At 45.2% G+C, this 57,671-nt stretch carries 51 protein-coding genes and 1 pseudogene (1 of these 52 running past the window's edge); 14 read left to right on the forward strand and 38 right to left on the reverse strand.

The window, feature by feature from the left end; all coding sequences use genetic code 11:
• Positions 1 to 28 precede the first annotated feature (28 nt).
• Positions 29 to 208 (forward strand): annotated as a pseudogene (locus ACTD55_RS10145) (TIGR02450 family Trp-rich protein); the annotation flags it as partial.
• A 43-nt stretch (positions 209 to 251) separates the two neighbouring features.
• Complete coding sequence (locus ACTD55_RS10150; protein WP_438864219.1) at positions 252 to 740, forward strand: TspO/MBR family protein; 489 nt, start codon at positions 252 to 254, stop codon at positions 738 to 740.
• 45 nt (positions 741 to 785) lie between these two features.
• Here ACTD55_RS10150 and serB read toward each other — a convergent pair whose 3' ends face one another.
• Complete coding sequence (gene serB, locus ACTD55_RS10155) at positions 786 to 1,796, reverse strand: phosphoserine phosphatase SerB (protein WP_438864220.1); 1,011 nt, start codon at positions 1,794 to 1,796, stop codon at positions 786 to 788.
• 142 nt (positions 1,797 to 1,938) lie between these two features.
• On the opposite strand from serB, the gene ACTD55_RS10160 reads away from it, so the two are divergent.
• Positions 1,939 to 2,571, forward strand: coding sequence for an AhpA/YtjB family protein (locus tag ACTD55_RS10160; protein ID WP_438864221.1), 633 nt, complete (start codon positions 1,939 to 1,941; stop codon positions 2,569 to 2,571).
• Between the two features lie 5 nt (positions 2,572 to 2,576).
• Here the strand turns inward: ACTD55_RS10160 and ACTD55_RS10165 are convergent, their stop codons facing one another.
• From ACTD55_RS10165 to rpoE, 10 genes are all read right to left on the reverse strand, one after another.
• Entirely contained in the window at positions 2,577 to 3,350 is a 774-nt protein-coding gene (locus tag ACTD55_RS10165; protein WP_438864222.1) for a TatD family hydrolase, read from the reverse strand.
• A 153-nt stretch (positions 3,351 to 3,503) separates the two neighbouring features.
• On the reverse strand, positions 3,504 to 4,151 hold the full coding sequence (pdxH, locus tag ACTD55_RS10170; protein WP_438864223.1) for a pyridoxamine 5'-phosphate oxidase: 648 nt from the start codon (positions 4,149 to 4,151) through the stop codon (positions 3,504 to 3,506).
• Between the two features lie 4 nt (positions 4,152 to 4,155).
• Positions 4,156 to 5,052 carry a GTPase Era gene (gene era, locus ACTD55_RS10175; RefSeq protein ID WP_438864224.1) on the reverse strand — a complete coding sequence of 299 codons (897 nt, stop codon included), beginning with the start codon at positions 5,050 to 5,052 and terminating at the stop codon, positions 4,156 to 4,158.
• Positions 5,045 to 5,728, reverse strand: coding sequence for a ribonuclease III (gene rnc, locus ACTD55_RS10180; protein ID WP_438864225.1), 684 nt, complete (start codon positions 5,726 to 5,728; stop codon positions 5,045 to 5,047). The genes era and rnc overlap by 8 nt, the downstream gene beginning before the upstream one ends.
• Entirely contained in the window at positions 5,728 to 6,651 is a 924-nt protein-coding gene (gene lepB, locus ACTD55_RS10185) for a signal peptidase I (protein ID WP_438864226.1), read from the reverse strand. Before lepB ends, rnc begins: the two co-directional genes overlap by 1 nt.
• Entirely contained in the window at positions 6,652 to 8,448 is a 1,797-nt protein-coding gene (gene lepA / locus ACTD55_RS10190) for a translation elongation factor 4 (protein ID WP_438864347.1), read from the reverse strand.
• Between the two features lie 213 nt (positions 8,449 to 8,661).
• Positions 8,662 to 9,114, reverse strand: a complete 453-nt coding sequence (locus ACTD55_RS10195; protein WP_438864227.1) for a SoxR reducing system RseC family protein — start codon at positions 9,112 to 9,114, stop codon at positions 8,662 to 8,664.
• Complete coding sequence (locus tag ACTD55_RS10200; RefSeq protein WP_438864228.1) at positions 9,111 to 10,073, reverse strand: MucB/RseB C-terminal domain-containing protein; 963 nt, start codon at positions 10,071 to 10,073, stop codon at positions 9,111 to 9,113. Before ACTD55_RS10200 ends, ACTD55_RS10195 begins: the two co-directional genes overlap by 4 nt.
• Complete coding sequence (locus ACTD55_RS10205) at positions 10,073 to 10,696, reverse strand: sigma-E factor negative regulatory protein (RefSeq protein ID WP_438864229.1); 624 nt, start codon at positions 10,694 to 10,696, stop codon at positions 10,073 to 10,075. Before ACTD55_RS10205 ends, ACTD55_RS10200 begins: the two co-directional genes overlap by 1 nt.
• Positions 10,697 to 10,715: 19 nt before the next feature.
• A complete protein-coding gene (gene rpoE, locus ACTD55_RS10210; protein ID WP_438864230.1) occupies positions 10,716 to 11,294 on the reverse strand; it encodes an RNA polymerase sigma factor RpoE in 579 nt (192 codons plus the stop codon).
• 230 nt (positions 11,295 to 11,524) lie between these two features.
• Here rpoE and nadB point away from each other — a divergent pair, with 230 nt between their 5' ends.
• On the forward strand, positions 11,525 to 13,114 hold the full coding sequence (gene nadB / locus ACTD55_RS10215; protein ID WP_438864231.1) for an L-aspartate oxidase: 1,590 nt from the start codon (positions 11,525 to 11,527) through the stop codon (positions 13,112 to 13,114).
• Between the two features lie 54 nt (positions 13,115 to 13,168).
• Here the strand turns inward: nadB and ACTD55_RS10220 are convergent, their stop codons facing one another.
• Genes ACTD55_RS10220 through ACTD55_RS10230 form a run of 3 tightly spaced genes read right to left on the reverse strand, consistent with a single transcriptional unit; the run spans position 13,169 to position 14,683 of the window.
• Entirely contained in the window at positions 13,169 to 14,023 is an 855-nt protein-coding gene (locus ACTD55_RS10220) for a MaoC family dehydratase (RefSeq protein ID WP_438864232.1), read from the reverse strand.
• Positions 14,020 to 14,445 carry a protein YgfX gene (locus tag ACTD55_RS10225; RefSeq protein ID WP_438864233.1) on the reverse strand — a complete coding sequence of 142 codons (426 nt, stop codon included), beginning with the start codon at positions 14,443 to 14,445 and terminating at the stop codon, positions 14,020 to 14,022. Before ACTD55_RS10225 ends, ACTD55_RS10220 begins: the two co-directional genes overlap by 4 nt.
• Positions 14,432 to 14,683: a succinate dehydrogenase assembly factor 2 gene (locus ACTD55_RS10230; protein WP_438864234.1), complete on the reverse strand. Its 252-nt coding sequence runs from the start codon at positions 14,681 to 14,683 to the stop codon at positions 14,432 to 14,434. The genes ACTD55_RS10225 and ACTD55_RS10230 overlap by 14 nt, the downstream gene beginning before the upstream one ends.
• 178 nt (positions 14,684 to 14,861) lie before the next feature.
• Here ACTD55_RS10230 and ygfZ point away from each other — a divergent pair, with 178 nt between their 5' ends.
• Together ygfZ and ACTD55_RS10240 are read left to right on the forward strand one after the other, a co-directional pair.
• Positions 14,862 to 15,788, forward strand: coding sequence for a tRNA-modifying protein YgfZ (ygfZ, locus tag ACTD55_RS10235; RefSeq protein WP_438864235.1), 927 nt, complete (start codon positions 14,862 to 14,864; stop codon positions 15,786 to 15,788).
• Between the two features lie 9 nt (positions 15,789 to 15,797).
• The gene (locus ACTD55_RS10240; RefSeq protein ID WP_438864236.1) at positions 15,798 to 16,283 is read left to right on the forward strand and encodes an FKBP-type peptidyl-prolyl cis-trans isomerase; all 486 of its coding nucleotides are present in this window, start codon (positions 15,798 to 15,800) and stop codon (positions 16,281 to 16,283) included.
• A 73-nt stretch (positions 16,284 to 16,356) separates the two neighbouring features.
• Here the strand turns inward: ACTD55_RS10240 and ACTD55_RS10245 are convergent, their stop codons facing one another.
• Positions 16,357 to 16,869: a DUF1993 domain-containing protein gene (locus ACTD55_RS10245; protein ID WP_438864237.1), complete on the reverse strand. Its 513-nt coding sequence runs from the start codon at positions 16,867 to 16,869 to the stop codon at positions 16,357 to 16,359.
• A gap of 205 nt (positions 16,870 to 17,074) precedes the next feature.
• Between ACTD55_RS10245 and ACTD55_RS10250 the strand changes: the two genes are divergently transcribed.
• On the forward strand, positions 17,075 to 18,190 hold the full coding sequence (locus ACTD55_RS10250; RefSeq protein ID WP_438864238.1) for a transporter substrate-binding domain-containing protein: 1,116 nt from the start codon (positions 17,075 to 17,077) through the stop codon (positions 18,188 to 18,190).
• A gap of 74 nt (positions 18,191 to 18,264) precedes the next feature.
• Here the strand turns inward: ACTD55_RS10250 and ACTD55_RS10255 are convergent, their stop codons facing one another.
• The 9 genes from ACTD55_RS10255 to prfB all read right to left on the reverse strand — a co-directional run bounded on the left by ACTD55_RS10255 (position 18,265) and on the right by prfB (position 30,207).
• Positions 18,265 to 18,819 carry a YgjV family protein gene (locus tag ACTD55_RS10255; protein ID WP_438864239.1) on the reverse strand — a complete coding sequence of 185 codons (555 nt, stop codon included), beginning with the start codon at positions 18,817 to 18,819 and terminating at the stop codon, positions 18,265 to 18,267.
• Positions 18,820 to 19,228: 409 nt separating this feature from the next.
• Positions 19,229 to 20,461: a sensor histidine kinase gene (locus ACTD55_RS10260; protein WP_438864240.1), complete on the reverse strand. Its 1,233-nt coding sequence runs from the start codon at positions 20,459 to 20,461 to the stop codon at positions 19,229 to 19,231.
• The gene (locus tag ACTD55_RS10265; RefSeq protein WP_438864241.1) at positions 20,461 to 21,165 is read right to left on the reverse strand and encodes a response regulator transcription factor; all 705 of its coding nucleotides are present in this window, start codon (positions 21,163 to 21,165) and stop codon (positions 20,461 to 20,463) included. Before ACTD55_RS10265 ends, ACTD55_RS10260 begins: the two co-directional genes overlap by 1 nt.
• Positions 21,166 to 21,192: 27 nt before the next feature.
• The gene (locus ACTD55_RS10270; protein WP_438864242.1) at positions 21,193 to 23,577 is read right to left on the reverse strand and encodes a TonB-dependent receptor; all 2,385 of its coding nucleotides are present in this window, start codon (positions 23,575 to 23,577) and stop codon (positions 21,193 to 21,195) included.
• A gap of 306 nt (positions 23,578 to 23,883) precedes the next feature.
• Positions 23,884 to 24,483, reverse strand: coding sequence for a gluconate 2-dehydrogenase subunit 3 family protein (locus ACTD55_RS10275; RefSeq protein ID WP_438864243.1), 600 nt, complete (start codon positions 24,481 to 24,483; stop codon positions 23,884 to 23,886).
• Positions 24,480 to 26,165, reverse strand: a complete 1,686-nt coding sequence (locus ACTD55_RS10280) for a GMC oxidoreductase (RefSeq protein WP_438864244.1) — start codon at positions 26,163 to 26,165, stop codon at positions 24,480 to 24,482. Before ACTD55_RS10280 ends, ACTD55_RS10275 begins: the two co-directional genes overlap by 4 nt.
• A 39-nt stretch (positions 26,166 to 26,204) precedes the next feature.
• Complete coding sequence (locus ACTD55_RS10285) at positions 26,205 to 27,143, reverse strand: hydroxypyruvate isomerase family protein (RefSeq protein ID WP_438864245.1); 939 nt, start codon at positions 27,141 to 27,143, stop codon at positions 26,205 to 26,207.
• Positions 27,144 to 27,542: 399 nt separating this feature from the next.
• A complete protein-coding gene (lysS, locus tag ACTD55_RS10290) occupies positions 27,543 to 29,087 on the reverse strand; it encodes a lysine--tRNA ligase (protein ID WP_438864246.1) in 1,545 nt (514 codons plus the stop codon).
• Between the two features lie 21 nt (positions 29,088 to 29,108).
• A protein-coding gene (gene prfB / locus ACTD55_RS10295) for a peptide chain release factor 2 (protein ID WP_438864247.1) occupies positions 29,109 to 30,207 on the reverse strand; the annotation gives its coding sequence in 2 pieces (ribosomal slippage) (positions 29,109 to 30,131 and positions 30,133 to 30,207; 1,098 coding nt in all).
• Positions 30,208 to 30,717: 510 nt separating this feature from the next.
• On the opposite strand from prfB, the gene ACTD55_RS10300 reads away from it, so the two are divergent.
• Positions 30,718 to 31,989 carry an EAL and HDOD domain-containing protein gene (locus tag ACTD55_RS10300; RefSeq protein WP_438864248.1) on the forward strand — a complete coding sequence of 424 codons (1,272 nt, stop codon included), beginning with the start codon at positions 30,718 to 30,720 and terminating at the stop codon, positions 31,987 to 31,989.
• On the opposite strand, the gene ACTD55_RS10305 is transcribed toward ACTD55_RS10300, so the two are convergent.
• Positions 31,975 to 32,739, reverse strand: a complete 765-nt coding sequence (locus ACTD55_RS10305; RefSeq protein WP_438864249.1) for a 3-keto-disaccharide hydrolase — start codon at positions 32,737 to 32,739, stop codon at positions 31,975 to 31,977. The genes ACTD55_RS10300 and ACTD55_RS10305 overlap by 15 nt on opposite strands.
• 447 nt (positions 32,740 to 33,186) lie before the next feature.
• Between ACTD55_RS10305 and ACTD55_RS10310 the strand changes: the two genes are divergently transcribed.
• Positions 33,187 to 33,924: a helix-turn-helix domain-containing protein gene (locus ACTD55_RS10310; protein ID WP_438864250.1), complete on the forward strand. Its 738-nt coding sequence runs from the start codon at positions 33,187 to 33,189 to the stop codon at positions 33,922 to 33,924.
• 43 nt (positions 33,925 to 33,967) lie between these two features.
• On the opposite strand, the gene ACTD55_RS10315 is transcribed toward ACTD55_RS10310, so the two are convergent.
• The 3 genes from ACTD55_RS10315 to prfC form a co-directional block, all read right to left on the reverse strand.
• On the reverse strand, positions 33,968 to 34,726 hold the full coding sequence (locus tag ACTD55_RS10315; RefSeq protein WP_438864251.1) for a substrate-binding periplasmic protein: 759 nt from the start codon (positions 34,724 to 34,726) through the stop codon (positions 33,968 to 33,970).
• A 42-nt stretch (positions 34,727 to 34,768) separates the two neighbouring features.
• A complete protein-coding gene (gene argS, locus ACTD55_RS10320) occupies positions 34,769 to 36,505 on the reverse strand; it encodes an arginine--tRNA ligase (RefSeq protein ID WP_438864252.1) in 1,737 nt (578 codons plus the stop codon).
• A 72-nt stretch (positions 36,506 to 36,577) separates the two neighbouring features.
• Positions 36,578 to 38,155 (reverse strand): peptide chain release factor 3, encoded by a 1,578-nt coding sequence (gene prfC / locus ACTD55_RS10325; RefSeq protein ID WP_438864253.1) that lies wholly within the window; start codon positions 38,153 to 38,155, stop codon positions 36,578 to 36,580.
• 234 nt (positions 38,156 to 38,389) lie between these two features.
• Here prfC and ACTD55_RS10330 point away from each other — a divergent pair, with 234 nt between their 5' ends.
• Genes ACTD55_RS10330 through ACTD55_RS10340 form a run of 3 tightly spaced genes read left to right on the forward strand, consistent with a single transcriptional unit; the run spans position 38,390 to position 44,862 of the window.
• Positions 38,390 to 42,931: a PAS domain S-box protein gene (locus ACTD55_RS10330; RefSeq protein WP_438864254.1), complete on the forward strand. Its 4,542-nt coding sequence runs from the start codon at positions 38,390 to 38,392 to the stop codon at positions 42,929 to 42,931.
• Complete coding sequence (locus tag ACTD55_RS10335; protein WP_438864255.1) at positions 42,928 to 43,869, forward strand: diguanylate cyclase; 942 nt, start codon at positions 42,928 to 42,930, stop codon at positions 43,867 to 43,869. The genes ACTD55_RS10330 and ACTD55_RS10335 overlap by 4 nt, the downstream gene beginning before the upstream one ends.
• Positions 43,870 to 43,929: 60 nt before the next feature.
• Positions 43,930 to 44,862: a hypothetical protein gene (locus ACTD55_RS10340; protein WP_438864256.1), complete on the forward strand. Its 933-nt coding sequence runs from the start codon at positions 43,930 to 43,932 to the stop codon at positions 44,860 to 44,862.
• A gap of 106 nt (positions 44,863 to 44,968) precedes the next feature.
• On the opposite strand, the gene mazG is transcribed toward ACTD55_RS10340, so the two are convergent.
• From mazG to recO, 6 genes are read right to left on the reverse strand one after another with little or no spacing between them, the layout of a single operon-like run.
• Positions 44,969 to 45,808, reverse strand: coding sequence for a nucleoside triphosphate pyrophosphohydrolase (gene mazG, locus ACTD55_RS10345; protein ID WP_438864257.1), 840 nt, complete (start codon positions 45,806 to 45,808; stop codon positions 44,969 to 44,971).
• A complete protein-coding gene (gene relA / locus ACTD55_RS10350; RefSeq protein ID WP_438864258.1) occupies positions 45,774 to 47,924 on the reverse strand; it encodes a GTP diphosphokinase in 2,151 nt (716 codons plus the stop codon). The genes mazG and relA overlap by 35 nt, the downstream gene beginning before the upstream one ends.
• Before the next feature lie 54 nt (positions 47,925 to 47,978).
• The gene (gene rlmD / locus ACTD55_RS10355; protein WP_438864259.1) at positions 47,979 to 49,349 is read right to left on the reverse strand and encodes a 23S rRNA (uracil(1939)-C(5))-methyltransferase RlmD; all 1,371 of its coding nucleotides are present in this window, start codon (positions 49,347 to 49,349) and stop codon (positions 47,979 to 47,981) included.
• Complete coding sequence (gene acpS, locus ACTD55_RS10360; protein WP_438864260.1) at positions 49,349 to 49,726, reverse strand: holo-ACP synthase; 378 nt, start codon at positions 49,724 to 49,726, stop codon at positions 49,349 to 49,351. The genes rlmD and acpS overlap by 1 nt, the downstream gene beginning before the upstream one ends.
• A gap of 3 nt (positions 49,727 to 49,729) precedes the next feature.
• Positions 49,730 to 50,464, reverse strand: a complete 735-nt coding sequence (gene pdxJ, locus ACTD55_RS10365) for a pyridoxine 5'-phosphate synthase (protein WP_438864261.1) — start codon at positions 50,462 to 50,464, stop codon at positions 49,730 to 49,732.
• Positions 50,461 to 51,162, reverse strand: a complete 702-nt coding sequence (recO, locus tag ACTD55_RS10370) for a DNA repair protein RecO (RefSeq protein ID WP_438864262.1) — start codon at positions 51,160 to 51,162, stop codon at positions 50,461 to 50,463. The genes pdxJ and recO overlap by 4 nt, the downstream gene beginning before the upstream one ends.
• Positions 51,163 to 51,513: 351 nt before the next feature.
• Between recO and ACTD55_RS10375 the strand changes: the two genes are divergently transcribed.
• Positions 51,514 to 52,116, forward strand: coding sequence for an XTP/dITP diphosphatase (locus ACTD55_RS10375; RefSeq protein WP_438864263.1), 603 nt, complete (start codon positions 51,514 to 51,516; stop codon positions 52,114 to 52,116).
• A gap of 1 nt (position 52,117) precedes the next feature.
• Positions 52,118 to 53,260, forward strand: a complete 1,143-nt coding sequence (hemW, locus tag ACTD55_RS10380; RefSeq protein WP_438864264.1) for a radical SAM family heme chaperone HemW — start codon at positions 52,118 to 52,120, stop codon at positions 53,258 to 53,260.
• A 439-nt stretch (positions 53,261 to 53,699) separates the two neighbouring features.
• Here hemW and ACTD55_RS10385 read toward each other — a convergent pair whose 3' ends face one another.
• The 4 genes in view from ACTD55_RS10385 to ACTD55_RS10400 are tightly spaced (at most 9 nt apart) and all read right to left on the reverse strand, a layout consistent with a single transcriptional unit that may run on beyond the window.
• Positions 53,700 to 54,944: an FAD-dependent monooxygenase gene (locus tag ACTD55_RS10385; protein ID WP_438864265.1), complete on the reverse strand. Its 1,245-nt coding sequence runs from the start codon at positions 54,942 to 54,944 to the stop codon at positions 53,700 to 53,702.
• Entirely contained in the window at positions 54,944 to 56,161 is a 1,218-nt protein-coding gene (ubiH, locus tag ACTD55_RS10390; RefSeq protein ID WP_438864266.1) for a 2-octaprenyl-6-methoxyphenyl hydroxylase, read from the reverse strand. The genes ACTD55_RS10385 and ubiH overlap by 1 nt, the downstream gene beginning before the upstream one ends.
• Positions 56,158 to 57,480, reverse strand: coding sequence for a Xaa-Pro aminopeptidase (pepP, locus tag ACTD55_RS10395; protein ID WP_438864267.1), 1,323 nt, complete (start codon positions 57,478 to 57,480; stop codon positions 56,158 to 56,160). Before pepP ends, ubiH begins: the two co-directional genes overlap by 4 nt.
• A 9-nt stretch (positions 57,481 to 57,489) precedes the next feature.
• Positions 57,490 to 57,671, reverse strand: partial view of a UPF0149 family protein gene (locus tag ACTD55_RS10400; protein ID WP_438864268.1) — the final stretch only. Its footprint extends 388 nt past the window's final position; 182 of the gene's 570 nt are visible here — the last part of the coding sequence; its start codon lies off the right edge, out of view; it ends in the stop codon at positions 57,490 to 57,492.

Raw genomic sequence — 57,671 nt, forward strand, 5'->3', positions numbered from 1 at the left:
TGATAAGGAAGTGTTTCTCTTTGTTTAATGGACGGCGGTAACGCCATTAAACAAAGAGAAACACTTCCTTATCACTGAAGTTGAATATGATGATAATGATGGAACCATCATCAATTGTGTCATTGAAGCCATTATTTCCAAGCGTTCTACCCCTATCGACTGGCAAGAACTGAAGGATCCCCGTCGATGGCGACAAGGCTGGCAGTGAAGCGTTTATTTCCGACAACAATAATCAATGGTTAATGATATTTATGCACAAAAAACAACAGATTTTGGGGTTAATCGGCTGGTTGGTCATTTGCTTCAGCGCTTCAGCTATCGGTGCGATTGCCTCAGTAAATGCTAGAGAATTTTATGTTCAGTTAGTCCAGCCTGACTGGGCGCCTCCGGGATGGCTATTTGGCCCAGTCTGGACCCTATTATATTGCTTGATGGCAGTATCCGCGTGGCTGGTCTGGCGCAGTGAATACAACCAAGCGAAACGCCCTGCATTAGCCTTGTTTTTAATTCAGTTAGGATTGAATAGTGTGTGGAGCTGGTTGTTTTTTGCCTGGCATAAAGGCGCGTGGGCATTTATCGACATTATATTGCTGTGGTGTTGTATCGTATTCACCCTCTTCCGCTTTGGTCGAATACAAAAAGCCTCTGCCCTGTTATTAATCCCTTATATACTCTGGGTTAGCTTCGCTGCAGTACTAAATTATACCGTGTGGCAACTCAACCCGCAGATATTGGGCTGAGTATGCCAGGTGAAACAACTAAACTCCTCGAAAGCAGCTTAAATTTTAATTGGCAAAAATATGCAACAAGGTATCCAATCCGGAATGGCGAATCGCTAATTTAGCCTGCTGACGTACTACGGGTTTAGCATGATAAGCCACACCAAAGGCTGCTTCTTTCATCATTAATAAATCGTTAGCCCCATCGCCCATGGCAATAGTTTGTCCAGCTTCGATATTCCACTTGTCAGACAACTCTTTAATCGTTTGTGCCTTAACCGCAGCATCGACAACCTGCCCCACCACTTTACCGGTTAGCTTGTCATTTTCTGCTTCCAACACATTTGATACAGCGGCATCCAATTCAAAACGATCACGCAAATGATTGGCAAAATAAGTAAAACCACCAGAGGCAACGGCAATTTTCCAACCGGCTTTTTTCAATTCAGCCACCAGTATCGTCAAGCCGCCCATAATCGGTAATTTATCCAACAATCCCTGTAATAAAGGCAAAGGCACACCTTCAAGGCAAGCCACGCGCTGATGCAAGCTCTGGGCGAAATCAAGCTTGCCTTGCATTGCCTGCTCCGTGACTTCGGCAACCTGCTCGCCCACCCCGGCTAAATAGGCAATTTCATCGATACATTCACACCCGATCATGGTGCTATCCATATCCATCACCAATAACCCGGGCTGGGACAAGCGGGGACGTTCTGTTAACAAAAATAATTCTGTTCTCGTCTGGTTTGCAACGGATTCCAATACCTCACCGGCTTGTTCTGAATGTACTGCCACATTCGCGATTACCGCCTGAGTTTGACACGTGGATGAGCGTGCCGAATAACGAAAACACAGGACAGATAACACCGATTGAAGCGCTTGCTGCACCTGATAGATCTTCGCCAGACTTAAGCCATCTGCAGCAATAACAAGTTGATGACTATATTCTTGCTCACTGTTTTGACATTGAACCTGAGATTCAGTTAAGCCACTTAGCGAGGTAGAGGATTCTGAACATAATTGCTGCAGAAAAAAATGACTCTGAAATTGTGAACTGGAAAAAGCAACAGACGACACCGGACGCTCCAATAAAAAAATGAGGCCGAATTCTAACCAATAGCGGTATGCCAATCCACCTTAATAATCGCAATGATAGTTAACAGTGGAATAACGCGGTGAGTTTTTGTATTGTGTATTTTCCTATTTATTAAAGACTGTTATGCCAATTAAAACAGATATATCTGCTCCACATACGGTAACGACTAAACCGGATATTCCTCTCGGACAAAGCAATGAGCTACCTAGTGGACTATCCATTTTTAAGCGTTTAGCGAATTTTGCGATTGCGGTAGCAGTCGCATTTATCATTATCTATTTGTGGCTGAATAATGTGATTCAGGATCAACACCAGTTACAACAGCAAGCCAGTCAACTTGGCCGAACAATTAGCCAACAAAATGCCAAAATATTAACCGACAAACTTATCGCCAACGATTGGGATGCTATCCAGCAACAGATACAGTATTTGCAAACCGATCCGCATATCTATTCAGTCTCGTTATTTGACGATAAAGGTATCAAACTGGTGGGTACTGAAAATGATGATGATATTGTCAGCTTGTTCGATGCGAAGCAGGACACTGGACTGCTGGTATTTGTGCAAGAAATCTATCAGCAACAAAAAGTTATTGGCTATTTACGAGTATTGTTATGGCGTGATCAGGTGTTACAATTTTTCCGTATTTATCAACAAGAAATTCTCTATCAGGCCATGCTGTTAGTGATTTTAGCGTTTCTGGTTGGCGTATTGCTTACCCGTGGTTTTTATAAACTGAAATACAAACTGCGTTAAGATTTTTACAGGTTGAATAACTGTTGGCAGTTTTGATCTGTCACCCGAATAATCTCTGCCGTCGATTCAGCTCTTAACTCTCCTAATACAGCGACAATATTGGCGATTTGCTGTGGATTATTGCGCTGTCCCTGACGACCATAAAGCGGCATATCCGGCGCATCCGTTTCTAATACTATTTGACTCAATGGAATTGCCGACACGGTCTGTCTTGTTTTAGTCGCGCGAGGATAACTAATCACGCCCCCAACCCCCAATTTGAACCCTGCATTAAAATAAGCGTCAGCTTGTTGCTGACTGCCGGAAAACGCATGGATCACCCCACCGTATTCAAATTGACAACGTTTTATGGATTGCAAAATAAGATGATGACTGCGGCGATGATGAATGATCACTGGTAACGCTAATTCTTGGGCAATATTAAGTTGTTGTTCAAACACCTCAATTTGCTGTTCGAGGGGAATATCAATGGCTTGATCGATACCAATTTCACCGACCGCCACCACCTGCGACCGATGTTGACGGAGTAATTTTTTAAGCTGATCAAGATGCCCTGACTGAAATGAGTTAAGAAAATAAGGATGACAACCCAGGGCAAATCTAAGACTTGGCAGCTTCCCCTGTTGTTGCTGGCACAATGCAATTTGTTGTGGCCAAGCAGATTGCTGCGTACCGGGGCTAACAATAACGTTAATACCTAATTGCTCACAGTGCTGCAATACGGCATCACGATCAGAATCAAAAGCAGCAAAATCAAGATGACAATGACTATCGATCACATGCGTTCTCCGAGCAACCATTATGAACAAGATTGTTCATTGGTGAAAAGACAGGATTAGGGTTGATAGTTAGTAGCCAATGTCGATAACAGGAACGTCATTGTCAAGCCAGAGAACTTGTTGCGTTTAATTAAACACGCCATCGAACCCTTTCTACGGCATCAACCGTTCGATGGACCAGCTGTTATCGGTCTGCCGAGTGTAAACAAAACGGTCATGTAAACGGTGTTCTCCACCTTGCCAAAACTCAATTTCATGAGGTTCCACTTGATAACCTCCCCAAAAGTCTGGCAACGGAATTTGACCATCAGCAAATTTTTGCTTCATTTTATCAAATTGTGCCAGCAACAATTGCCGAGTGGAAATCGGTTTACTCTGTTGTGATGCCCATGCGGCCAACTGACTTTCCTTGGGACGACTTAAAAAGTATTGAGTAACCCTCGCCACCGGCAACGGCTTAGCGACACCACAGACTTTGACCTGACGCTCTAAATGATGCCAGGGAAAATGCAGTGAAATTTTACTATTGGCTTTAAGTTCTTGTGCCTTGCGGCTGCCCAAATTGGTATAAAACACAAAGCCATCGGGACTGGTGTCTTTTAACAAAACGATCCGTTGTGAAGGTTGTCCATCAGGAGCCACTGTGGCAATTGTCATCGCGGTAGGATCAGGTAGACCGGCGTCAATACTTTGCTGCAACCAGTGTTCAAATTGCACCATGGGATCTGCATCAAGCATATCCATATCCAAATGTTCGCGAGTATATTCCCGTCGAATATCAGATAAATGCTCAATGCTCATAACGTTATTCCCCGTAGCCTAAACTGCGTAATGCTCTTTCATCATCGGCCCAGCCACTTTTGACCTTAACCCATAATTCCAGAAAAACCTTGTTATCAAATAAGCGTTCCATATCCATACGCGCCTCTGCGCCAATGGTTTTTAATCGGCTGCCACCTTTACCAATTACCATGGATTTCTGACTGGCACGTTCAATCAAAATCAAACCGTTAATTTGATACACACCATTGTCGGACAGTTTAAACTGTTCAATTTCAACCGTGACAGAATAAGGCAATTCATCACCGGTAAAGCGCATTAATTTCTCACGAATAATTTCTGATGCCATAAAACGTTGAGACCGATCCGTGACATATTCTTCCGGATAAAAATGTTCACTTTCTGGTAAATGCTGGTGTACCAATTCGCGCAGTTGTTTAACGTTTTTGCCCAATTTTGCAGACATTGGCATTATATGATTAAAATCATGCTGTTCACTCAACCACTGTAAATGCGGCATCATGGCTGATTTATCTTTTACATTGTCAGATTTATTAACCAACAACCAGGTTTCAACACCCGACTGTTTAATTTTGTTCAACACCATCTGATCATCATCGGTCCACCGGGTACCTTCAACCAAAAACAGTACCAGACCAACATCATCCAGCGAACTGGATGCCGCACGGTTCATATAACGATTGATCGCCCGTTTCTCTTCGATGTGTAATCCCGGCGTGTCCACAAAAATCGCCTGATAAGCGCCTTCAGTGTCAATCCCCATAATACGATGGCGGGTAGTTTGTGGTTTTCTGGAGGTAATACTGACCTTTTGCCCGAGTAATTTGTTCAACAGCGTTGATTTACCCACATTGGGCCGGCCTACAATGGCGACCAGCCCACAATAGCTTTTTTCAGTCATGATTTAGTTCTCTCAAGGCCATTTCAGCGGCCTGCTGTTCAGCTTTACGGCGGCTTGAACCTATAGATTTAATCGGTTTCGACAAGCCTGTCACCCGACACTCGACGGCAAATGTCTGATCATGTGACTGACCACGAATATCCACTACTTCATACTCGGGCAAGGGTAGTTTTCGCCCTTGCAGATATTCCTGTAAGCGGGTTTTATGATCTTTGGGATGCTCATCCGGATCAAGACGTTCAATCCGTGATTTAAGCCACGTCAATATACGTTCCTGACATACATTAAGTCCGGATTCCAAATAAATAGCGCCAATAATGGCTTCAACCGCGTCAGCCAAAATAGAACTGCGACGAAAGCCACCGCTTTTTAATTCACCAGGGCCAAGTAATAAAAACGCCCCCAAACCAAATTCATTGCCAAGTTCAGCCAAGGTGACTCCTTTGACCAAACTGGAGCGCATACGGGTTAATTTCCCCTCTGGCTGATCTGGAAAGCGTCGAAATAATGCGTCGGCAACCACCATTCCCAACACCGCATCGCCCAAATACTCCAAACGCTCATTGTGCTGACCTTTGGCACTGCGATGGGTCAACGCTAAACGTAGATTATTCACATCCTTGAACTGATAGCCCAATACGTTGAACAAGGCATTCAGATCTGTGCGTTGCACCACTATTTAATGCCGCCCACACGTGAAAATCTCACACCGGTAGGGATCCAGCCCGGCACAGCGCTGCTTGGGGGACGATCAAATTCAAAACTGATCCAGATTGCCACCGCTTTACCAACTAAATTGTCATCCGGTACGAAGCCCCAAAAGCGGCTGTCGCGACTGTTATCACGATTGTCACCCATCACAAAATACTGGCCTTCAGGCACCAACCATTCATCGGCTTGGGTACCGGGTTGCTGATAATAGGGTTCCACTAGACGCTGAGCTGCCGGGTTTTTCAGAATATCGTGTTGCACATCACCAAGCTGCTCGCTGTAACGTTCCAGTGGTACCATGCCATGATAAAATTCACCACGGGCTTCAAAATTCAATTCAACAGGCTCTAACGCCGGGCATTGGCTCATATCAGGCAAATCACAGGCTGGTTTAACAAACACCTGTTTATTGCGATAAATAATTTTATCCCCGGGCAAACCCACGACTCGTTTAATATAATCGATATTCGGATCTTCGGGATATTTAAACACCACTACATCACCGCGTTCAGGGCTTCCCACATCCCAAAACTTGTGTCGAACCACCGGATCTTTAAGACCATAACTAAACTTTTCAACCAGAATAAAATCGCCCACTAGCAGTGTGGGCATCATCGAACCTGAAGGGATCTGAAAAGGTTCATACAGAAATGAACGCAAGATCAACACCACCGCGATGACGGGAAAAATCTGTTGAGCGGTATCCACAATCCCCGGCAACGGTGCCACCGCAGCCAAGGTTTCGTCATCAACATCACCTTGAGTGTTAGCTTTAGCTAATGCAATACGCTCTTTGCGTTTAGGTGCCCACAAAATAGAATCCGCTAACCAGATTAAGCCGGATGCGACGGTTAAGATCACCAAGAATATCGAGAAATAATTAGCCATTTACTTTCCTGTTTTAAGTACCGCTAAAAAAGCATCCTGCGGTAACTCAACATTACCCACTTGCTTCATGCGTTTTTTGCCTTCTTTCTGCTTTTGTAACAATTTTTTCTTACGACTTACGTCACCACCATAACATTTAGCGATTACGTTCTTACGTAACTGCTTAACCGTGCTACGAGAAATAATTTGATTCCCGATAGCCGCTTGTATGGCAATGTCGAACATTTGTCTGGGGATAAGTTCTTTTAACTTTTCTACCAGATCACGGCCGCGACGGATCGAATTATCTCTGTGAGTAATCACCGCCAGTGCGTCAACACGCTCACCGTTAATTAGAATATCCAGTCTGACCATATCGGCAACCTGAAAATGCTTAAAATTGTAATCAAGTGATGCAAAACCACGACTGGTTGATTTAAGGCGATCAAAGAAGTCCATTACCACTTCTGCCATCGGCAGTTCATAGGTCAGTGCCACCTGTTTACCGTGATAGGTCATGCTGACCTGTACACCACGTTTTTCAACACACAACGTAATAACGTTACCCAGAAACTCCTGTGGTACCAAAATATTGGCTTCCACAATCGGTTCATATATGTCTTCAATATCATTAACCGCAGGCAACTTGGATGGATTATCCACCATCACTTCTTCACCCTTGGTCGTTATGACTTTATAAATTACCGTAGGGGCGGTGGTGATCAAATCCAGATCATATTCACGCTCTAGACGTTCCTGAATAATTTCCATGTGCAACATGCCCAGGAATCCAATGCGGAAACCAAACCCTAATGCCGCAGAGCTTTCTGGCTCAAAAAATAACGAAGCGTCATTCAGACTGAGTTTGGATAGTGCATCACGAAAATCTTCATACTCATCACTGCTGACCGGGAACATACCGGCATAAACCTGAGGTTTGACCTTTTTAAAGCCGGGTAACATTTTATCTGCAGGTGCCTTCGCTAACGTCAGGGTATCCCCCACAGGGGCACCATGAATCTCTTTAATACCCGCGATAACAAATCCCACTTCACCGGTTTTTAAAATACCGGTTTCGGTCATTTTTGGGGTGAAAATTCCGACCTTGTCAACTTGATGAATTTGACCATTAGACATAATTTTAATTTTGTCATTAGCTCGTAACTCACCTTGCATAACCCGCACTAGTGATACAACGCCCTGATAATTATCAAACCACGAATCAACAATCAGCGCTTTTAAGGTGCCATTATTGTCTCCTACCGGTGGTGGGATACGTTTAACGATAACTTCTAATACGTCTTCAATACCAATACCGGTTTTCGCACTGCAGCGCACCGCGTCTAACGCATCAATACCGACTATATCTTCAATTTCTTCGGCGACTCGATCCGGTTCGGCTTGAGGTAAATCAATTTTATTCAGTACTGGTACCACTTCCATATCCATTTCGATAGCGGTATAGCAATTTGCCAGAGTCTGCGCTTCAACCCCCTGTCCGGCATCAACCACTAACAAGGCACCTTCACAAGCCGCTAGTGACCGTGAAACTTCATAGGTAAAATCCACGTGTCCGGGGGTATCAATAAAGTTTAATTGATAGGTCTCGCCATCTTTGGCAGTGTAATTTAACGTCACACTTTGCGCTTTGATAGTGATCCCACGTTCCCGTTCAATATCCATGGAGTCCAACACCTGCGCGGCCATTTCCCGTTCAGTCAGACCACCACAGTGCTGGATCAAACGATCAGACAAGGTAGATTTACCGTGATCAATGTGGGCGATTATAGAAAAGTTACGTATGTGCTTGTGTTGCATGGAGTTATCTGACATTTACCTACTACTTAATGACGCCGTAACGGCTGCTGATAAAGCTAACCGTCATCCGGAAGTTATACACAAATAAAAATTGGCGCTGATTTTACCGTTTTATGCGCGCATTTGCGATCTATCTTGCACATTAAACCAATCCTAATCACTAAGTGATCAGTTGTGGGGATTTAAGCACGATGACTTTTCCCTGCAATCGTATCAGGAAATAACTTGCTTAACAGATATAGGCTGGGGAATAACCGCAATAAGTTGCGGCTGATACTGCTCCGGTTGACGTTGTAAAAACAAACGCACTGCCATAAAGCTTAGGCTTGACGCCATCAAGGCACTCAGGATAACCCATCCTTCACTGAACCAAAGCTGGGTCACCATTACCGTGATCAATAGTGCTAACACTGGCATCAAATACACTAGTGCGGATGCTCCCAACAATGTCTGCTCGGGAATTCCCAATTTAACCTGCTGGCCTACTTGTACTTGTTGTTGGCAATCAAGTATCAACTGTTGCGTTTTTGGGGATAAAGCCCTGGCCACCACACCCGTTCCGCAATGGCTATTAACCTGACAACCACTGCAGGTCGATTTTATCTGGGTTTCGACTTGAATTTGACCGTTGTTGATAGCAGTAATCACGCCCATTTCTTCGATCACTGCACGCTACTCCGTATTGATAATGATTGTGCAATACGATCAGCAGTTTGGACTGGCAGTTTACCCACAATAGTGATTTCCAATGGGCCCTGATGATAGGAATAATAAGTCTCTGCACCATGTCGATACAGGTTTTTTCCGGTTTCAGCCATATCGCCTTGTTGCAAATAAACCGATACATCCACCAGACCGTCACTCAATAAAATATAATCAACAATCTGTCCTGTTACTGACAGGCGATGGGTATCGCGTTTCACTTCAACCATCCCCTCAGGCAACCAATCCAAATGCCATTGGTGAGACTCAAGGTTATGCGAGTTGGTTTGAACCACCTCTGGCAATTTAGCCTCTTCGATACGTAAAAAGATTTCAGCGGGTTGTTCTGTGACATTTAACGAAGTGGTTTGAATTTGTTCAATAATCTTGCCCTGCGGATCGACCATATCCATTTTCAGCAATAGACCCGTTTCCTGATCTAACCACAGATTAAAGCCGTACCGACTTTTATCTTTGCACACAATGCGAACTTGTTGGGTTGAACGGCCGGAAATACGACTACGTCCTACCAACACAAAATTGTAAGCATCTTCCAACTCCAGTGGCTGGTGAAATAAAATCGCCGGTATCGGACCATTAATAATATCTGATTCCAATGAATACGCTGGCACATTAGGTTCAAAAAAGCTCACTTTGTTACCCACCCGAACAATTTCTCGGCCAGGGCCATTGAGCAAACTTAAGTGTTCCATCTCTTTACCATCGACAATAGCATGACGCCAACGGTAAGGCTCCACCGCAGAAGAAGGTTGCAAGACAACAAATGACATATCGTAATTCATACTGCGTAACGAATTGGCCATTTTAACTAACCAAGACTCAGCACTATCGCCAGAAGGCAATTCGGCAGCCGAAGCTGCCGAACCAATACAAATAAAAATGATACTCAAATATCGAATCATTATTTAACTTCAGGCTCCTCAGAGGCTGTTTTGGGTTGCACGGTAGTTTCATCTACCGGTGCTAAAGGGGTATTTTCAAGCGTACTGGTTTTACGACGCATTTGTTGCTGATGGTCGGTTAGAAACGCGATAACCTGCCGACGTTGTTCTTGTATGTCCTGACGGGGAACCGCCCGTGATTGTTCAAGACTCACTGGTGATAAGCCGCCCTGCACACCTAAACCCAAATAATCCGATGGCGCACTAAATGACTGCTCGACTTCAACAGGTTTATTATAAGATTGAACTCCAAAAATCACTGCGGCAGCAACCGAAGCGGCAATCGCAAATTGTCCTGCATTACGCACCAGAGGAACCACGTTACCGATAACCGGCCAATCACGCCATGCTGATTTCTTCGGAGCAAGTAAGGTGGGTTCATCTGCCAATGCTTGTGCAACATTCGCAGCAATATCAAAATCCAGTTGTGCTGGCAGCTCTTTACGCAATGTATCGCGTACAAGATGATAACCCTGCCATTTCTGCATTAATTCAGGATATTGTGACAGTTCGTCCAAAATAGATTCATTCTGGAGCTCTCCATCCACTAATGCTGAAAGGCTTTCAATTTTCTGCTGCGTCATAAAAAATCCTGAGTTTTGGTTAACGCTCTAATAAAGGCTGAACCACTTTATCAATTGCTTCACGTGCCCGGAATATTCTCGATCGAACCGTCCCCACAGGGCAATCCATCACGTTTGCAATATCCTCGTAGCTCAAACCTTCCAATTCACGCAGGGTGATTGCCATACGTAAATCTTCCGGTAACTTGTCCAAAGTGTCAAATACCATTGTTTCCATTTGGTCTGACATCAATTTTCGTTCTGGCGATGCATGCTCTTTTAGTGCATCACTGCCATCATAATAATCTGCTTCATCCGCATCCACGTCGCTTGATGGTGGCTTACGGCCTTGTGCGACTAAATAATTTTTAGCAGTATTGACTGCGATACGGTACAACCATGTATAAAACGCACTTTCTCCACGAAAGTTTGCTAATGCCCGATAAGCCTTAATAAAAGACTCTTGGGCCACGTCGGCCACATCACCTGAATTTCGTACATAACGTGACACCAAATGGGTCACCTTATGCTGATATTTTATTACCAGTAAATTAAAAGCGTTTTTATCGCCTCGCTGAACTCGTTCAACAATTTGCTGGTCTGTTAACTGCTCGCTCATGTGAGCCAATACTCCCTACGAACTCCAACCTAAACTGCATTTGGCCCATGCAAGCTCAATGAATAGACTCTGTGTTATGTAATAAGTTCGATTTATTTTGATGATTTTGTATTTTTTCTTAAAAAAGCATCATATATACGATTATTTCAATTGTAATTTGTTTATCCATGATTACCATGACAAACATCGACGCAATCCCTACCTGGCATATTGCCCCCTAAGTTTACATTATGAATCAAGCTGTTGAACATCGTTGTGACGTTTTAATTATTGGCAGCGGTGCTGCTGGACTATCGATGGCATTAAAACTGGCCGATCACTGCAATGTGATCGTGCTCAGCAAAGGCATCATTTCAGAAAGCTCTACCTATTACGCGCAAGGTGGAATTGCGGCAGTATTTGATCAGCAAGATTCGGTGGAATATCACATTCAAGATACCATGGAATCCGGTGCTGGATTATGTAACCTTGATGTAGTGAGGTTTACGACCTCCCGTGCCAAGCATTGTCTGGAATGGTTAATTGGCTACGGCGTGCCCTTTGATCAGGAACAAAACGAAAACGGCGACCAACGCTATCACTTAACTCGGGAAGGCGGTCATAGCCATCGACGTATCTTGCATGCTGCCGATGCCACCGGCAAAGCGGTAGAGTTAACCCTAGTGGATGCCGTATCGGAACATCCCAATATTCATATTTTTGAGCGCTATAACGCGATTGATTTAATTAACGATCCCAAGGATAAAAAACGTGTCCTCGGCGCCTATGTCTGGAACCGTAAACAGGAACACGTGGAAGTGATCCGCTGTCGCTTTGCCGCATTAGCTACAGGTGGCGCCAGCAAAGTCTATCAGTATACTTCCAATCCCGACGTTTCAAGTGGTGACGGCGTCGCCATGGCATGGCGCGCAGGTTGCAGAGTCGCCAACATGGAATTTAATCAATTCCATCCCACTTGTTTATATCATCCTGAAGCACGAAATTTTCTGGTTACCGAAGCACTGCGTGGTGAAGGAGCGTATTTGTGCCATGCTGACGGTACGCGTTTTATGCATAAATTTGATGAACGACTGGAGCTGGCACCACGTGACATCGTGGCCCGCGCCATCGATTTTGAAATGAAACGCCTCGGTGCCGATTGCATGTATCTGGATATTAGCCATAAACCGGCTGATTTTATCGTTAAACATTTTCCGACGATTTATCGCAAGTGCCGTTCACTCGGTATTGATATAACCCGCCAGCCTATTCCTGTTGTTCCAGCGGCACACTATAGCTGTGGGGGGGTCATGACCGACACCGATGCTCGCACCGATCTGGACAACCTGTATGCCGCCGGCGAAGTCGCTTATACCGGACTGCATGGCGCTAACCGCATGGCGAGTAATTCACTGCTGGAATGTATTGTTTTTGCCCATTCTGCAGCGGAACATATTATTAGTCGTTTAAGCGAATCAAGCGTGGAAATAGCGATTTCGCCCTGGGATGAAAGTAAAGTAACCAACTCCGACGAAGAAGTGATTATTCAACACAACTGGCACGAGCTACGCCTGTTTATGTGGGATTACGTGGGAATAGTGCGCACCGATAAGCGATTGGAACGCGCTCAGCGAAGAATAGAGTTATTACAACATGAAATTCACGATTACTACGCCAATTTCAGGGTCAGTAATAATCTACTCGAATTGCGTAACCTGGTCACGGTGGCTGAGTTAATCGTCAAATGTGCGATGCAGCGCAAAGAAAGTCGCGGATTGCATTACAATTTGGATTATCCCAATCCGCTAGAAAACAGTGGACCATCCATATTGCAACCTTAACCTCAATAACAAGCCAATGGTTAAATTCTGCCTGGGTTTAATCCGGGACCAGCACTAATCTATTGAGCTTATCGTCCCTTGTAAATGCACAGTCTTGCGGCCAATTTGCGTCAATTCAAAATGCTGATTGAGATTATCATGGCAGTGATATAGCTCCACTTGAGTCGGTAAAAATACTGGCCGCATAAACTGCACTTGTACCTTAAACGCGTCCGGCAATTGATCTGACAATGCCGCCAAACAGCGTGCTTTACTCCACATGCCATGGGCAATTTGCTGCTTAAACCCAAACAACCTGGCACTTAATGCGAACAAATGAATCGGATTATAATCGCCTGAATATTTGGCGTATTGTCTGCCCAGTGAGGCCGGCAGCGTAAATTGATTCAGCACATTCATAGATCGATGTATTTTGGCTTGGCTGGCCTTACGCAAGCTGCTTTTAGCACGGCTTAAATTGGTACTTACTCCTCGCCATACCAGTTGATTATCAATCAAGACCTGGGTAACGACATCAAACTGCCATCCACGTGGATGAGGCTGTAAGTTATCTAATGAACAAACAATATCGAAGTGTTCATCAATGCTGATCGGACGATATTGTTCAATCTGGTTTTCAATATGTACCAATCCCACTACTGCAAAAGGGTTATCAGCTTGTACCATCAATTCTAATTGCATCTGAAACGCAAGCACATGCAAATAGGTTGGTGGTAGTTGTTGTGGTGATGTCCAGCCAATACAGTCACAATAACCATTGAAATGATGGGGGGTAATTTGCATATTTTGTCGGTGAATACGCGACAAAGGTAAACTCATTGTTGCCGAATGTTGGCCTTTTTTAATCGCGGCCTTAAAAAACAATCCCGCGATATGCGCCGGTTTATCTTGCCTCTGCTGAATACTCACCAATCATCCTTTTGTTGCATACGCATAATTATTCTGGCTAATCGTCGATAGTCCTGATCACTGACCGCATCTTTGAATATCCACAGCCATTGTACTTTTTTATCGGTAGGTGAACTAAGACATATCCACAATAACCAAGATGAAACACGGGAGGCAGAAGTAACAGTACACATAGTCTGTTGTTCAAGCCAAATCCACTCACCTTTTTCATCCACCGAAACGGTGGCCTTGAGTCCGGGGCTGCGCAAGTACCCGACAATAAAAATGATCACCAATAAACTCAGTGATGACTGTAATATCCATTGGGCGGCAAACAAATCTGCTTTCCAGCACCAGATAGAGGCCAACAACACACTGCCTGACAATAATTGAAATAGCCGGCAATGCAGTGAAGGAGAAATGACAATTCTATACTTTGACACGATCTAAAATATGTTTAACCATGGCCGCCAATTCAGGATCATCACAGCTTTGATGCCCCATAAACCAAGCATAAAGATCTGGATCATCACAGGTTAACAAGCGTTCAAAAACTTCCTGCTGCTGCTCTGACAGCTTTCTAAAGGGCTCTTCCACAAATGGCATAAACAGCACATCCAACTCTAACATTCCGCGACGACATGCCCATTTCAATCTGTTGTATCGTAAAGTGGAAAACATCTTTGAACCTCTATTAAAAAATCGATTCATACTAACAAAATATATGGCAATTGGTTATCTTTCATCGTCGATTCAATTGATGTTTTAAGAATTATCCTGATCCAGCGAAAACTTCACTTGCCTCTGCGTAATTTGCCCCAATATTGTTTTTATTGTTAATCCAAATATCATTGGTTTTATGTCTGAATTTATCCAACAACTTAATCATCTTGGCGTCATCAATCTAACTGGTGAAGAACATATTAGTTATCTGCAAGGCCAAGTCACCGCTGACATCACACAATTAACCGAACAGCAAGCCAGTATCGGTTGCCATTGTGACTTTAAAGGTAAAACCTGGAATATTTTTTATGCCATTAAATGGCAACAACAGCTATTTTTAATCAGCGATAAAGGCGGTATTGCTGGCTCACTGCCTGAGCTGAAGAAATACGCGGTATTTTCCAAGACAGACATCGAAGATCAATCTAGCCAATATCAGTTATTTGGTGGAAGCGGCGAAGCCATTCAAGCCTTAATTAACGCTACTTTTGCTGAATTACCGACCCAACATTTAGCAACCGTCGCTAATCAGCACGGTGTCGCGCTCTGTTTAACCACTCCCGAGCCACGTTGGTTAGTCATGCTCAACAATCAACATGCAGATGATTTCAGCAATGCCGTTAGCAGCACAACTGATGCTCAAACTTGGCAATGGCAGGACATTCAGGCCGGGTTAGCGCATATCGCTCCACAAACCAGTAACCAATTTGTGCCACAGATGCTCAATATGCAGGCCCTCAATGCTATCAGTTTTAGTAAAGGCTGTTATATGGGGCAAGAAGTGGTGGCCCGGACTAAATATTTAGGCAAAAACAAACGAGCGACTTTTATTCTCAAGTCAGAACAAGCACACTCTCTAACCGCAGGTGATATATTAGAGCTACAAATTGAACAAAATTGGCGAAGAGGCGGTACCGTCATCAGTTGTGCTACAGTAAACAATCAAACTTGGTTACTCGCCGTATTAGCCAATGATACGCAAGTAGGGGCAGTGTTACGCAGTAAAGAGCAAGAAGAGGCACTCTTCACCGTACAACCCCTACCCTATTCCATCGAAAACTAAAGGAACATAATGAAAATATCTCAAAACAGTGTAGTTACCATGCATTTTACCGTCAGTTCTGAAGACGGAGTACAAATCGATTCATCGCGCAAAGGCGAGCCAATGATGTACATTCAAGGCACGCGTTATATGATTCAAGGGTTGGAAGAAGCGGTTGAAGGCAAGCAAGCAGGTGACAGTTTTGCATTAAGTGTTGAGCCTGAAAAAGCCTATGGTCAACGTCATGATCAACTAGTACAAGTTGTCCCTAAAAGCATGTTTGAAGGAATGGATGTCGAAGTCGGCATGCAATTTCGCGCAGGCACGGATGATGGCGAACAGTCAGTATCAGTGATTGACGTCACAGAAGACGAAGTGGTCGTTGATGGTAATCACCCACTTTCCGGATTAACCCTTAATTTTGAAATTGAAATTTTGGATGTGCGTGAAGCCACCGCAGAAGAATTATCCCACGGGCATGTCCATTCTGCTGGCGGGTGTGGTCATCAGCATTAAAAGCTAGTGACAGCGTTTTGCTCTTGTTCGCGCCACTCTCATGTGGCGCGATTTATTTGAGTGATTAACTTTTTCAGCCCCCCACTCGACCTAAGTAATCGCCTTTGCCTAATTCCACACCAAGATGACGCAAAATGGCATAGGCTGTGGTGAGATGGAAATAAAAATTCGGCAGAACAAATTGGGTCACATAATCCTGACCAGAAAAGTTTAAAGTCACACTGGGGAATGCCAGTACAATGGCTTTATCTTCACTACCTTCAAACCCTTCCGGGTTAAGTGTATCAAGAAACGCTAACGTACGGTCAATCCGCAACTGAAGCTCATCCAAGGTTGTTTCATTATCTTCGAACTTTGGCATATCGGTATCCGAAAGACGCGCGCCACAGCCTTTAGCGGTATCACAGGCGATTTGCACCTGTTTACTCAATGGCAACATATCCACGGCTAAACGACTGGCCACAATGGTTTGTGGATTAACTTTTTTGGCATCAGCAAACTGCTGTGCTTTTGCAAGTATCCCTTTGAGGTTCTTCAACCCGCTGATCAATAAAGGAATAGTTGCTGAATACTGTGAAAATGACATAAAAAACTCCGTATTAGGTGACAAAAGCAAATGTGAAGAGCAAAGTTCCTGCTAGCTTGACTAAGGCACTGGCCAGCCCAACTAGTTCCAGCATTTAACCAGAATAAGCTAAATTGTGGAATGAATAAGAGATAAAGTCCAAACCGTGCAGCACTAAAGGGATTACGTTAACATGGATATAAATACGCCATTGACAGGATCTCCTATGACGATAAAAACATTGCTGACTCACTGGTTATTAACCCTGACTCTGCTTGGTGCATCAGGTCTGATACATGCTCAATCTGTTGCGACTGATGCAACCACCAACACGTCACCTCAAGCAACAACACTCGTTATTGGTGTTAAGGCAGCCCCACCCTTTGCCAAGATTGATGGTAACAACTATAGCGGTTTGGCCATTGATTTGTGGAAAGAGATTGCCGCAGAACAAGGCTGGGATTATCGTTTTCAACAATATGATCTCGAAGGGTTACTCGATGCCACCAGCAATGGTCAGATTGATGCAGGCTTAGGTGCCATCACCGCCACGGCAGATAGAGCACAGCGCATGGATTTTACCCATACTATTACCAGTTCCGGCTTGTCCGTTGCGGTACGCAGCGAATGGTCCTCAGGGTGGTTAGCGGTTTTATCCGCCTTGGCCTCTCCGGCCTTTTTAAAAGTCATTAGTCTGCTGGTGATTGTGCTACTGGGAGTGGGTTTTATCGCCTGGTTTTTCGAACACAAGCACAATCCGGAGCAATTTGGCGGTAGCCGTGCCAACGGATTATTTTCCGGGTTTTGGTGGGCTATGGTCACCATGACCACCGTCGGTTATGGAGATGTAGCCCCTCGCACTATCGCGGGTCGAGTGTTGGGCATGATATGGATGCTGACAGCGTTAATTATTGTGTCATTCTTTACCGCATCCATCACCAGCGCGTTAACGGTTGGTCAACTCAATAGTCAACTGAGCAACACCGAAGATTTAGTAGGAATGCATATTGCCAGCGTCACCGGCAGCACCAGCGCCAGTTGGTTAAAGAACCGTAAAATCAAATTCGATGACGCGGCTAATTTGGATGAGTCACTACAACAATTAGCCGATGGTAAAATTGATGCGGTGGTTTACGATGCACCACTACTGCGCTGGACCATTAATCAACACTATGCGGGAAAACTGCAAGTCCTGCCTATCACACTGGCACGTCAGGATTATGTTTTTGCCCTCCCCAATGGCAGTCCTATTCGTGAATCGATAAACACATCACTGCTAAAACGGATTAACGCTCCCGAATGGCCTGAACGGGTGGCCAATTATTTTGATGGCAGCAACTAAATAAGTAGCTACCAGTAACAAGCGTCGAGTCGCACGCTAAAAGCGGCTCATATATCCCACAACGGGGTATTTTGTTATTGACTGTTTTGAGCTGCTTGCTGCAAACGGAATAGTTTCAGCATGGTGCGACTGTTAATAATCACAAATGCCCCTTCAATGATGGCGCCACCAATCGAGCCCACAATAAAATTATGGCTAAACCAGCAAACGCTACCAATCAGCATTAACATACGCATACGTAATCCCTGCTCTCGAAACATCGCCCATGTACCTAATGTCGTACCGATAATAGGTAAAACATGCACCACCTCGGTTACATTAGGAATGGTAACCGCCCACACAAGCATCAAAAAACCACTCATCACATATAAATTACGCGTACGGGTCGAAATATAAGTGCGCAGACTACTTAACCAAGCGGTAAAGGCGGCTGACCACAGATCCAGCATGACAAATTGAATCCCCATTAACACTGTATACAGGGTCAAGTTTCGACGTAATTTGTGGTCGTCATGCTGTAAAAAGGCACTCGCACCAATCAGTAAAGCAACAATCCCTATTAGCTGAGCCCAAGGATGTTGCCAAAATAATTGATTAACCGATTCAAAGGTGGCACTAAGTACATTCAACGAGATAAAACTCCATAAACACAGGCTTGATGGGGAATAAACAGAACAATAATTGGTGGTTCGATTTTTTAACTCATCCGGAACAAAAATAATCACGAAATATTGAAAGGTATGCTGACTACCGTGATCTATCCAGACATCAATATACGCTATTTTAAAGTGTCACCAATATAATAGCGAAATCAAATCGTTATAGCTTATAGAACATTATCACTTAACCTGACATCGTTGAACAACAGTGTATAACAGCTCTCACCTGATGCTTTGAGCCAATAGCAGCCGCGTGATTAACTGATTGTTAAGATGATGCAAATTCTCACATATTTTGCGAATTGAAGTGGAATAGTTCGTTTTCCTCCGCACATCCACCTCATTGATTTGTATTAAATAGTGACGTGGTCTGCCGACGTCACCACGAAAGACGGGTGGCGACACAGGCCTCATCAGCGTGCAGCAAAAACGACCAACCATTGCGCTCACACAACCGTTGAACTATCCCAAGCCCCAGACCATAGCCGTGAGACGACGATACCTCGGTTGGCATGTGCCGCTCATCAGGGTCACTGCTGACCTGATTGGTGACGAATAGCTCGCGCTCTTTGATGATAATCGTAATCGGTCCCTGTCCGTTAAGCGTGTGCTCGAATGCATTTCGCACCAGGTTGTTGACCACGATCGAAAAAGCCTGTGGATGTCCGCAGACTTTGGGGTTAGCGAGTTGCTCGATATCAACATCGACCATCTTGCCTTTCAGCAGGTAGTGTTGCTGATCGATCGCGTTGCTCACCAACGGCATCACTAAAAACTGCTCGTCATACAAGCCGTCATCGGTTTCACGAGCGAGGCACAAGAACATTTCAATCGTGGTTTTCATGTCGAGGGTTGCACGCCTCACTCGATCCAGCGCCTTCACATCGGTTACTGACAGTTCACTGTGCTCCAGCAACTCAAGCGCACCTATGATCACTGTGATCGGTGTGCGTAACTCATGGCTGGCTGAATCGGTAAAATATCGCTCTCTAGCAACAAATGCGCTGATTCGCTCAAGTGTCTTTTCAATAGTTTCAGCGAGCAAGCCAACCTCATCATCGCCGAAGCGGTTGGATCCTACGCGTTTATAATCTTCTTCCGATAACTGTTCCAGGTCGATATCCTCGACTGTCTTAGCGAGCTGAGCCACAGGGGCAATAGCTCTGCGCATCACAACAATTCCGAGCCCGAAACCCAGCGAACCCAGCGTCCCCACAGCAACGACGATAACCAGCAACCACCACCAATCCTCTGACGATGCAGCCTCAATCCCGGCAACGTCGAACACCACAAAGGCGTGTTGCTGCTCATTACCGCCGGGTATTACCGCCACATGCAACTCTTCGGAACTGAATTCGTATAGTCCCAGTTCTGGGTTAGTCTGCGCCCATTCCCTCAGTGATTCCGGCAAGCTGGCAACCTCATCGTATTCACGAATACTCATCGGCATAGAGGGATAACTTTTGGCGGCATGCTCTAGCTGACGCTGTAGCACGTGGTCTTCGGTCAACCTGATTGCAGCAAAGAACGCGAATCCCCAGGCTAAGCTGAGTACTGCAACACACATCGCAAATGCAATGGCGACACGCTTGCGTAAACTATGTCGATACATTACTCAGCATCCTCTGCAATTCGGTAGCCAATGCGATGCACCGTATGAATGAGTGGGCTATCAAAGGGTTTATCGATAGCCTGCCGCAGTTTGTACATATGCGAGCGAAGCGCATCTCCATCGGGAAGCTCGTCAGCCCACAATAAGGTTTCGAGAGTATCGCGCGTCACAACAGACGGCGCCTCTTCCATCAATCGTTGTAGTAGTTTCATACTAGTAGGGTTGAGATCTATTCGCCGCCCCGCGCGATGCACTTGCAGTGTAGATTGGTTGAGCGTCAGCTCGCCAAACGTTAACAGCTTGGCGGTTTTTCCATGACTGCGTTTATACAACGCCTGCAGGCGCGCATGTAATTCCTGTAATGCGAATGGCTTGATCAAATAATCATCGGCTCCCGCCGCAAACCCCTTAAGTTTATCGTCAAGGGTGTCTCTCGCCGTTAGCATTAGCACCGGCGTTTCTACTTTGGCGTCGGTGCGCAGCTTTTTGCAAAAACTCAGGCCGTCCATTCCCGGCAGCATCAAGTCCAGAACAATCACATCGAACGGATTCGTCAACGCCAGGTGCATCGCGCTAATACCGTCATAGGCGAAATCAAGTATATAGCTATGCTTTTCCAGATAAGCGGCAATGTTCTCGCAAATATCGCGATTGTCTTCAACAATCAATACTCTAACTGGTGTCGTATCAAGCGCCAATACCATATACTATTCCCCTTAACAGAGACCCATTTACCACGCATAGTCCAATCGCAGACCAATCAGTGGCTCGGCTTCGCTCTCGTCTTCCACTTCAACGCCTCGGCGATAATCAAACTCGGTATCGTCGCTCGACGATGCTGCCGTTATATTGATGACGTCTAGAAAAGCGGTTACATCTACAGGACCAAATGCGCGCCGATAGTCAACGCGAACGTTCAACAAGCCGGCACTGCTTTTACGACCAACATTACGCTCAGTGATCTGTTTCGAATAGCGTAGCGGCTGCCCCGGTCCCAATACGTCTGAGTGAATAATAAACTCATCATCTGGTCTGCCGGAAAGATATTTGTAGCGCCCGGCGACCTTCCAATGATCGCTAATTTCCCAGGTTAGCCCCAGGGTAGCGACGTGCTCGCGACTGAATTCAGCAGCTACATCACCGCGACCGTCTTTGCGGTCGACTACTGCATCATTGTAAGAATAGGTTGCAGTAGCGTAAAGACCTTCGAAGATCGTACCGTTGATGACGATATCGACACCGTACGACGAGCCATCACCAATGTTGGCAAAGGTTCCCCTTGCTCGGTCAAGGTCGACCACGAGATTGTCGAGTTTTTGATAATAGGCTTCCGTTAACACTGACCAATTGTTGTTCGGGAAATATTTTAAACCGATACTACTATGGGTGATTTTTTCGGTTTTAAGGGAATTTGATTCATTAGCGGCAAGTTCTAAATACCGTGGCGACTGATGAAACATCCCTGCGGTGGCAAAATATCTAACCGTTTTACCCGGTTGCCAGTTAACGCTAAATCTGGGCGATGCGAAGCTTTCGTCAGCAAAACCATCCCGTTCGAGCCGTAAGCCTGTGCCAACATCCCAGTCACCGAATTCAAACACTTGATCTACATAGCCAGCATAGTTCGTTTCTTTCTGACGCACTGACGAATTGATACTCTCGGGCGTCAACACAATAAAACGCTGCTCAGAGTCTGGTCTGAAATCATCGTCATCATAGACAAATCGGTTCCAATCGCCATCCAGAACAGTGTTGTAGTCCAGTTCAATTTGCGTAACCCGAGCACCGGCACTGAACGTACCCCATTGATTCAGCGTTTCAAAGTCGCTTCGCCAGCCGATTTCCGTTTCATTTTCACCGATGGTAATGATGTTTTCCCGCACCGGAAAACTGGATGCAGGCGATCCTGCTGGTACCAAATCAGGGAAGGCTTCCCCTTCTGAGCTTACCTTGTCACTTTTGCGGTAGTAAACCTTATTGGTCCAGACCGCTGCTTCACCGATCAATGAACGTAATGTCAAACCATACAAATCACTATCTTGTTCTTCATCCTGCAGCGCAACATCTTCGAAATTGGGCGACGCAAAAACGTGAGTGACGCCGCGGGTGTAGTCCTCATGGGTATCCATCAGCAGCACTTCAAAGGTGTGCTCCTGATTGATAGGTATGACTGACTTTACGATAACATCTCGTAACACCGGCTCGCCAATGTCCAGCTCTTCAATGGTTTCAAACAACTTGCCGAAGTCCAGCCGCCGCGCAGACACCAGCATGGTGGCATCTTCAGTGGCACCCATAGGACCGTCATAACCCACTTCATAACCTGCAAGGTCGTAGCGGAAACTTGCTGATGGACTGGGATTGCCATTGGCGACGTCCAGTTTGAGTAACGATGCTGCACGACCACCATAAGCGGGCCCCCACCCACCCGGTGAAAACTCTGCTCCACTAATAACGTTCGGCGCGAAAATCGAGAAACGGCCACCACCACCTACATCCTCCTCTTCACCCAGTGTCGCATCAAAGTGCACGGCTTTATCAAAGGGAAAACCATCAACCAATAACAAGTTATCCCTTGGACCACGGCCACGCACACTAAAGCTGGCAAATTCACTGGCGGATGCCAGGCCAGGCAATCCGTCCAACGAGAGCAGCGGATCTGCACCACCACCGACGGCGCTTCGCAATGCTTCTCTATCGAAATAGGTGCTGGAACCTGAGGCAGATAGTTCAGATTGTTGCGCCCGAACCTCCACTACCTCAATGGTGTGTTCTCTCAATTCGAATTCTATCTTGATATTCTTGCGTGTCACCACGCGTATGCTCGGCTCATACAATGAAGCAAAACCAATTTTGGTCAGGCTCACAGAATAGAGACCGGGATCGAGCTGTTCAACGACAATCCGCCCCTGTTCATTGGTTTCTATCGTTTGTGTAGAAGAAGTTTCCCGTTCCTTGAGCGTGATCTGCACATTTGAAAGTGGCCGCTCAGTATTCTGATCTTTGACGATGAATGTTAGCGCACCGGGCGACTCTGCTGCATGGGCAAGAAGTGGAAAGCCAACTAGAAGCGCCCACAGCGCCAACCACGATACTTGTCTGACTTTCCTGTTCATATTGTTGTCCTTCTAAGCGTTAAACACCATACCTGCTTCAATTGCCTGCTCATATTGCTTCCTCCAAAAATCGACCGTAAATAATTGATGAATCGCTGAGAGGTTAACAAAGCTAATGTGACTAAAATGTCGCTGAAATGTGAAGTTGACAACAGATCCTGAATACCAGAAACCGGTTCAATTCAGGGAGACTGTTGCGAATGAAAAAATCTGTATGTCGCCCACACAAAAAAGCCGCTAGTTGTTACTTAGCGGCTTGTTTATGACCAATCTTCATCTATTCATGGCTAAAAATACCTGACTTATTTATGTAGCCCAAGCACGGTCGCCTTTTTTATAATCAAGTGCGCCGTCATATTTACCGGGAATAGCGTCATAACGCAGCACCTTAGTCGCCCCCACTTCGGACGTAAAAAAGCTGAACAGGGTTAATTGTTTGATCATCGTAAAATAATGCGGCAATGGCTGATCGCCGTTAGGTCTGACCGACATATAGTAGAGGTCCTGTTTGTTATTGTCTGCTTTTGCCTGTGAATCGAGGCCCTGCACAAATTCGATTTTTTGTTCTGGGCTCAACAGCAAAAAGGGTTTGCCGTAGGCATCTTTCGCATGTTCATCAACAGCACGTAAACCTTCAGCAAAGCTTTTACGCGCAGCAGGGTTGTAACAGTCATTTGCCAAAATCATTGCCATCAAACCGACATTGGCGTCTTTGGCCCCCGGGGTCTCGGTACGAGGTAAAATCACTTCGGCAATCTCGTTAAACAGGATCAGATCATCCTGACTGAACATAGTATCTGACAAAGTCAGCTGGCTTTTCAGTTCATAGCCAAAGACATTCCCCCCTACCATGGCAGCCCCGGTGGCTACCGTGATCATTTTAAGCAGGTCGCGTCTATCCATCATAGATTCCTCTTTTTAAGTTCTTCAACCGCGTAATTTGCCGCTCTTGCCGTCAATGCCATATAAGTTAATGAGGGGTTAACGCAAGACGCAGAAGTCATACAGGCTCCGTCGGTGACAAACACATTAGGGGCATCCCATACCTGATTGTGTGCATTAAGCACCGAAGTTTTTGGGTCGCGCCCCATGCGGGCAGTTCCCATTTCGTGAATACCTTTACCTAGCGGCGATTCCCCATCCCAACCATGTACGTTTTTGACCCCAGCGGCTTCAAGTATATCCATTGCATCCTGCTTCATATCTTTACGCATGCGTTTTTCGTTTTCCTGCAGCTCAGCGTCCATCGATAAAACCGGCAAGCCCCACTTATCTTTAACACTGCTATCCAGAGTCACTTTATTACGATGATCAGGCAATATTTCGCCAAAGCCTCCCATACCGATATTCCAGGAACCCGGCTCAGCCAAGGCGTTCTTGAAATCTGCACCAATGCCTAATTCGGCAACGTTTTGCTGCCAGCTTGAACGTGAAGCGGCGCCCTGATAGCCAAACCCTCGGACATAATCACGTTTATCACCACCCCAGTTACGGAATCGTGGAATATAAAACCCGCAAGGACGCCTGCCCGAATAATATTTGTCGTCATAGCCTTCTACGGTACCACTCGCGCCCACTGCCAAGTGATGATCCATAAGATTGTGGCCCAACTCACCGGAACTGGAGCCTAGCCCGCCTTGCCAGATATCGGTGGCCGAATTCATTAAAATCCAGGTGGAATTCAGGGTCGAAGCATTTAAGAACACAATTTTGCTGTTAAAGACATAGGTTTGATTGGTTTCTGCGTCCAGCACTTCAACCCCGCTGGCTTTCTTGCTGTTTTTATCGAACAGCACCTGCGTCACAATAGAATAGGGTCTTACCGTCAAATTACCGGTTTTCATCGCCACCGGTAACGTAGAAGATTGGGTACTAAAATATCCACCAAAAGGACAACCCAACCAACATTTGTTGCGATATTGGCAACCGACCCGATTTTGTTCCGGCATCGGTTGAGTGATATTGGCGGTGCGGCTATGAATAAGATGGCGCGCGCCCTTGTATACTTTAGCTATGCGTTTAGCGACATCTTTTTCAACAATATTTAGCGGGATCGGCGGTAAAAATTGGCCATCGGGCAACACATCAAGCCCTTCACGGGTACCCGCAATGCCGGCAAACTTTTCAACATAATCGTACCAGGGCGCAAGTTCGTCATAACGTATGGGCCAGTCTACTGCGATGCCGTCTTTCAAGTTGGCCATAAAATCTTCGGCATTCCAGCGATAACTCTGACGCCCCCACAGTAAAGATCGCCCTCCCACATGGTAACCCCTGAACCAGTCAAAGCGTTTTACTTCGGTATAGGGATGATCCTTGTCCGTCGCCCACATCCCCGCAGTGGGTTCGTTAAGTGTGTATTCCCTGGCTAACTTGGGGAATTCGGCCTTCATTTTCTCGGTTGCTAAACCACGGTGAGGATAGTCCCAGGCTTCAAGGTGAGCGTTGGTGTAGTCCTTAATATGTTCAATATTGCGACCACGCTCCAGCATCAGTACTTTTAGGCCTTTCTCGGCCAGCTCTTTGGCTGCCCAACCGCCGCTGATGCCAGAACCAACAACGATTGCATCATAATTATTATTTGCCATAAATTTCTCTTTTAATACTTTTTCTAAATGTTTACGTCTTTAGACATCACAAATCTGAATCGCCCGTTTCAGCGATTCAATTTTTGCTACCCTGCTTTCCGCTACGGGAATAAATTCCTGAGCTAAATAACCGCTAAATCCGGTACTCAATATGGCCCGCGCAATTGCCGGATAAAATAGTTCCTGACTGTCATCAATTTCATGGCGGCCGGGCACACCAGCTGTGTGATAGTGACCAAAATACTGGTGATTGTCGGTAATGGTGCGGATGATGTCGCCTTCACTTATCTGCATGTGATAAATATCGTAAAGCAACTTAAAGTTGGCAGAACCCAATCGCTTGCACAATGCAATTCCCCAAGCCGAGTTGTCCGCGAAGTAATCCGGATGATCAACCTTGCTATTAAACAATTCCATCTGCAGCACAACACCGCGCTTTTCTGCGTGAGGTAATATTTGCTGCAAACCTTGCACGGCGTTGTCCAAACCCACTTGTGGATCGATACCCCGTTTGTTGCCGCTAAAACAGATTAGATTGGTGTAGCCCGCATCGGCTACCAAATCGATATGACGGTGATAGCGCTCGATAAGAGCAGCATGGAACTGTTTATCGCCCCAACCATCGGTCAAATTGAGTTCCGCGCCATTACACATCGAAGAGTGAATGCCATACTGTTTTAGTGTTGGCCAGTCTTCCGGACCAACCAGGTCGATGGCAGAAAAACCTAACTCGTTGGCCACCTGACACAATTCACTGATACTCAAGTCGCCGTAAGTCCAGCGGGCGACTGAATGATGAATATTTCCTTTTAACGGGTTATTATTTTTTGCTTTGGAGCCCGGTTCCGGGTCACTGGCCATGATGGCTGCCGAGTGCCCCATAAGCCCGACGCCCGTTGCGCCAATCGCCAATTGTTTAAGTATCTGACGGCGGGATGTTGAGTGCGTATCAACTTGAACCTTGTCTAACTCAGCCATGGATAGTCACCTTTTCAGATTTGAATGCGTTAAAATTTGCCCTCAATCTTACCGAGAACGTTAATTTTATGTTAACGATATTAAAACTTTCGAGCAGAAAAGGGCTAGCGTAATATCGGTTTTTAGTATGACAATTTCGGCGTTGAATATTGGATTACGGCCTACATGCCAAATTGGCTGTATTGGCTAACGGATGTTTTACGATGGTGTGAGTATACCGGGGCAGTTTAATCAGACTCTTATGGCAATGAGCTGATTTCGCGTTTAACGCGATAACGATGGTTGTCTAGGGACAAGTTATGCTTGGAATGACAGGTGCTAGTTGACTCTATGTGCTTAACGTTAGGATGAAGCAGCAAGGCAACCCCGGGGAATAATCCCCAAGGGCTGCCTTAATGATTATTCTGGTTGCGCTTGCGGACGCATATGGGGGAACAGGATCACATCCTTGATGGTTGGACTGTCAGTAAATAACATGACCAGACGATCAATACCAATACCTTCTCCTGCTGTCGGTGGTAAACCGTATTCCAGCGCACGGATATAATCTTCATCAAAGTGCATGGCTTCTTCATCACCGGCATCTTTTTCTTCTACCTGCTTACGGAAACGGGCAGCCTGATCTTCAGCATCATTTAATTCCGAGAAACCATTAGCCAATTCGCGTCCGCCAACAAAGAACTCGAAACGATCGGTCACAAAAGAGTTGTCATCGTTACGACGGGCCAGCGGTGACACTTCCCACGGATAAGCGGTAATAAAGGTTGGCTGGTCGAGTTTTTCTTCTGCGGTGGCTTCAAAAATCTCGCACAAGTATTTACCTGCACCCCAGATCCCATCCACTTCCGGCTCTTTGATATGCAGCTCTTTGGCCATTGCCTTAAGCTCTTCAAGATGATTTTCCGGATCGTTAATCGCCACTTCATTAGCGCCCTTCCAATATTTCAGAATGGCTTCATTCATGGTTAAACGAGCGAAGGGTTGACCAAAATCATATTCTTTTTCTTCGGTAACATTACCATCTGCATCCTTGACGGTATTCTTGATTACCGTACTACCCAGTACATCCAACGCCAGTGTGCGTAACATGTCTTCGGTTAAATCCATCAAGTCATTGTAATCGGCATAGGCCTGATAGAATTCGATCATAGTAAATTCAGGATTATGACGAGTGGATAAACCTTCATTGCGGAAGTTACGGTTAATCTCGAACACCCGCTCAAAACCACCCACTACTAAACGCTTTAAATACAGTTCTGGCGCGATACGCAAATACATATCAATATCCAGCGCGTTATGGTGTGTGGTAAAAGGTGCCGCCGTGGCGCCGCCCGGGATCACTTGCAACATGGGCGTTTCCACTTCCATAAAGTTACGCGTGCTGAGGTACTGGCGAATGCCTTCTACAATTTTGCTACGAATACGGAAGGTCTCACGAGTGTGCTCGCTGGTGATCAAATCCACATAACGCTGACGATATTTGGTTTCCTGATCGGACAAACCGTGGAATTTTTCTGGCAGTGGGCGCAAGGACTTCGTCAGCAATTTAAATTCAGCCATATTGACGTATAAATCGCCTTTACCGGATTTATGCAACTCTCCCGTTACACCGATAATATCGCCAATATCCAGACTGCCGTATTGCTCTTTAATGATCTGCTGTGCTTCTTTGGATGCATAAGACTGAATACGACCAGACATATCCTGCAAGACCAGAAAAGGGCCACGTTTAGCCATAATTCGTCCGGCAACACTGACTACTTTAGCCATGTTTTCCAGATCGGCTTTTTCGCGTTCACCGAAAGCTTTTTGCAAATCCGCGGCGTAATGCTCACGGTTGAAGTCATTCGGATGACCATTCGCTTTGCAATGGCTGCGAATATGGTCCAGTTTGCCACGACGTTCGGCAATCAATTTATTTTCGTCTTGTTGTATATCAGTCATCGCTTCGCTATTTCCAATCAGTTACAGGCCAGATTTAAGACTGGCTTCAATAAATTTATCTAATCCACCGTCAAGAACGGCCTGAGTATTACGAGTTTCCACACCAGTACGCAAGTCTTTAATCCGCGAGTCATCCAGCACATAAGAACGTATTTGGCTACCCCAGCCGATGTCTGACTTACTGTCTTCCATCGCCTGTTTTTCGGCATTCTGTTTTTGCAGCTCAAATTCATATAACTTGGCTTTCAACTGTTTAAATGCCTGATCTTTGTTTTTGTGCTGAGAACGGTCATTTTGACACTGCACCACAATATTGGTCGGCAAGTGAGTTATCCGAATCGCCGAGTCAGTCCGGTTAACGTGCTGACCACCGGCGCCAGAAGCCCGGTATGTATCAATACGGATATCAGCCGGGTTAATTTCAATTTCAATATTATCGTCAATTTCAGGATAGACAAAAACTGAAGAAAATGAGGTGTGGCGACGATTTCCCGAATCGAAGGGGGACTTACGCACTAATCTATGCACGCCTGTTTCGGTGCGTAACCAGCCAAAGGCATACTCGCCACCGAAACGGATGGTAGCGCCTTTAATGCCGGCCACATCACCATCAGATACTTCAATCAGTTCCGTCTTAAAGCCATGTTCTTCACCCCAACGTAAATACATACGTAACAGCATATTGGCCCAGTCTTGGGCTTCAGTACCACCTGAGCCAGACTGAATGTCCAGATAACAATCGTTAACATCATTGGGACCGGAAAACATCCGGCGAAACTCTAATTCTTCCAACTTCTTAATTAATTCTGCCGCTTCAGCATTGGCTTCATCAAAGGTTTCTTGATCTTCAGCCTCAATTGCCAATTCCAGCAAACCTTCCACATCGTCCACCCCACTATCCAGTTGCATAATGGTTTCTACGACTTTTTCCAAGGCGACTTTTTCTTTACCTAACGCCTGTGCATACTCCGGATCGTTCCAAACTTCGGCACTTTCCAGTTCGCGATTGACTTCTTCTAAACGTTCTTGCCGTTGATCAAAGTCAAAGATACCCCCGAAGAATATCGGTGCGTTGTCTTACATCTTTGATGGCGCTTTGCAGTGGATTGATTTCAAACATAAAAATTAAAAATTCTAGGACAATAATGGAGCCGGATTCTAGCTGATTTTAGTCCTAATTCATACAGCTGACAGGGGATTCTGCTAGTTAAATTCGGACTAATTGATAAGAAAAATCAGCTTCGCTCAAAACCGTGTTCAGATCTTCCTTTTGGGCTCCAACAGGGGTCAACCTGGTCTGATGTGTTGACCAATCAACACGTCTTTTGTGCTGCTATTTTTGTTCTATAAAAAAACTGATACAGCTCTACACCCTGTTTGTAATCTAACATTGAGCAAAGCAACAGCGACAAAAACATAAAATCGGGTATTTTTCTCAGCCTCGTATTAGGTATCAAAAATCACAACAAGGTATAAAGCCTCATCTATATCGTAAAACATACTTATGTATATTGCGCTGTCACAAGGCCACGGACCCCTTTTGTCGGGTTGAGAGACATCTTACCAAGGTGCCGCTTTACCATTCATTGCCATTGTGCAGTATCGTTTTGCCATCAGTTAAGGATAGAAGATGTACTTCTTTGTTGCGCGACAGCCCATTTTAAATACCAACATGAGCTTATTTGCCTACGAGTTGTTGTTTAGAAACAGCGAGCATAATGTATACCCCGGCATTGATTCAGATGTCGCGACCAGTCGCATGATCGATGGAATTATCTCATTACAGGACTGGGATTCGTTACTGCAACATCAGACTGCGTTTATCAACTTTACCGCAGAGGCGATTATTAACGAGCTGCCCCTTACCTTACCCAAAAACAGAATTGTAGTAGAAATTCTCGAGAACTCCGAGCCTACATCAACGTTGCTGGAGGCAGTATTTAATCTGCATAAGTTAGGTTACCGCATTGCATTAGACGACTATCAACATAAACCTGAATGGGAAGTGTTTTTGCCTTACGTATATATGGTTAAGGTAGAAACGCCACTACATTCGCAACAAAAATTAATTGATTGTTGTAATCGATTACAACAATTTCCGCATTTAAAATTATTGGCAGAAAAAGTAGAAACCCACGCACAATTTGAACAAGCCAAAGCCCTTGGATTCAATTATTTTCAAGGTTACTTTTTTTGTAAGCCGGAGATGGTTAAATCCCGGTTTTTGGGTCATTCCAGTGCAGCCCTGATCAACGCCCTAAGAGAAATATCCAAACCTGATGCACGGGCGGATAAAGTGGCTCAAGCCTGTCAGGGGGATCCGAGGTTATCAGTAAAATTACTACGCTACGTTAATTCCAGCTTATTCTTTCGTGCTACCCCAATTTCGTCGATAAAACACGCGGTGAGCTTTCTTGGGGAGCAAGAGTTAAGACGATTTGTCTATTTGATGTTAACCACATACGCCACATCGGCCCGGTTAACAGAAGTGATAAAAGCGTCTTTAGCCCGGGCAAGGTTTTGCGAGCTTTGGGCACAAACAACAAGACTGACACCCAACAGTGACGAAGCGTTTCTTGCCGGGATGCTATCGATGGTCGAAGCCATTTTTGATGCCCCAATTGAAGATATTCTGAAAAATATCGGTTTGTCTGGTCCGCTATACGAGGTATTAACCCAAAAGCAGGGTTTACTGGGCATGGCGTTACATTTAATAGAAAGTATTGAACGAGCGGACTGGCGGCAGTTCGATAAACTAAAAACGGATCTTAAACTCACAGATCATAATGCCGCCCAACTGTACGAATCTTCGATTGAATGGGCCGAAGCCAGATTAAAAATTCTGACTCAGGATAACTCACTCCCGCTCGGCCCTACTGCGAAACAGTTACAATTCTCTTAGCCAAATATTGCGGAAACTCACCGGGTTACCGTGATCTTGCAAACGCAGCGAATCACATCCATGAGCAGTGTAGACAGGTGCACCAATCCATGCCGTTACCCCCTGAATTTCAACATGATTTTGTACTAACACGCCGTTATGAAAAGCCGTTATCGATGCTGGCGTCTTGAGTCTGCCTGCTTCATTAAACACAGGGGCATTAAATACGATGTCATAGCTTTGCCATTCACCTGGCGCTTTACTGGCATTCACCAACGGAATATGTTGCTTGTAAACAGAACCGGCCTGACCGTTGGAATAGGTTTTATTATGATATGAATCAAGCACCTGGATCTCGTAACGTTGTTGGAAAAACACTCCACTGTTATTACGCCCCTGACCAGTTAGCTCTTCACCTTTGTCATTGGTGACCTGAGTGGGCATTTTCCACTCGATATGCAATTGCACATCACAAAAGGTTTGTTTGGTTTTAATATCGCCACTACCGGGCAACACCGTCATCGCACCATCATTAATAGGCCACTTGGCCGCCCCTTCATTAACACTCTGCCAGTTAGATAAAGAGGTTCCGTCAAATAAAATGACGGCATCGGAAGGAATGTTATTTTTATCAAAGGTGACGGTTTCTGGCACCGGCTCCCATACTTCTGTTATTTCCGCCTTTTGCCAATCAGGGATTTCAGCCGCTACCAATACGAATGGACTAAATACAGCACCGACAACTATGGGTAAGGTAAATTTATTTTGCATATCGCTTACTCTCCTCATACGGAACAACAGATATTACAGCCCCGCAATCATTTGCCTTGGGCATGCTGATACTAGCTGCCCATTAAGTTATTGTTGGTTAAACACCATGTTCTGCACTAGCTATTGCATAGCAACAAAATGTTAACAATAAGATTAGTGTATAAGTGAACAATCTGCGGGGCGTATAAAGAATTCGCTAATCGCTATAACTATTTCAGCGATTACCACCTAACACTAACCACCTATTTTATATAACGCTTTGCCGCTAATTACCCAATAAGGTTGCCTGAAACACCTGTATTAGCGCTATATATTGTGTTCAAATACCAGAATCTTACAATTGCTTTACAAAAAACAATAAGCTGATAAGAAAAAAATAACTATGATTATTCCTACAAATTATGAATATTTAGGCACCTGTATTGATCTGAACCGGTAATCGTCATTATGTCAGCGTTTTGGAAGCAACAATTTCAGTCATTGGAAATTAAACAGCTTATTGAAGTGTTTGAACTGATGCCCGATGTACTATTTTGGATAAAGGATACTCAGGGGCGTATTGTTTATGCGAATAACATTTATCTTGAGCATGCTGGGGTAAAATCCCACAAGGAAGTCCATGGTAAAACCGATCTGGATTTTTTCCCGCCGCATCTGGCTAAACAATATATGCGTGATGATGAAAGCCTGTTACATGGCAACCTGGTAACCGACCGGCTGGAAATGAATATGACCAATGAGGGACAATTTGCCTGGTTTTCAACATCCAAAAGACCCCTTTTTGACGAACAGCAAAATATTATTGGTACTTACGGTATTACCCGTCATTTCCAAAAATTTTCTCATGCCCAATCATCCATAGATGCGTTACAAGTCCCTATCGATTACATTCGTCAGCATTACGCCCAAACCATTAGCACTCAGGATTTAGCCGAATTATGCCACTTATCCGTGAGTGCGTTGGAGCGGCGTTTTAAAAAGTATTTAAGCAAAACTCCAACACAATTTATTAATGAAGTTCGACTGGAAAGCGCGCGCTTAAAAGTGGTGGAAACCGACTTACCCATTTCTGAAATTGCCTACCAGTGTGGCTTTAATGATCACAGTTATTTTACCAAACAGTTTAAAAGTGTGTTTGGCGTGCATCCTTCAAAAATGCGGGAACAAACCGCGATGGCAGATTAACCCAATCTTCTGCAGAGCCAACTCAATGAGTTGCCCTGAGTGATCAATTTAATTCGGACAGGATTTGTTTGAAGTGCCGATCAATTTTAGCCCTTTCACCTGAGGCGGTGATAGCGGCTAATGCAACATTAAACTTTTGCATCCATTGCGATGCGTCAGGGTAGGACTTTGCAATCAGAAAGTGCAAAGCAACCGTACCTAAATCTTGATCAAGTACGACCAACTCGACATTGTTATTTTCAATGCTATCTAACTGCATATAACCATTGAACAAACTGGCGTCGCTCCAGCCTTTTTGCACTTGCAATTGGCAGCCTTGAATATCAGCAGCATGACTCACCTTCCAATGGAGCTGACTATACAAACTGTCGTCTGAATGGCCCAAATTGTAGCCATAGGGCAAACAAAAACGGGCACCGTTTAACTGTTCTAAACGAGTAATGCCAGATGCTTTAGTAACATAAAGCCGGATGGGAAAATAATTAATTGGATCTGAATATAAAAATTGAGCCGCACGAGCATCGGAATAAACGTACGGATAAATTCCCAAATACTGATTTTGTCCGGCCCACATTAATGCTCGATCCCAAGGCAATATATCAACCGCTATATCACGACCCATGTGCTCGAAGACTTTTGCAACGATCGCTTGTGACCAGCCCCCCTGAGGGAACCGCTCACTAATAAAAGGGGGATAATCTTTTCCCGTTGCGACTTTTAATTGGTCATCTTGGGTCTGTCCCAAGGAACAACAGGCATAAAGCATGGCTATCAACCACAATACATGCCGACGAAGACTCACAAATACCACCTTAGTCCAGTAGAAACGAATTGAACCAAGTCGTTACATCTTCTCCATGGTGTCGATACCCAAGAGCTCAAGTCCGGACTTTAAGGTTCTGGCAGTCAATGCTGCGAGGGTTAACCGGCTGTCTTTCATCTCCTTGTCGATTCCATCTTTGAGGATAGGGCAGGCTTCATAGAAGCTCATAAACAAGCTGGCCAAATCATACAAGTAAGTGCATAGCACGTGAGGGGTGGCATCAGCGGTAAGCTGATTAATGGCTTCAATGTATTGCAGTAACTTAACGGCTAATAATTTCTCTTGTGGCTCAATAAGTTGAATGGGTGCGCTAAATTGCGAGCCATCAATACCGGCTTTACGGAAAATGCTCTGCACCCGGGTATAAGCGTATTGCAAGTAAGGTGCAGTATTGCCTTCAAAGCTGAGCATCGAATCCCAGCTAAACATATAGTCAGTGGTGCGATTTTTACTTAGGTCAGCATATTTCACCGCACCAATCCCTACCTTGCGGGCAATTTCACTGCGCTGCTCATCATCCAAATCTGACACTCGATTGGCCAACAACACCGCTGAACGTTCAACGGCTTCATCCAGTAATTCCACTAACTTAACGGTACCACCAGTACGGGTTTTAAACGGCTTGCCATCATCCCCCAACATCATCCCAAACGGGCAATGCTCGTAACTTTGTTCGGGTTTTATAAAACCGGCTTTGCGTCCAACAATTTCAGTTTGCTTAAAGTGCAATGCCTGACGAGCATCAGTCAAAATAAGGTTACGATCTGCATGCAATGTAAATGAGCGATAACGCATGGCGGCTAAATCGGTGGTGGAATACAGGTAACCACCGCCGGTTTTTTGCACGATATACACCGCCGGATTGCCTTCTTTATCCGCCAGTTCCTGAATAAACACCACTTGGGCACCCTGATCTTCAACGGCAATACCTTTGTCTTTTAACTCTTTGACGACATTGGCCAAATCGTCGTTATATGCGCTTTCGCCCATAATATCTTTGCGGGTCAGTGAGACATTCAGCTTGCGGTATACCTCTTCACTATGAGTGATAGATATATCAACAAAGGTTTTCCATAACGACACGCATTCTGGATCACCACTTTGCAATCTAACCACATTTTCTCTGGCGCGATCAGCAAATCCCTCTTCGTTATCGAAGCGAACTTTGGCTTCACGATAAAAATCTTCCAAATCGGATAAGGCCGCTTCAGCGACTCCCGTTTCAGCCAGTTTGTCATTTAAATGAGTAATCAGCATGCCAAACTGAGTTCCCCAATCGCCCATATGGTTCTGACGGATAACATTGTGGCCCATAAATTCCAAGGCTTTGACTACTGCGTCACCGATAATAGTGGTACGCAAATGCCCCACATGCATCTCTTTGGCCAGATTGGGCGATGAATAATCCACTACTATTGTTTGCGGCGTTTCAGGCTCAATCGCCAAACGCTCAGAATCTGCAGCTGCTTCTAGCTGTGCAGCCAACCACGCGGGAGCCAAATGAATATTAATAAATCCGGGACCTGCCACTTCCAATTTATCTGCAATCCCCTCCAACTCGACACTAGCAACAATTTTGTCCGCTATGTCACGGGGTTTCTGAGACAACACTTTAGACAGCGCCATTGCCCCATTAAACTGATATTCACCGAACTCTGGACGCGTACTGCGGCTTAGCGGTGCCGGAGAGTCAGCCGGGGCACCAATTGCCACAATGGCATCACGGAATTTTTGTTGTAGCAGTTGATATATATTCATGATCACTATTTATTCAGAAGTTAAGCCGTAAAAACGGCACAAAACGGTATTAACACTATCCTTCAGCCCACTTTAATGTTCGCGGGTGGTGCGGAATACGATGTCGGGATAACGTTCCTGGGCTAACGACAAGTTAACCATGGTGGGTGCGATATAGGTCAGATTATCACCGCCATCCAATGCCAAATTAGCTTCAGCCTTACGGCGAAACTCATCGACTTTACGATCACTCTCGCCTTCCACCCAGCGGGCTGTTGCCACATTAATATGTTCGTAAATGGCATCCACGTTATATTCAGACTTTAAGCGAGCCACAACCACATCAAACTGCAAGACTCCCACCGCGCCAACAATCAGATCATTGTTAATGAGCGGTCTGAATACCTGTACAGCGCCCTCTTCAGAAAGCTGAATCAAGCCTTTTTGCAGTTGTTTTTGCTTGAGAGGATCTTTTAAACGAATTCGCTTAAACAATTCAGGGGCAAAATTGGGAATCCCACTAAAACGGAATTTTTCGCCTGCGGTAAACGTATCACCAATCTGAATTGAACCGTGGTTATGCAAACCAATAATGTCACCGGCATAAGCGGTTTCCAGCACTTCTCGATCACCGGCCAAAAAAGTCAAGGCATCAGAAATACGTACATCTTTACCGATACGTGGTTGATGCATTTTCATGCCCTTTTCGTATTGACCCGAGACAATCCGACAAAACGCAATACGGTCACGATGTTTGGGATCCATGTTGGCTTGAATTTTAAATACAAAACCACTGAATTTTTGTTCATCTGCACTCACTGTGCGTTCCGATGTTTCACGTCCTTGCGGTTTTGGTGACCACTGAATCAAACCATCCAGCATGTGATCCACCCCGAAATTGCCCATCGCGGTACCAAAAAAGACCGGGGTTAATTCCCCTGCCAAGAATTCTTTAATATCAAACTCATGAGATGCCCCTTTAACCAACTCAAGGGTATCACGCAATTCTTCAGCATAACTGCCTATTGCCTTATCCAACTCGGGATTATCCAGCCCCTTAACGATACGTACTTCTTGAATAGTATGCCCTTGGCCACTTTGATACAGCACAGTCTCATCACGTAATAAGTGATACACCCCTTTGAATTCTTTGCCCATGCCTATTGGCCATGTCACCGGGGCACATTTAATTTTTAGAACATCTTCAACTTCATCAAGCAAATCAATTGGATCACGGGTATCCCTATCCAATTTATTCATGAAAGTGATAATCGGCGTATCACGTAAACGGGTTACGTCCATCAACTTTATGGTTCGCGCTTCAACCCCTTTGGCGGCATCAATGACCATCAGGCAGGAATCAACCGCAGTCAAGGTACGGTAAGTATCTTCCGAGAAGTCTTCGTGTCCCGGGGTATCAAGCAAGTTAACCAAGTGTTCTTTATAGGGAAACTGCATCACTGAGGTGGTCACCGATATGCCCCGCTCTTTTTCCATTTCCATCCAGTCAGATTTGGCATGCTGTCCAGACTTTTTACCTTTAACGGTTCCGGCTTTTTGCAAGGCATTCCCGAACAACAACACTTTCTCGGTAATGGTGGTTTTACCGGCATCCGGGTGACTGATAATGGCAAAGGTGCGGCGCTTATCGACTTCCTGCTGATATGACATGGGCGAAATAAACTCAGTATGAATAATTAAACAAAATTGGCCGCGGATTTTATACGAAATTACAGCAAATGTCGCCTATTGCGCATTCCTATTAAACTAGTCCTAGTAGGAAAGGATAAAGGATCCTATGATGGGGATAATGCAATCGCGTTTCTGATGATTCACATCAATTATTTAGCCAGACAAGACGATTGTAATTTCGATTCAATTAATTCAACAAGGATTGAAAAATTAATGGATAAAATGCTCAATCAGGCCGCGAAAACGAACAAAGACAACAATCAATACGCCCCGTCAAAGAGCTATTCCTTCCTGATCTTACCCATTTTTATTGTGTTACTTGGCACCTTGTTGGGATTATGGCTAGAACATGACAATCGACAACTGAACCAACAAAAGGTCCAGCAGGCCTTGCACAGTCGACTGGATAAAATAGCCAATCAAGTGGTGGAAAAAATCACACTTTACCAATATGGATTGCGGGGACTCAGAGGCGCAATCTTAAGCCAGAACCCCGGTGAGTTCGATTATCAACACATGCTCAATTATACCAATAGTCGGGATTATGCGTCAGAATTTCCCGGCGCAAGGGGGTTTGGCTTTATCAACCGAGTGACCCCGGACCAAAAAGATGATTTTGTTGAGCGGATGCAACAAGAGCGTCATAGACCATTCCAAATTAAACAACTTAGTCCTCATGAGGGGGACTTGTTTATTATTCAATACGTCGAACCAGAAGAACGTAACTTTGAAGCCATTGGTTTGGATATAAGTTCAGAGAAAAACCGCCGTGAAGCGGCATTACGCGCCGCTCGTGACAATACATTAAGTCTAACCGGCCCAATTACGCTAGTTCAGGAAACTCAAAAAACGCAGCACGGTTTTTTATTATTAATGCCGGTTTATCAAGGCGCGATTGCAAACGACCCGCAACAACGGTTACAGCAACTCGTTGGATGGAGTTATGCCCCGCTGTTAATTGGTGAAATATTAGACAGCATTGAACAGATAAACGAACACGTCTGGTTAACCATTACCGATACCAGCGACGATAATACCGTCACGACATTTTTTACTCGTGAAGCAGAACAAGCCAAACTGCCAAAATTTAACATAAGTAAAGATCTGTCAATATATGGACGTCACTGGCAACTTAACATAATTGCCACCCAAAGCTTTATTGATTCGCTAGCCATACATGATGCGCACAATAATCTGCAACTTGCTGTTCTGCTGTCCCTATTACTTGCCTTGATAGTATTTTTTATTCAACTCGATTGGCGACGCCATCGTGTTGTTGTCCGTCAACAAGCGGAATTGGCCGCTATTGTCACCAATGCCAATGAAGTCATTATTGGCAAAAACAAACAAGGCATTGTGACCAGTTGGAATGAGGCCGCTGAACAAATGTTTGGCTATACCGAGCAAGAAGCGGTAGGCCGCAAAATTATCGATTTGATTATCCCTGCGGATAAAATTGACGAAGAAAAATACATAATCAGTAAAATTGTCAGTGGTGAAAAAATCCGTTCACTGGATACCACTCGCCAAACAAAAACCGGCGAGATCATCCCTGTGTCGGTCAACGTGACAGCCATCAAAGATGATAACCAGCAAGTCATTGGTTCTGCAGTGACCATGCTGGATATTAGTCATATCAAATTAGCCGAACAAAATCTGTTACGCGCCAACGAAGAGTTGGAATATCAAGTACAAGTGCGCACCAAAGAAATTGCCGATGTTTCAATACTGCAACGCTCTATTCTCGACAACGCCGGGTACGCCATCATCGCGACAGATCCCAAAGGGGTAATTACCTTATTTAACCCTGCCGCAGAAAAAATTCTGGAATATAGTCAGGACGAAGTGGTGGGTAAACAAACCCCTGCCATTTTTCATGACCCGAATGAAATTGCAGCGCGCGCAAAACAGTTATCCGCTGAATTAAACCAAACCATTGAACCGGGGTTTGAAGTATTTGTAGCCAAGGCGAAGCTTGGAAAAGTAGACAGCCGCGAATGGTCCTATATTCGTAAAGATGGTTCTGTATGCCAGGTTAATTTAAGCGTGAATGCCCTCAAAGATAGTCAAGGTGAACTTGTGGGCTTTGTCGGCATTGCCATTGATCTAACCCGCCAAAAACAATTGGAGTTTGAGCTGGATTTAGCCAAACTGTCTACCGAACAAACGTCCGATGCGGTATTTTGGGTGACTCCTGAAGCGCGTATTCTTAAAGTTAATCAGGCAGCCTGCAAGGCACTAGGCTACAGCAACCTGATATTACAACGCAAAGTGATTGAAGACGTTTGTCCTGACTATACGAAAACCAAATGGTCACAACACTTACAACAATTACAAGCCAATCAGGAACTGATGATCAATACCGAGTTCCTGAATAATAATGCCCAGACAATCCCAGTCTCACTCACCTCCACTTTGGTGCATTTATCCGGACAGAAGTTTATTTACATGGTGGCGCGGGATATTAGTGAGCAATTGGCCCGAGAAAAAGAATTAGCCATCGCCAAAGATAATGCCGATGCTGCCAACCAGGCCAAATCATCTTTTTTAGCCAATATGAGTCATGAAATCAGAACCCCGATGAATGCCATTTTGGGGTTATTGCAATTAATTAAACAAACCGATCTTACCGCTCGTCAGTTGGATTACATCAATAAGACCCACAATGCCTCTAAATCATTGTTGAGTTTGTTAAACGACATTCTGGATATTTCAAAAGTCGAAGCGGGTAAAATGCAATTGGAAGAGCACCCTTTTGATCTGCATGAATTTATGCACGATATTAACGTGATTTTATCGGCCAACTTAGCCCATAAAAATATCGAAGTTGTTTATGATATTCCGGTGCAGAATCCGCTGGCGCTAATAGGCGATAGTCTCAGATTAAAGCAGGTCATGTTAAATCTGGCAGGTAATGCCATCAAGTTTACCGAGCAAGGTCAAGTTATCATTACCATCGATGTTATGTCTCAGGCTAATGATGCCATCCAGCTAAGGTTCTCCATTCAGGACACGGGCATTGGCATGACGGAACAACAACTAGCACAAATTTTTACCAGTTTTAATCAGGCAGAATCGTCCACCAGTCGACGCTTTGGCGGTACCGGTCTGGGTTTGAGTATTAGCAAAAGACTGGTCGAGTTAATGGGTGGGGAAATTAGCGTAGAAAGTGAAATAGACAAAGGTAGCACCTTTTCTTTTAGCATCTGGCTAACCACCACCGAAGCACCTGTTAAGGCATTAACTACAGCTGATTTACCACCAAATTTAGATTTATTAATTGTCGATGATAACGAACAAGCCAGAATGATTTTAGCCGATATTGTGCAAAGTCAGGGTTGGCAAGCAGACATTGCCGGCTCAGGGCTTGAAGCATTAAAAATGGTCGAGAACAAGCAAGCTGCCAATCAACATTACGACCTGATTTTTATGGATTGGCAAATGCCCGATTTAGATGGTTGGCGCACGGCTGAAAGAATTCGTCAAATGCAGAATAAAGAATCAACCTCGTTAATTATTATGATTACCGCCTATAGCCGCGAACTGTTGGCGCAAAAGCATCTGGCGGACACCCATTTATTTAATGGCTTTCTGGAAAAACCAGTCACTGAATCGACTATTCTTAGTGCCATCAATGACACACTGACCGGTAAACAGATTCATAATCAAGAGGTACAACCGCACACATCAAACCAACATAAGCTAACCGGATTACATATCCTGCTGGTAGAGGACAATCCCACTAATCAGCTGGTTGCCTCAGAACTGCTAAGCAATGAAGGCGCCACGGTGACGATCGCAGCAGGAGGCACCTTTGCGTTAACGGAATTGGAAAATACCAGCGCGCCATTTGATCTCATCCTGATGGATATTCAAATGCCTGATCTGGATGGCTATCAAACAACTCAGCGTATTCGTCAAATGTCTGATTTCAAGCTCATTCCAATTATTGCAATGACTGCAAATGCGATGCAGAGTGATAAAGAGGCTTGTTTTGCGGCAGGTATGAATGATTACGTCGGCAAACCCTTTGAAATTAATCATCTGGTTAATGTCATCTTAAACAACCTCAATATTGACAACCCAATCACTGAAACATCGCCAAATACAACCGATCAATCGCAGCCGCCCATAACGGATAACCTGCTTGAGTTCTGCCAGTTGGAAAATATTGACATCACAGTCGCCCTCGAACGATTAGGTCACTCATTGTCTTTATATAACAAGATCCTGGAATCCTTTAGTCAGGATCTTAATGATTACCAAGTCCAGCTTAACGGGATGGATTTACTCAACGAGCGTGAAATGATCGTGCGGATTTTTCATACATTAAAAGGATCCTCTGCTACCGTCGGAATGCGAGAAATGACCGCATTTGCCACGGAACAGGACACTAAATTAAAACAGACCGATTACCATATTGACTCACAAACGCTTAAACAATTTAACCAATTATCGTGGCAAACTCAGCAAAAAGTAAAACAGCTACAAAAGCAGCTCGTGACTGCCACACATAACAAAGTAACCGCGATCACACCCTCCTCGCGGTCTACAAAAAGCCTGTCGCAAGAGCTAGATAGATTAATAAGCTCGTTAGCCGAGTCCAACATGCAATCACTAGACATATTTTCTGAACTCCAGCCAGATTTGTATCAGTTAGACGCCAATATCTGTAATAATATTGATAATGCATTGAATAAATTAGACTTTCCAACGGCCATACAGCAAGTCGAACGCTTAAGAGGGAAATTATGATGGGGATCAATTTGGCAGGCCAAAAACTGCAAAAAAACTATACTGCATCAATAGCCGAAGCCAAAATTTTGGTGGTTGATGATCAGCCCATAAATATTCAGGTCATCAATCAAACTCTCTCGGCCGATTATAACGTGTTTATGGCGACCACCGGCCAGCAGGCTATCGACTTTTGCCTTAAAACCCCACCTGACCTGATATTAATGGACGTGCTCATGCCGGGAATGAGTGGCTTGGAAACCTGTAAAAAGATGAAGGAACAGGAGCCATTACAATCTATTCCGATCATTTTTATTACCGGTTTGCAGGAACAAGCCGAAGAAGATGCTTGCTGGCAAGCCGGCGGTATCGACTTTATAACGAAACCCGTTAATCCGGTAACCTTACGCAATCGTGTCAGAGCCCAGCTTACCCTTAAGTTTCAAACTGATCTATTACGCAATATGGCCTATTTTGATGGATTAACCGGGGTGTATAACCGTCGTTATTTTAATGATTATTATGCTCGTCAGGTACTGACAGCGCAGCGTTTAAATCAACCATTAACGATTTTGATGATCGACATCGATTACTTTAAACAGTTTAACGATGCCTATGGCCATTTAGCCGGTGATGATTGCCTGGCTAACGTGGCAGAAGCACTACATATAAGCCTAAAACGCCCCGCTGACTTGCTCGCCCGATATGGTGGTGAGGAGTTTGTAGCGGTATTACCGGATACCGATCAACAAGGCGCGATCCATGTAGCCAAGTTAATTCAAAAAAATGTCGAGGCGTTGGCTATTGCTCATGAGTCTTCTGAGTTTAAGCAGGTAACAGTCAGTATAGGTATCGCCGTGAGTGAACCTAATCAAAAACACGAATTACCACTTACGCAATTAGCCGATGAACAGCTATATCAAGCCAAAGCGGCTGGCCGTAATCAGTATAAAATTTAACAATGATAATATTTCCCCTGTTTAGGGATTAACTACATTTATGTCAGAGGCATTAAACAAATGAAGGATCTTTTAACCACCGCGTTCACCATCAGCATCATACTATGCGCGCCCTTGCTCAACGCACAGCAAGGTTTTGACAATGGCAGTATCACCTCCACCGTTCCTCAAGCCAGCGCTACATTAGCCCAAGACGCTTATTACAACGGTGCTTTTATTGATGCTGACCAAACGGTCACCTTTCATCAAACCGGTCATCTGGCCAGTGGATTACTTAAAGAAGATTTTAACCAGCAGGGCTATTTATTTAAGGCGGGGACGTCGATTAACTTTTTTGAAAATGGTCAGGTCAAGGCGGGAACACTAAGCCAGCAAACAAAGATCGATTCCACCACCTTTTTAGCCAACAGTTACCTTGTGTTGTGGGGCAACGGACAGGTTAGTAACGCGACATTGAAAGCAGGGAGTAAGCCGGAAAACAAAAACTTAACCTTGCCTATTGATATGGAAGTACAGTTTAATGCCAGTGGCCATATGACCTCGGTCACCCCATTTAAAGTGGAAGTTTACCGGTTATTTGGCAAATTACTCAAAGGCCAATCCCAACTGCTTTACGACGAAAGCAATGACCAATATCGCTTGTACAAAGGCACGCTCGCTGAAGCAGAAATCATCGCCTCTCTGGCTAATGGTGTATCGGCTTACGGCAATGCCACTAAAGCCGTCGCCATTATTGCCCCGCGCAACAGTACCTTTAGCTTGTATCAAACCAGCGGGTTAAATGCAGGCGGTCAGCAGCCCTATGATATTTACTATTTACCCGGCTCACTAGCCATTAATCGTTATGACTTTGGTGAAAATCCCGCGGTTTATGTGCGTGATATGCAGTTACATGGGGTGCAGATCCAACAAGATCTGCGGTTAGATGGCTTTTCCTATCAAGCCGGGCAACTGATTTTACTAGATCAAAAAGGCAAAGTGGTGAGTCCTTAAGGTCAGTGTCGAGCTGCGAACGACGAACTGAGAAATACTGGATGCCCTGTGCTTCTGTGGTTATAAATTTGTGGTTGATAGTGTGAATACTGCGACTCAAATGCCGTCAGCCTTTATTGGCCGTTTTGACTTGCTGCCAAACCGCTTCCATTTCATCCAAACTCGCCTGTTCAATGGATTGACCATGCTGCTTAAAATGCGCTTCTACCCCACGAAAACGTTGTTCAAATTTATGATTGGCTTTGCGCAGAGCCGTTTCTGGCTCGACTTGCAGATGTCGGGATAAATTGACAACCGCAAATAATAAATCGCCAATTTCTTCTTCGACAGCGTGGTGGTTTATTATCGGTTGATTCACTTCTGCCAATACTTCATCAATTTCTTCATGGATTTTATCCACCACCGGCGGTAATTCCGGCCAGTCAAATCCGACTTTGGCACAACGCTTCTGTATTTTGTTAGCCCGCATGAGTGGCGCCATTCCCACTGGAATATTGGCCAGCACGCTATCGTCAATTTTGCCTTGCTGTTGTCGTTCCTGCTGTTTAATTGTATCCCAGTTGCGGCTTAACTGTTGTTCACTTTCAACAGGCTGTTCTTCAAACACATGGGGATGACGGCGAATTAGTTTGTCAGCCACTGCACCGGCCACGGCTTCAAAATCGAATTCATTTTGTTCCCGGCCAAGCTGGGCATAAAATATGACCTGAAAGAGTAAATCGCCCAATTCATCTTTGATTTCATCCATGCTGCCATGTTCGATGGCATCAGCCACTTCGTAAGCTTCTTCAATAGTAAAAGGCACAATGGACTGAAAAGTCTGTTGTCGATCCCAGGGACAACCATTAACCGGATCACGCAAGCGCTGCATCACCTCTATCAGTCTTTGCAGATTGGGGTAGTCTTGCATATCAGGCTTCAACCCGACGCACCGATTGTACACCATTGACTTTATCCAGCCGGGAGACCATTTTAGCCAAGCTATGCAAATCTTTAACTTCTAACTTGAGCTGAATTTTGGCGGTATTATCTTTGCTGTTACTCAAACTGTTTACCCCCAGCAATCCAATCTTTTCATTCGCCAGTACGGTGGTGATATCCCTTAATAAACCATCCCGATCGTTACAAAACACTTCAACATGGGTTTCAAAAACACCGCTATGATCCGACGTCCAGTTAACTTCAATATAACGTTCCGGGTGTTCTTCGAGTAAATGCACTAATTGTTCACAATCCTCTTTATGTACACTGACCCCACGCCCTTGAGTGATATACCCCTGAATAGGATCGCCCGGCAGTGGTTTACAACAACCGGCCAGTTGAGTCATTAAATTTCCGACACCTTCAACTTCAATGCTGTCTTTGCTTTTTTTACTGCTACTACGTTTTTTAAGGCGTAAATCAATTTCCGGCGGGGGTGCATGCAGTTGCAATAAAAAGTTGACCACCTGATTAATACGAATATCGCCACCACCAATGGCCACATACAAATCATCAAGACTGTTCATATTAAATTTGGCACAGGCTTCAACAGCCTGTTTAGGCTCTAAATGAACCCGGCTTAATTCCTTATCCAGCGACTCCTTACCGGCCTGTAAATTTTTATCCCGATCCTGTTTTTTAAACCAGGTTTGAATTTTGGCTCTGGCACGGGAGGAATGAATATATCCTAAATTTGGATTCATCCAGTCACGACTGGGATTACTGCGTTTGCCGGTTAAAATATCCACCTGATCGCCAGTTTGCAATTGATAGGTAAATGGCACGATACGCCCAAATACCTTGGCACCAATACAACGGTGCCCCACATTACTGTGAATATAATAGGCAAAGTCCAATGGAGTCGATCCCATGGGTAAATCCACCACATCACCACGGGGAGTGAATACATACACCCGATCTTCAAACACCTGACTACGCAATTCTTCAACAATATCGCCCGACTCGGCCATTTCTTCCTGCCAGGCTAGAATCTTGCGTAACCAACTAATTTTTTCGTCGTAACTGGAACGAGCGCTGTGATTGCCTTCTTTGTATTTCCAATGTGCCGCCACCCCGAGTTCAGAATCCTGATGCATTTGCTGGGTACGGATTTGAATTTCAATGGATTTACCTTGCGGGCCATTAATTACCGTATGAATGGACTGATAGCCGTTGGGCTTAGGGGTAGCAATGTAATCATCAAATTCACGAGGAATATGCTTGAAGTGAGCATGTACTATCCCCAGTGCACCGTAACAATCCTGCAATCGCTCCGCGATAATACGTACCGCACGAATATCAAATAATTGCTCAAACCCCAGATGTTTTTTCTGCATCTTTTTCCAGATGCTAAAAATGTGCTTGGGCCGACCATAGACTTCAGCCTTGATATTCTCACTGGTTAACTCGGCCTGTAAATTCGCAACAAAATCATCGATATAATGTTCACGATCAGTACGTTTTTCATGTAGCAGACCAGCAATTTGTTTGTAGGTTTCCGGGTGCAGATAACGGAAAGACAGATCTTCCAGCTCCCACTTTAACTGACCAATCCCCAAACGATTGGCTAAGGGCGCATAAATACTGGCGCATTCTTTGGCAATCAGTACACGGGTTTCTTCATCTTCGTCTTTCACCTGGCGCAAGCGACAAATCCGTTCGGCCAGTTTGATCACCACCGCCCGCACATCTTGCACCATCGACAATAGCATACGGCGGACATTATCAATTTGCGCTTCATCGCTGCGAGCCTTGCTATTGGCATGCAGATTACGAATGGCATCCATGCGTCGCACCCCAAGCAATAATTCACAGATAGCTGGGGAGTTTTTTTCAGCCATGGCTTCATCTGACCATTGTTCAGCTTCGCAAATGGGCAATATCAGTGCCGCTTGCAGCGTTTCATCATCCATATGCAGTTCATGCAGGATCTCAATCATTTCTCGCGACATCAAAGGCACATCATAGCCGCTGGCAATCTCGCACAAACGTTGTCGGCACTCATCAGTTAAGCTAATGGAATTGAGCCATTCCTGGAAAGAATCAGATTGTTGTTCATGTACTTTACGAATTGAAACCATGATAAATTTTTAGCGGTACTCCATGTTATATTGCCAAATCAATCTCGGCGGCGACTAGCCATTATTGGGGATAAACAGTGCCATTAGCTCGGTATGTACAGTATGTGGAAACATATCCATCAAGGCAATTTTATCCAATCTAAATCCACTATTTAATAATTCAACCATATCCCGGGCAAAGGTGGCCGGATTACAACTGACATATAACACCATTTGCGGCTGAAGTGCTTTTAGCTGAGGTATGACTTCCAGCGCACCGGCACGGGCAGGATCGAGTAACACCTTATTACACTGACGAATTTCCGCATCGTTGAGCATATTCCACTGGCTCAGGTCAGCCTTTAAAAAACGTACATTATCTAACTGGTTGAGCGTGGCATTATCTTTAGCTTGTTGCACCATGTCTGCCACTCCTTCAATACCAAAGACCCGCTGTACTTTTTGTGCCATAGGTAAACTAAAATTACCGACACCACAAAATAGATCGAGCACCTTATCCTGTGCATTCAGCTGTAACCATTGCATCGCCTGTTGGATCATCTGCTGATTCAATGCACCATTGACTTGAATGAAATCATTGGGAGATAACGCAATTTGAATGCCATCTTGCAAACGATATTTTGCAGGTGAGAAGGCCGTGGACAATGACTCAAACTGATTGCGCTGACTCTCCAAAACCACCACACAACCGACAGATGATTCAAGGTTGGTAAGTGTTAACTTATCTTTATCACTCAAAGTCTTGGTTAGTCGAATTGTTACTTGCAGCTCACCGTCAGTATCAAGCAAACTAACATGGCCTAAACCATTTTTGTTATTCAACTGGTGCAAGGTTGCCAATAAGTGGGGCAATATGCGTTGTAATGGTTGAGTAAGCACCGGACACTGTTCAATCGCCACCACGTCTTTACTATTTTTAGCACGAAATCCCACTTTAAACTGATTGTGCTGACGACTATCAATCGCCAATCGAGCTTTACGTCGATATGCATTTTCAGGAATGGCTAATGGAGTTTGCCAGTTTATCGGTGCTTTTCCGCCCAGTTTAGTCAGCAAAACATCAACCGCCGTTTGCTTGTGCCGCAACATATTTTCGGGGCTAATATACTGGCTCTGACACCCCCCACATTGATTAAAATGCGGGCAAAACGGTTCGATACGTTGGGCAGAGGGCTGGATAATATGGGTAGCGGTACTTTTCCAAAAACGTGATTTTTTGTCACTAACACTGACCTGGCAAACTTCACCGGGCAACGCGTTATCAACAAATACCACCGGCTGATGAGAACGACATACCCCCTGACCATGATGATCCAACTGATCGATGGTCAATTCCAGCTTTTGCTGGTGATGATGAGGGGCTTTGCGGCCTTGTTTATTTCCCGTCTTATTATTGCCTTTGGGTGCTCTAAATATTTGAACCATTATTTATCCAGGACGACGGTGGCTAATGCGTAGTGTTGCTCATCAGAAATAGAAATATGGGTACTGGTCACCCCCAACTGCTGACACACCTCCAATACTTTGCCAGACAAGGTTAAAAAAGGTTGGCCGCTGTCCTGATTAAGAACTTCAACATCCTGAAAACTAACGCCATTACCAATACCGATACCAATCGCTTTAACCATCGCTTCTTTTGCTGCGAAACGCTTAGCCAAATAACGAGCCGGAAAAAGATGTTGCTTGAATAGGGCATATTCATCTTCGGTCAGTACCCGTTGGGCTAAACGGTCTGATTTTTCCAATTGCTTTTCAATCCGTGCAATTTCGACAATATCCGTACCTAAGCCGACGACTGCCATAATTTAACGCCGTGCTTCTTGCATTAATACACGCATATCCGCTACCGCTTTGGCTAAACCGTCAAAAGCGGCACGGGCGATAATCGCATGGCCAATATTGAGTTCGATAATGTCTTCAATGGCCGCAATCGGTTTCACGTTATGATAATGCAATCCGTGCCCGGCATTCACTTTGAGACCGATAGAGGTAGCATAACTAACCGCATCTTTAATCCGCTGCAATTCTTTGTGCTGCGATTCTTCGTCGGTGGCATCGGCATAGCAACCGGTGTGAATTTCAATATACTCTGCACCGCACTGGCGGGCAGCGTGAATTTGCTGATTGTCTGCATCAATAAATAATGACACCTTAGTGCCTATTTTTGCCAGTTCACTACAGGCATGGGTAATCGCATCCAAATTAGCCACTACATTTAACCCACCTTCCGTGGTTAGTTCTTCACGTTTTTCAGGCACCAGACAACAAAATTCTGGCTTGGTTTTGAGCGCAATGGCCAGCATTTCATCGGTGACGGCCATTTCCAAATTTAAACGGGTATTGATGGTCTGACGTAATAATTGCACATCACGGTCGTTAATATGGCGGCGATCTTCACGCAAATGAACCGTGATACCATCGGCACCGGCTCGTTCGGCCATATCGGCGGCGTGCACCGGATCGGGGTAAGAAGTGCCCCGAGCATTGCGCAAGGTAGCGATATGATCAATATTGACGCCTAACAAAATATCTCTTTTCAACTTCTTTCTCTCATAAACAGTTCACGACTTTTCAGTGGTTTATTGCCCAACAAGGGTTGTAATGCCATACGGCTGATAATTTTGGCACAGCTGAGCGCAGATTGCTGCCATTGTTGATGATGAATGGCGAGTAAATCGCTGCCCATAAAGCAGTTTTTGCTATTCATTTGCTTGGCTAACGGCACGAAGCCCTGTTCCTCAATCCATTGGTAATAACCTTGAGGCTCAATACTGTCGCCGGATTGTCCGTCTGTATCAAAACTTAATGCATAACCCATATCGGCCAACAAACCAAACTCAAAACGTCTTAACACCGGCTCAATAGATTCAGCCAGAGCCAATTGCTCAAGGCTTTGCTCATATAGCGCAAATAATTCGGCATAAGGGTATTCACTGTGCAGAATTCGGTTAACCAGTTCATTTAAATACAGCCCAGAATAGAGCGCCCTTCCCTGCAATTGAAAGGCTTTACCACTGGCTTCACAGCTGGCTAAATTTTTTAACTGATGTTTACCGTACAAGGATAATTCTAACGGCTGAAACGGTTGCAATAGGCTTTTATTCTGACTTTTACTACTACGTACACCTTTGGCTACAAAACTTAATTTACCGTATTGAGCACTAAACGCGTCGACCAGATAACTGGTTTCACGATATTCCCGTTTATGCAAAATAAAGGCATTAATTCCGTTAAGCACAACAACCACTCGGCTTGATTGACAGCAAAGCTGGATTATATCTCAACTGGCCGCGTGACAGTATAAAAAGCAAGGTTGAAACTGGAGAAAATAACAATCGCGAGTCTCTGTGGTTATCAATTGCAACCTGATATTTAGCACAGAGACGCAGAACTCACGGACAAAGAATTTAATTGAATACCCACTGGTTTGCACTAAGCCTTTGGCAAGCTAGGGAGGCACGGAAGATTTAAGGGATTTATCCTGACGGTTGGCATCGCAGCATGAAAATAAATGTCAAGGTTAAATCCTTTCGACAAGTACCGGCCAAGGCATTACCATTGCGGCCACACAGGACAGGAGCATATGTTGATGAAAAAAACCGTTGTATTAGCCACGGGTAACCAAGGCAAAGTCAAAGAATTAGCCCGCATGTTGGCACCGATTCAGATGACTGTGGTACCGCAAAGTGAATATGAAGTCGAAGATGTGCCGGAAACAGGCACCACCTTTGTGGAAAACGCCATCATCAAGGCGCGTCATGCAGCTAAAATCACCGGACTGCCGGCGATTGCCGATGACTCCGGTTTGGCTGTGGATTTTCTCAATAGTGCACCGGGTATTTACTCCGCCCGATACAGCGGTGAGCAAGCCACCGACGCCAGCAATATTAACAAACTACTACGTGAATTAGCCGATATTCCCGAACCTGAGCGTACCGCTCGGTTTATTTGCGTATTGGTGTTTATGCGCCATGCAGATGATCCTACGCCAATCATTTGTCAGGGTGAATGGGTTGGACGTATTACCGCAAAGCCTTCTGGTAGTGAAGGCTTCGGCTATGATCCGGTATTTTGGGTAGAGCAACATCAGTGCACCTCAGCCGAGCTCAGTTCAGAACAAAAAAATGCCATCAGTCATCGCGGCTTAGCCTTACAGCAATTGCTTACTCAATTGCGCGATCAACAAGACTAATATGCAATATCCGCCGCTTTCACTGTATATCCATATTCCATGGTGCGTACAAAAATGTCCTTATTGTGATTTTAATTCTCATGGACAAAAAAGTGCCTTGCCTGAACAGGAATATATCGCCCATTTACTCGATGATTTGGCCGAAGACGCCAAACGGGTGGGCGAAAGACAGGTACAGACGATCTTTTTTGGCGGCGGCACACCAAGCTTGTTCTCTGCCGCTGGGATTGAGCGCATTTTGCAAGGCGTTGCCCAGCGGGTTAATCTGGCCGATAACGCTGAAATAACCCTGGAAGCCAATCCCGGCACCGTCGAGAGTGAAAAATTTATTGCCTTTCGGGCGGCAGGGGTCAACCGGATTTCTATCGGGGTGCAAAGTTTTCAGGCAGATAAATTACAGGGACTTGGCCGGATCCATGATGAGCAACAAGCGCTGAATGCCGCCAGTTATGCCCATCAGGCCGGGCTGAACAGTTTTAATCTGGACTTAATGCACGGTTTACCTGAACAATCAGTCGACAATGCCCTGTTTGATTTGCGCACGGCCATTAGCCAGCAACCTCCCCATTTATCCTGGTATCAATTGACCATTGAGCCGAATACCCTATTTGCTTCCAAACCGCCAACGTTGCCCGATGACGATATTCTGTGGGAGATTCAACAACAAGGGCATCAATTATTGGCAGAGGCCGGCTATCAGCAGTACGAAATCTCCGGATACAGCCAGCCGCAACACCAATGTCAGCACAACCTCAACTATTGGCGTTTTGGTGATTATCTGGGTATTGGTTGTGGCGCCCATGGTAAAATTACCGATATAGGCAACGGCCAGATCCAGCGTACCGTAAAGGTAAAACACCCCAAAGGTTACATGAACTTGAGCCAACCCTATTTGAATCAACTTAATCTGGTTGAAGCAGCGGATCGTCCGTTTGAATTTTTAATGAACCGTTTACGCTTAACCGAAGCCTGCCCAATTGAAGATTATGGGCTTTATACCGGATTGGAACTTCATCAGTTCGAAATGCAAACCAAGTTATTGCAAGCGCAAGACAAAGGCTTACTGACCATTACCCCAAGCCATTGGCAAGTCACCGACTTAGGCCGCCGTTACCTGAATAGTTTACTGGAAATGTTGGTGTAAAAACGAAGATAGCCACGAGTGGCGAGGTTTGAGTAACGAGTTAAAAACACAATCGCAATTCACCGTTCGCCCTGAGCGCGAGGCACGGCCGGTGTTGGTTTTACCCGCGACTCTAATTTTCCCGATTTAAATATAGGCTTGTCGAATGGCCGAACACGGACGTTCGGACAAGGCCAATATTTACATGGAAGTTACCTTTGGCCGCTTCGATATTAAAGCCTGTATTTAAATCGGATTAGAAAGTTAGTGGAGTGCAGGATTCTTTCGCCTCTTTCTTATCCTTAAGAAAGGGGCTCGCCCCGCATGGATGCGGGGAGAATAAAGCCATGGATGGCAATTGGCGAAGCCAATAACAATAAAGTAGCTGCCCGTCGCCAGCGCGACACCTCAATTCTACGTTTATGGTTATGCCGATTTGCGTGGCAATAAATCCAATGTTTTAGGTTTTAAGCTGCATGGATGACGTTAGCGCTGCTAACTCCGGCAATTCGCCATCCAGTCCCATGGCTTGTCGAATGGCGCTGTTTTTTAGCATGGGTAACTTATTCGCCATTGCCATGCCAGTGCCGCGCAGCAGTTTTTGTAGTGGATTCGCTCCATTAAACAGGCGCTTAAAACCTTCCATGCTGGCGACTAACTTTAACGCTTCGGTTTTACGCCAGCGTTCATAGCCCCGCAATAACTGGGCATCACCAATATCTTTACCCTGCTGATGTAATTCCACCACCGTTTGCGCCAATGCGGCCGCATCCATCAGACCTAAATTGGCCCCCTGCCCCGCTAACGGGTGAATGGTATGAGCCGCATCGCCAATCAGTGCCACACGATGTTTTACCCACTGGCGCACATAACGCATTTTTAATGGATAACTGACCCGGTCACTTTGCAATTCACACAACCCGGCCTGCATATCAAAAGTCGCGCTCAACGCCTGATTAAAATCCGGCTCGGAAAGCGCCAATAACCGATTAGCCTCTGCGTTATCCTGTGACCAGACGATGGAGCACAAATTATCTTGCCATAAAGGCAACAATGCTAACGGCCCCGAGGGGGTAAACACTTGTCTGGCGGTTTGTTGATGGGGCAATTGAGTTTTGATCGTGGCGACAATGGCTTTATGCTCGTAATCCCAATGGGTTAATGGCATTTTTGCCTGTTGTCGTACCCAAGAGTTACCACCGTCCGCGCCGACCACTAATCGGGCCGTCAAGGTATCGCCGTTATCCAGACTGATAAAAGCATCCCGCTCCCCTCTATCCAGTTTGCTAATGGTGGCGGGGGCAATAAATTCTATATGGCTGGATACCTGAACGGCGTTGTACAAGGCGGTTTGAATTAACGGGTTTTCAATAATATGGCCTAAATGCGCTTGCCCGGCTTGTTGATGATCAAAATCAATTTTCGCAAAGCTGTCTTGCTCCCATACCTGCATCGCCAAATAGGCTTGCATGCGAGCCTGTTCGATATGCGGCCAGATCCCAAGATTACGGAATAACCGTTCACTGGCAAGGTTAATCGCACTGACACGCAAGGCCGGTTGGGTTGGCTGCGCGGTATCAATCGATTGGTTATCAATGATGGCCACTTTCAACGATTTGCCATTCTCGTTGATGGTTTGTAACGCCAGCGCCATGGTTAATCCCACCATGCCACCGCCGACAATCGCTACATCAAATGAGCGCATCAACCCGCCCCTTTAATTTTCGAATCTGAGCTTGCCCCATAGCCCATCGCCTGTGTGGCCAACTGGCTTTTAATAGCCGGTAATAAATTCATCGCAGTTAAGCCTATATTCCGTCCCATCACCATGGGAAAATAGTGATTTGAAAATAACCGCACTAAACCGTCCGTTAGCCCAATGACCCGTTGTTGGTCAGGTATTCTTGACTGCTGATAATCACGCAATAAACCGTAACTGCCAATATCCTGATCTTGAGCGGCATTGCCAAGTAAATTCGCTAACACTTCCACATCGCGTAAACCTAAATTAAAACCTTGTCCGGCAATAGGATGTAACTGCTGAGAGGCATTGCCGACAATCACTGCTCGATGCCGGACAGAGGATTCCGCTGTCACCAAAGCCAGCGGAAAATAATGTCGCTCACTGACTTGAGTAAAGTGCCCCAAGGCATAACCAAACTGCTTTTGCAGTGCGGTTAAAAACTGGCTTTCATTTAAACGCAGCATTGACTGATGGTCATCCGGGCTTAACGTCCACACCAGTGAACAACGCTGTCCTTCCAGTGGCAATAATGCCAACGGCCCACTGGCAGTAAATCGTTCAAAGGCTTGATTAGCATGTGACTCACTGATCGATACGTTAGCGATCAGCGCTACTTGCTGATAATCCTGCTGTTGATAGCCAACGCCAATCATTTTCGCGCTGGGTGAATTGGCGCCATCGGCGATCACTAACAATTTCGCGGTTAACGTCTGTTGGCTGGTTAATCTCACTTGAATATGCTGTTGTTGCTGGTTAATCGCCTCAATCTGGTCGGGACAATACCAACGTAGTTGAGCTGAATCCTCTTTCGCCAAGGCGCTATGTAATTGCTGCCCCAGTTGCTGTAATTCCACCACATAACCTAATGCATCCAGTCCTTGCTGCTCGCAGTCGAGCCAGCATTGACCGATGTGTCCCTGATCGGTCACTTTAATTTGCTTAATTGCGGTACCTATTTCCGTAATAGATAATCCCCAACTATCCAAAACCTGCTGTGACCGTTTTGCCAGCGCCAACGAACGGGCATCGAAACCGGGATGGGGCTGATTAGCTTGATAGGATTTAGCTTCCACAATGGCAATCGTTAAGCTCGTCTGCTGAGCCAGTGCCAAGGCCAGTGAACAGCCGATGGTGCCTCCGCCCACAATAATAATGTCGGTGTTCAAGTCAGGGTTCAATGCGTCGCTCCGCTATCGGCCATTAACGCTTCTATCTGGCTGATCATCTTTGGCACCCCAATGGTTAAATTACGATACCCCTTTTCCGTCACCAGTAAATTATCTTCAATTCGAATACCGATCCCCTGCCATTGTGGCTGCACGTCGGCATCGGTGGCAATATAAATGCCTGGCTCAATGGTGAGTACCATGCCCGGTTCAAAAGGCCGATCCTGCCCGGCGACTTTATAATCGCCCACATCATGCACATCAAGGCCTAACCAGTGTCCCAGACCATGCATAAAATACTGTCGATAAGTTTGCTGCTCAATATTCTCGTTCAAGTCGCCTTGCAGTATGCCCAGTTCAATTAAACCTTGGGTGATGACACTTATAACTTTATCCGAAGCCTGTGCCAGGGTATTGCCAGGTTTTATCAGCGCAAAAGCGGCAAGTTGTGCCGAGAGTACTAACTCATATAAGGCTTTTTGCGGCTCGGAAAATCGGCCATTAACAGGAAATGTACGGGTGATATCGGCCGCATAGCCTTGAAATTCAGCACCGGCATCAATCAACACCAAATCACCATCGATTAATTCACTGCTGTTATGGGTATAATGCAAGATACATGCATTCTCTCCCCCACCCACAATAGTGCTGTAGGCAGGATGACGAGCCCCGGACATGGCAAATTCATGCTGGATTTCCGCTTCAAGTTGATATTCGTCAATTCCCGCCCGACAAAACTGCATTGCGCGGATATGCGCCCGCGCTGAAATCTCCGCCGCCTGTTGCATTACCGCCACTTCCGCTGTCGACTTAAATAAACGCATTTCGTGCAAAATAGGCCGAATATCCTGCAACACATTGGGCGCAATGCGGCTTTGCTTGGGAGCCTGACGCAATGCAGTTAACATCGCGAACAAACGCTCATCAGTGGCACTCGAATGGCCCTGGGCAAAATACAGGCTGTGTTTATTATTCAGCAATACCGGCAGTTGTTCGTCCAGTTCATCCACACCTAAACAAAACTCGATGCCCAATTGCTGTTCTGCCTGCTCAACCCCCAAACGCCGTCCTTGCCAGATTTCTACCGCGGGATCACTGTCACGACAAAATAAAATATGTTGAGGATGATCCTCACTATTGCTCAGGACCAACCAGGCATCGGGTTCGTTAAAGCCGGTAAGGTAATAGAAGTCACTGTCCTGCCGAAAAGGAAACTCAGTATCACGACTGCGGAACACTTCCTGACTGGCAGTAATCACGGCAATGCTATTATCGCTCATCTGCTCGATAACGCGTTGCCGCCGCTGGGCAAATTCTTCCACTGTGATCATAATGTTAGGCTAATGAATGGTTTTAGGTTTGGCTTGTTGATCAGAAGCAGACTGACCCAGTTCGTTAAAACATAACATCGCTGAAATGCGCACATATTCCATCACTTCGTTCAGGGCGTGTTCGGACTCCTCATCTTCCGGCATGGCATCGTCCATACGGGCAATTTCAGCAAAGTCTTCCAGTGCTTCTT

This window comes from Neptunicella sp. (assembly GCF_048268085.1).
Taxonomy (GTDB): domain Bacteria; phylum Pseudomonadota; class Gammaproteobacteria; order Enterobacterales; family Alteromonadaceae; genus Neptunicella.

Bases quoted from the DNA above. Each gene is read 5' to 3' on its own strand.
- ACTD55_RS10200 (WP_438864228.1), bottom strand. From the start codon at position 10,073: ATGATTCGATATTTGAGTATCATTTTTATTTGTATTGGTTCGGCAGCT.
- prfC (WP_438864253.1), bottom strand. From the start codon at position 38,155: ATGTCATATCAGCAGGAAGTCGATAAGCGCCGCACCTTTGCCATTATC.
- lepB (WP_438864226.1), bottom strand. From the start codon at position 6,651: ATGGCTAATTATTTCTCGATATTCTTGGTGATCTTAACCGTCGCATCC.
- mazG (WP_438864257.1), bottom strand. From the start codon at position 45,808: ATGGTGTACAATCGGTGCGTCGGGTTGAAGCCTGATATGCAAGACTAC.
- ACTD55_RS10260 (WP_438864240.1), bottom strand. From the start codon at position 20,461: ATGTATCGACATAGTTTACGCAAGCGTGTCGCCATTGCATTTGCGATG.
- nadB (WP_438864231.1), top strand. From the start codon at position 11,525: ATGAATCAAGCTGTTGAACATCGTTGTGACGTTTTAATTATTGGCAGC.
- ACTD55_RS10270 (WP_438864242.1), bottom strand. From the start codon at position 23,577: ATGAACAGGAAAGTCAGACAAGTATCGTGGTTGGCGCTGTGGGCGCTT.
- relA (WP_438864258.1), bottom strand. From the start codon at position 47,924: ATGGTTTCAATTCGTAAAGTACATGAACAACAATCTGATTCTTTCCAG.
- ACTD55_RS10330 (WP_438864254.1), top strand. From the start codon at position 38,390: ATGGATAAAATGCTCAATCAGGCCGCGAAAACGAACAAAGACAACAAT.
- ACTD55_RS10385 (WP_438864265.1), bottom strand. From the start codon at position 54,944: ATGCGCTCATTTGATGTAGCGATTGTCGGCGGTGGCATGGTGGGATTA.
- ACTD55_RS10305 (WP_438864249.1), bottom strand. From the start codon at position 32,739: ATGCAAAATAAATTTACCTTACCCATAGTTGTCGGTGCTGTATTTAGT.
- era (WP_438864224.1), bottom strand. From the start codon at position 5,052: ATGACTGAAAAAAGCTATTGTGGGCTGGTCGCCATTGTAGGCCGGCCC.
- ACTD55_RS10275 (WP_438864243.1), bottom strand. From the start codon at position 24,483: ATGATGGATAGACGCGACCTGCTTAAAATGATCACGGTAGCCACCGGG.
- ACTD55_RS10340 (WP_438864256.1), top strand. From the start codon at position 43,930: ATGAAGGATCTTTTAACCACCGCGTTCACCATCAGCATCATACTATGC.
- ACTD55_RS10240 (WP_438864236.1), top strand. From the start codon at position 15,798: ATGAAAATATCTCAAAACAGTGTAGTTACCATGCATTTTACCGTCAGT.
- ACTD55_RS10160 (WP_438864221.1), top strand. From the start codon at position 1,939: ATGCCAATTAAAACAGATATATCTGCTCCACATACGGTAACGACTAAA.
- ACTD55_RS10265 (WP_438864241.1), bottom strand. From the start codon at position 21,165: ATGGTATTGGCGCTTGATACGACACCAGTTAGAGTATTGATTGTTGAA.
- ACTD55_RS10150 (WP_438864219.1), top strand. From the start codon at position 252: ATGCACAAAAAACAACAGATTTTGGGGTTAATCGGCTGGTTGGTCATT.
- rpoE (WP_438864230.1), bottom strand. From the start codon at position 11,294: ATGAGCGAGCAGTTAACAGACCAGCAAATTGTTGAACGAGTTCAGCGA.
- ACTD55_RS10285 (WP_438864245.1), bottom strand. From the start codon at position 27,143: ATGGCTGAGTTAGACAAGGTTCAAGTTGATACGCACTCAACATCCCGC.
- ACTD55_RS10310 (WP_438864250.1), top strand. From the start codon at position 33,187: ATGTCAGCGTTTTGGAAGCAACAATTTCAGTCATTGGAAATTAAACAG.
- lepA (WP_438864347.1), bottom strand. From the start codon at position 8,448: ATGCAACACAAGCACATACGTAACTTTTCTATAATCGCCCACATTGAT.
- ACTD55_RS10250 (WP_438864238.1), top strand. From the start codon at position 17,075: ATGACGATAAAAACATTGCTGACTCACTGGTTATTAACCCTGACTCTG.
- argS (WP_438864252.1), bottom strand. From the start codon at position 36,505: ATGAATATATATCAACTGCTACAACAAAAATTCCGTGATGCCATTGTG.
- ACTD55_RS10335 (WP_438864255.1), top strand. From the start codon at position 42,928: ATGATGGGGATCAATTTGGCAGGCCAAAAACTGCAAAAAAACTATACT.
- ACTD55_RS10245 (WP_438864237.1), bottom strand. From the start codon at position 16,869: ATGTCATTTTCACAGTATTCAGCAACTATTCCTTTATTGATCAGCGGG.
- ACTD55_RS10375 (WP_438864263.1), top strand. From the start codon at position 51,514: ATGAAAAAAACCGTTGTATTAGCCACGGGTAACCAAGGCAAAGTCAAA.
- lysS (WP_438864246.1), bottom strand. From the start codon at position 29,087: ATGACTGATATACAACAAGACGAAAATAAATTGATTGCCGAACGTCGT.
- hemW (WP_438864264.1), top strand. From the start codon at position 52,118: ATGCAATATCCGCCGCTTTCACTGTATATCCATATTCCATGGTGCGTA.
- ygfZ (WP_438864235.1), top strand. From the start codon at position 14,862: ATGTCTGAATTTATCCAACAACTTAATCATCTTGGCGTCATCAATCTA.
- ACTD55_RS10205 (WP_438864229.1), bottom strand. From the start codon at position 10,696: ATGACGCAGCAGAAAATTGAAAGCCTTTCAGCATTAGTGGATGGAGAG.
- acpS (WP_438864260.1), bottom strand. From the start codon at position 49,726: ATGGCAGTCGTCGGCTTAGGTACGGATATTGTCGAAATTGCACGGATT.
- rlmD (WP_438864259.1), bottom strand. From the start codon at position 49,349: ATGGTTCAAATATTTAGAGCACCCAAAGGCAATAATAAGACGGGAAAT.
- pdxH (WP_438864223.1), bottom strand. From the start codon at position 4,151: ATGAGCATTGAGCATTTATCTGATATTCGACGGGAATATACTCGCGAA.
- ACTD55_RS10300 (WP_438864248.1), top strand. From the start codon at position 30,718: ATGTACTTCTTTGTTGCGCGACAGCCCATTTTAAATACCAACATGAGC.
- ACTD55_RS10280 (WP_438864244.1), bottom strand. From the start codon at position 26,165: ATGGCAAATAATAATTATGATGCAATCGTTGTTGGTTCTGGCATCAGC.
- pepP (WP_438864267.1), bottom strand. From the start codon at position 57,480: ATGATCACAGTGGAAGAATTTGCCCAGCGGCGGCAACGCGTTATCGAG.
- ACTD55_RS10230 (WP_438864234.1), bottom strand. From the start codon at position 14,683: ATGTTTTCCACTTTACGATACAACAGATTGAAATGGGCATGTCGTCGC.